This window comes from Amycolatopsis sp. WAC 01376 (genome assembly GCF_003947415.1).
GTDB lineage: Bacteria > Actinomycetota > Actinomycetes > Mycobacteriales > Pseudonocardiaceae > Amycolatopsis.
This window is the reverse complement of the sequence record NZ_QHKL01000006.1, coordinates 740,071-790,697: the sequence shown is the minus strand read 5'-3', so window position 1 is coordinate 790,697 and position 50,627 is coordinate 740,071. Positions and strand designations below refer to the sequence as shown.

The window sequence follows — 50,627 nt, the reverse complement described above, 5'->3', positions numbered from 1 at the left end:
ATTCAATCGAGGCAAATTTTCTTGCTCTCAAAGGAACCTCAAACGAGGTTCAAATACATAAGCTCTACTGGCTTAGTTCACTAGCACACTGTTGAGTTCTCAAGCAACACACCCCGAATCGCACCACACACGCGGCCTTATCCGAAGCAGTCATTCCTAGCAGTTTTTGGTGAGACACCCACTCAATCACCTTGAGGTGAGAGCTTGGTTCGTGTCCCGCGGCCACCCGGTTTCCCTGGCGACTTGGAGAACTTTACATGGCCCGCAGGGGCCCGAAACAGGGGGGTACCTTAACTGCGTTTCCGCAGGTCAAGGCCCCTGTTTCGGGCCGGGGCCGCGATCAGCCCTCGACGCGGACGCCGGCGACGTTGCGCTTGCCCTTGCGGACCACGAGCCAGCGGCCGTGCAGAGCGTCGGCCGCGGACGGCTTCCACTCCTCGTCGGCGATCTTCGTGTTGTTGACGTACGCGCCGCCTTCCTTGACGGTGCGGCGCGCGGCGCCCTTGCTGTCGACGAGCCCGGCGGCGATCAGCAGGTCGACGATCGTCGACTCCCCGTTCGGGTCGATCTTGCCGTTGGGCACCTCGGCCATGGCGGCGTCGAGCGTCGGCGAGTCGAGCTCACGCAGCTCTCCCCTGCCGAACAGCGCCTGGCTCGCGGCGATGACCTGCCGGGTCGCCGCTTCGCCGTGTACCAGGGTCGTGAAGTCCTCCGCCAGCTTCCGCTGCGCCGACCGCAGGTGGGGGCGCTGTTCGGTGTCCTCGGCCAGCACCGCGATCTCCTCCTGCCCGAGGAAGGAGAACATCTTCAGGTAGCGGATGACGTCGGCGTCGGCGACGTTCAGGAAGTACTGGAACCACGCGTACGGCGAGGTCATCTCCGGGTCGAGCCAGACGCTGCCGCCGCCGGTGGACTTCCCGAACTTGCGTCCCTCGGAGTCGGTGACCAGCGGCGCGGTCAGCGCGTGGGTGTGCCCGCCGTCGGTCCGGCGGATCAGGTCGACACCGCCGACGAGGTTGCCCCACTGGTCGGAGCCGCCGATCTGCAGCTTGCAGCCGTACTCGCGGTACAGGTGCAGGTAGTCCTGCGACTGCAGGAGCAGGTAGCTGAACTCGGTGTAGGAGATGCCGTCGGTTTCGAGGCGGCGCTTCACCGTCTCCCGGTTCAGCATCATGTTGACCGGGAAGTGCTTGCCGACGTCGCGCAGGAACTCGACCACGCTCTGCTTCGCGGTCCAGTTCAGGTTGTTCTCGATGACCGCGCCGGTCGGCGAGTCGTCGAAGTCGACGAAGCGCTCCAGCTGGCCGCGGATCCGGTCGGCCCACTCGGAGACGGTGTCCACCGTGTTCAGGGTGCGCTCACCGGTGTCGCGCGGGTCGCCGATCATCCCGGTGGCGACGCCCGCCAGCACGATCGGCCGGTGGCCGGCGCGCTGGAAGCGCGAGAGCATCAGCAGCGGGACCAGGTTGCCGGCGTGCAGGCTCGGCGCGGTCGGGTCGAATCCGCAATAGAGCGTGAGGGGTCCTTGGTCGAGGTCTCGCCGCAGTGCGTCGGTGTCGGTGGATTGCGCGATCAGGCCGCGCCAGGTCAGCTCGTCAAGGATGTGCTCGCTCACGCCTGTAGATCCTCCCGCACCAGGTCAACCGACTATCGGCCGGGGGCCGCCGCCCGTCGCTTGCCGCCCCGGCGATAGGTGGAGACCGCGGGAGAGCCGTCGATCCAGAACCGCCATGGCGTGTCCATCGCCATCGCGACGCCGACGCGCGGCCCGGTGCGGATGTTCGCTTCGGGGACGCGGTCGCCGGTGAACAGCCGGACGGGTGACGCGGGGTCGGTCAGATCGACGCCGTTCTCCGGCCGGGCGATGCCGAGCACCGAGGTGAGGATGGCCGGGCCTTTGGCGAGTTCGCCGTTGCCCCGAGCGGACGGCCTCCGCGCGCGGGCGATGTCCGCGCCGGACACCACTTCCCCGGCCCTCAGCAGTACGGCGCCCGGCTGCCCGTCTTCGGTGCCGACGACGTTGGCGCAGAAGTGCATCCCGTAGACGAAGTACACGTACAGATGCCCCGCCGGCCCCCACATGACCTCGTTGCGCGGGGTCTTGCCGCGATAGCAGTGCGACGCGGGATCGTCGAGGCCGCGATAGGCCTCGACCTCCACCAGGCGGACGGCGACCGTGCCGTCGGGACCGGTCGACTCGATCACCGCCCCGAGCAGGAGCGTGGACAGCTCCACCGGATCCAGCGCCAGCTCCCGCCGGGTGAACTGTCTCCCGGTCGCCACGTTCCGCACGTCTCGACCTTAACCGCAGGCTCCGACAGGTTCGGTATTGAGCGATCGCTCAATACCGGTCTACAGTGTCGTTGAGCGATCGCTCAAAACTGGGGAGGAAGCTCGATGAGCCGAAGAGCGCTGTACGTCGAAACGGTGATCCGCACGGACCTCGAAACGCTGTGGCGGTACACGCAGGAGCCGGATCTGCACGAACGGTGGGATCTTCGCTTCGCGCGGATCGAGCCGGTCGCGGGTTCACCGGGACGGTTCCACTACGCGACGAGGTTCCTGGGACTCACCATCAACGGGACCGGGATTCACGCCGGCGAGAGCGAACGGCCCGACGGCGGGAGGACGTCGGCGTTGCGGTTCGCCTCCGCGGATCCAATGTCCCTCATCCGGTCCGGTTCGGGGTACTGGCGCTACACCCCGACCGACGACGGCGTCCGCTTCGTCACCGGCTTCGACTACACCACCCGGTGGGGTGTCTTCGGCAGGTTCGCCGATCTGCTGTTCCGGCCGCTTTTCGGATGGATGACGGCCTGGTCGTTCGACCGGCTCAGGCTGTGGCTCGAAACCGGTGCCCCGCCGGAGGAACTCCCCTTGCTCTCGCCCACAGCCGGCCGCTGCCGCCGGAGCCCGCGGCCGGGCAAGGACGGCGTGGCACCTCGCGTTCTCGACACCCTGGAGCAGGCATGATCTTCCGAGAGGCACTAGGCGAGCAGTTCGCGTCGCTGCATCCGCGCATGCGCGAACGACTGTCGCTGAGCACGGAGAACGGCGTCGGGATGATCGGTGTCGGCGTGATGGACGAGATCTGGCGCGGCGCCGCTTTCACCACACCGTTCCTGCGGCTGGGCGCGTCGAGGCACATCCTGTTCCCCGAACGGGGCCGCAACGTCCCCTTCACCATCGAGAACTACCCGTACGTCGATTCCCTCGGCAGGGAGACGGTCTCGTTCGTCCGCACCTTCGAACTGCCAGGGAGGCGGCGGCGGTTCGACGCGCAGATGATCTACAGCGCCGAGCGCGGGACGATCGTCGACTACCTGGGAACACATCAGCACATCGCCGTCGATCTCGAGCTGACGGTGCGGCCGGACGGCGGCTTCCATTTCCGTTCGGAGGAGTTCCGGCTCTGCGAAGGCCCGCTTCGGTGCGTGGTGCCGCGATCCGTCGTCGGAGTGGCCGAGGTCGACGAGTGGTTCGACGAGGAAAGCGGCCTGTTCCGGATCGAGATCCAGGTGACGAACCTGCGGTTCGGCCCGCTGTTCGGTTACCGGGGCGCGTTCGAGGCGCGGTTCGTGGACCTGCGGGCGGGGGTGAGCGGGGCGGTGAAGCCGTTGCGTGAGAAAGTCCTGGACTGATGAACGGGCCCAGCACGAAACAGCGGTTGATCGACGGCGCGCTGGAGACGATCCGCACCAGCGGCATCACCGCGGTTTCGGCCAGGACCGTCGCCGCGGCGGCCGGCACCAATCAAGCCTTGATCTTCTACCACTTCGGCAGTGTCGAGGAGCTGCTCGCGCAGGCCTGCGTGACGGCGACCGAAAGCCGCGTCTCCCATTACCGTGATCGGTTCGCCGAAGTGAGCACGCTGGGCGAACTTCTGGAACTGGGCCGGACCATCCACGCGGAGGAACGGGCCGAGGGGAACATGGCGGTCCTCGCCCAGACGCTCGCCGGCGCCCAGGCAGGCGGACGGCTGGCCGAGGCGACCCGGCAGGCGCTCGACAAATGGGTTCGCGAAGTCCAAGGCGCGCTCGACCGCGTGCTGACCGGTTCACCGGTGCTCGAACTGGCGGAGACCGAGGGGCTCGCCCACGCGGTCTCCGCCGGTTTCCTCGGCCTGACCTTCTTCGAGACGGTCAATCCGGAAGGTGCCGAGCAGGCGCTGGCGGCGCTGGGGCAGCTGGCTGTCCTGGTCGACGTCCTCGAAGGACTCGGCCCGGTCGCGACCCGCGCGGTGCGCGCGAAGCTCCGGAAGACCGCGAAGAAGTAGCTAAGCGATCTTCGGCGCCACTCGCATGCTGGTGTAGCAGCAGGCGGTGCCGTCGGGCAGTTTCGTGAACAGCACCGGCATCCAGTCGTCGCCGAACATCGAGTTCATCCCGGCGAAGACGTTCTCCGCCACCGGCACCAGCTCCGCCTCGATCGACGGGGCGATGCCTTCGAGCCCATCGGCGAATTCGTAGACGAAGTGCAGCTCCCCTTCCTTCTCGGTGACGGTGATGATGACGCCTTCACGGCGATAGGTACCCGCGAAAGGCGCGACGTCCACCGAAGGCGGTGACGGCGGCGGAGCGAAATCGGCGGGAACCCGGACCCCGGCGAGTTCACCGAGCAGTTCCCGTGACAGCGCTGTGTAAAGCCGATCGGTCGTGCCGTGATTCGTGAGCAACGCGAAGGAGAACCCCGCCTCCGGCACCACCCGCAGGTACGAGCGCTGCCCGATCGACGACCCGTTGTGCCCGAAACCCGCGACGCCGTTCCAGTCGTAGGTCGACAGGCCGAGGCCCCAGCCGTCGGAACCGAGCGTCCATTTGTCGGGTACCTCGACCTCGCGCCGCCGCATCGCGGTCACCGTCTCCTCCGCGAGCACGCGAGCGCCGTCGGCGGCGGTGCCGTCCAGCAGCATCCGCGCGAAGCGGACCACGTCGCCGGCCGTGGCGAGAACGCGGCCGAACGGGCCGGCGGAGCGCGGCAGGAGATCCCAGGCGGCGGTCGGCTCCGGGTCCTTCCCGAGGTGTCCCATCGCGACGCGAAAGCGCAGGGCCTCTTCGGGCAGGGTCATGGTCTCGGTGAGCCCGAGCGGGGCGACGATCCGTGCCCGCAGGGCGTCGTCCCAGGTCAGACCGGTGAGTACCTCGACGATCCGGCCGAGCACGTTGTATCCGACGCTGCTGTAGGACGCGGCCGTCCCCGGCGGGCAGTCGAGCGCCACTCCCCTCGCCGCTTCGACGTACTTGGCGAGACAGTCGTCGCCGCGGCCGGTGTCTTCGATGAAGTCGCAGGTGAGCCCGCCGGTGTGACTGAGCAGCTGGCGGGCGGTGATCGTCTTCGTCGCGTCCGGATCGACCGTCGCGAACTCCGGGAGCACCTCGACGACCGGCGCGTCGAGATCGAGCCGCCCTTCCTCGGCCAGCCCCATCACCAGGGAAGCCGTGTAGACCTTCGCGATCGAGCCGAGCTGGAAGACCGAGTCGGTGGTCGCCTCCACTCCGGTCCCCCGATGCAGGATCCCGCTCGCGAACTCGTGGATCTCGCCGTCCTTCAGCACCGCGAGGGTCGCTCCCGGTACGCGGTGTTCGGCCCGCAGGTCGTCGAGGCGGGACTGCCAGTGGTCATGGTCGAGTGTTGTCCGTACACTGTTAGGCATACTGAACACTGTACGGAAAAATGAGGGGAATGCGGATGTCGGTGTGGATGCGGCCCCCGAAACGCAAGCGCGAGCAGCCGTCGCTGAGCCGGGAGCAGATCGTTTCCGCGGCGATCGAGCTTCTCGACGCCGAAGGCATCGACGCGCTGAGCATGCGGAAGCTCGGAGCCCGGCTCGACGTGGCCGCCGCGTCGATGTACACCCACGTCGCAGGCAAGGACGAGCTGTCCGAACTGGTCGTCGACGAGGTCTACGGCGAGGTCGCGCTCCCGGAGCCGGGTCCGTGGCGAACGGCCGCGACGACGTTCGCGCACGACCTGCGTTCGGTGTTCCTCCGCCATCCGTGGATCGGCTCGCTGCTCGGCGAGGCGGGAGTGGCGTATCTGGGGCCGAACGTCCTGAAGCTGTCGGAAGCGGCGCTGGCTCTGTTCGAAGACGCCCGGTTCTCGCTGGACGACGCCGATCTGGCGTGGAACACGGTCATGGCGTTCGTCGTCGGGAGAGCCACCAGCGAAGCCGCGTGGCTCACGACGCTCAAGCGCAGCGGGCAGAGCGAGCAGGAATGGAAAGATCGTCTGTGGCCCGCGGCCGAGCAAGCGGTGCGGGACCATCCGCGGCTGAAGAAGCTCTACGCCGCACAGCGAAACCAGAAACCGGGCGAGACCAACGACGACGACTTCGAGCGCGGCCTCGCCTGCGTCCTCGACGGGCTGGCGACGAGGCTTCCCTGAAGCGCGTGAAGGCCCCCTTCCCTCGGCTGAGCCGAGGGAAGGGGGCCTTCACGCGAGAACTCAGCTGAGCCAGGCGCGGTGTTCGGCGACCCGCGCGACCAGCCGATCCCGCTGCTCGGCGACGCGCTCCGGAGCGGTCCCGCCACGAGCGTTGCGCGAACTCACCGAGCCCTCGACGGTCAGCACTTCGCGCACGGCAGGCGTCAGGGCCGGGTTGATCTTCTCGAACTCTTCGTCGGTCAGTTCGTCCAGGCCGACACCGCGGGCTTCGGCGACGCGGACGCTCTCCCCCGCCGCTTCGTGCGCGACACGGAACGGAACGCCCTGGCGCACCAGCCATTCGGCGATGTCCGTGGCGAGGGTGAAGCCGGCTGGCGCCAGTTCGGCGAGCCGGTCGGTGTGGAAGGTCAGCGTCTCGAGCATGCCCGCGATCGCCGGGAACAGCAGTTCCAGCTGCTCGACGGAGTCGAAGACCGGTTCCTTGTCCTCCTGCAGGTCACGGTTGTACGCGAGCGGCTGCGCCTTGAGCGTCGCGAGCAGACCGGTCAGGTTGCCGATCAGCCGCCCGGCCTTGCCGCGGGTCAGCTCGGCGACGTCCGGGTTCTTCTTCTGCGGCATGATCGAACTGCCGGTCGCCCAGGCGTCGTCGAGGGTGACGTAGCCGAATTCGGCGGTGTTCCAGATGATCACCTCTTCGGCAATCCTGGACAGGTTGACCGCGAGCATCGCGACGTCGAAGGCGAACTCGGCGACGAAGTCCCGCGAGGCGGTGCCGTCGATGGAGTTCTCGACGCTGGTGTCGAAGCCCAGTTCCGCGGCGACGGCCTCGGGGTCGAGACCCAGCGAGGAACCCGCGAGCGCGCCGGAGCCATAGGGCGACTCGGCGGTGCGAGCGTCCCAGTCACGCAGCCGGGTAACGTCGCGCAGCAGCGACTGGCCGTGCGCGAGCAGGTGGTGCGCCAGCAGGACCGGCTGAGCGTGCTGCAGGTGCGTGCGGCCGGGGAGGATCGCGTCCGGGTGCCGTTTCGCCTGCGAAACGAGCGCGTCCACCACCCCGAGGGTGCCCGCGACCACCCGGCGGGCGGCGTCACGCAGCCACATCCGGAACAGCGTCGCGACCTGGTCGTTGCGCGAACGCCCTGCCCGCAGCTTGCCGCCGAGTTCGGTGCCCGCCCGCTCCAGCAGACCGCGTTCGAGCGCGGTGTGGACGTCCTCGTCGGCGACGGTCGGGGTGAACGCGCCCGACTCGACGTCCTGCGCCAGGGTGTCCAGCGCGGCGAGCATGCCGGTCAGCTCGTCATCGGTGAGCAGCCCCGCCTTCCGCAGCACTCGCGCGTGGGCCCGCGACCCGGCGATGTCGTACGGCGCCAGCCGCCAGTCGAAATGGGTCGACGCGCTCAGCGCCGCCATCGCCTCCGCCGGCCCGCTGGCGAACCGGCCGCCCCAAAGCTGCACCGGCTGCTCATTCCCGCTCACAACACTCCTCGAATTCCTTGATTACTTCAGGCGACTGATCGGTCGAAGGTAGCGCCTGTGCCGAAGTCGTACAGTGTGCGCTCGTCGCGCGCGGAGTTCACGACCGCGTTCCCTCGGTGCAGGACCAGGCGCACTTCGCCGGACACCCGCCCGAGACTGACCTTCTCCAGCTCGTCGTGCGCGCTGACCAGCGCGAGCGCGCCGGGACTCTCGTAGATCTCGCGTCCTTTGAGCCCGAAGGCGCCGACACGACGGTTCACCTGCTGGAAGGCCTCCAGCAGGGTCACGGTCTCCCCGTCGATGGCCACCGGCACACCTTCGTCGAAGGTGATGACCAGCTTCTCCGGGTCATCCGGGAAGGCGAACCCGTCAGGCGTCACCTTCGGTCTCCTCACCGCCGTCCACTGTGGACGACCGTCGGGCGAGCGCCATGAAGCGCTCGGCCAGGTCTTTGCCGGACAGCGGTTCCCTCGCGATCACCGCGACCGTGTCGTCGCCGGCGATGGAACCGACGACCTCCTCCAGCGCCGCCCTGTCGATGGCACTGGCCAGGAACTGCGCCGCGCCCGGCGGGGTGCGCAGCACCGTCAGGTTCCCGGACGAGTCCGCCGAAACGAGCAGTTCCGCGAGCAGCCGCGAAAGCCGGGACGTACCGCCCTGCACCCCGCGTACCGGGCTGCCGTCCTCCGGAATGACATACACCGGCGCGCCGGAATCCGCACCCCGGAGCTTCACCGCGCCCAGTTCGTCGAGGTCCCGCGACAGCGTCGCCTGGGTGACGTCGATCCCTTCCGCCGCCAGGAGCTTCGCGAGCTCCGTCTGGCTGCGGATGGCCATCGTGGACACGAGCTCGGTGATCCGGGCCTGCCGGGTGACCCTGCTGCCGGTCATCGTCGCCGCTTCTCGTCCATGAGCCACACCAGCAAGGCCTTCTGCGCGTGCAGCCGGTTCTCGGCCTCGTCCCAGACCGCGCTCGCCGGTCCGTCGATGACCTCGTCGGTGATCTCCCAGCCGCGGTGCGCGGGCAGGCAGTGCAGCACGATCGCCTCGTCCGCGGCGCGGCGCATCAGCGCGGCGTTGACCTGCAGCTCACGGAACGGGCCGACGCGGTCGAGGCCGTCGTTCTCCTGGCCCATCGAGGTCCAGGTGTCGGTGACGACGACGTCCGCGCCTTCGACGGCGGCATACGGATCGGTGAAGACCGTGGTGCTGCCGCCGGTTTCACTCGATCGATGCTTGGCGTCGAGCATGACCTGCTGATCGGGCTGGAAGCCTTCCGGCGAGACGACGCGGACGTGCATCCCGGCCGTGGTCCCGCCCAGCAGCAACGAATGCGCCATGTTGTTGGCGCCGTCACCGAGGTAGACCAGGGTGAGCCCGGCGAGCTTGCCCTTGCGCTCGCGGATGGTCATCAGGTCGGTGAGCACCTGGCAAGGGTGGAACTCGTCGGTGAGCGCGTTGATCACCGGGATGCTCGCCGCCGACGCCATCGCATCGATGCGCTTCTGGGCGAAGGTCCGCCAGACGATCGCGTCCAGGTACCGCGAAAGCACCCGCGAGGTGTCCTCGATGGTCTCTTCGCGGCCGAGCTGCATGGAGCGTCCGTCGACGATGACCGGGTTCCCGCCGAGCTGGGCGATGCCCACCTCGAAGGAGAACCGGGTGCGGGTGGAGTTCTTCTCGAAGATCGCCGCGACGGACTTGCCCTCCAGCGCGCGCGAGCTCAGCGGCTCTGCTTTCAACTGGTCGGCGAGGTCCAGGATCTCGGCCTGTTCGGCGGGGCTGAGATCGTCGTCACGGAGGAAGTTGCGGAGCATGCGTTTGGTCTCTGTCCTAGGTGGTGGTGGAATCGAGCGCCCCGGGAAGGGCTTCGAGGAATCCCGCGGCCTCGTCGGCGCTCAGGATCAGCGGCGGTGCCAGCCGGATGGTGTCCGGGGCGATCGGGTTGACCAGGTACCCCGCGTCCTGCGCCGCCTTGGCGACCGCGGCGGAGACCGGTTCGCGCAACGCGATGCCGAGCAGCAGCCCGGCACCGCGGACCCCGGCCACCAGCGGATGGCCGAGCTCCTCGACGCGAGAGGCGATGTCCTTGCCCAGAGCGGAAACGTGGTCGTTCAGGTTTTCCTTGGCGATGGTCTTGAGCACGGCGAGCCCGGCGGCGCAGCAGATCGGGTTGCCGCCGAAGGTGGTGCCGTGCTGGCCCGGCTTCATCAGCTCCCCCGCTTCGCCGACGCCGATGACCGCGCCGATCGGCAGACCGCCGCCGAGCCCCTTCGCCAGTGTGATGACGTCCGGGACGATGCCGGTGTGCTGGAAGGCGAACCACGCGCCGGTGCGGCCGATACCGGTCTGCACCTCGTCGAGGACCAGCAGGGTTCCGGTCGCCTTGGTGATCTCCCGCGCGGCCTGGAGGTAGCCGTCCGGCGCCGGGACGACACCCGCCTCCCCGAGGATCGGCTCGAGGAACACCGCCGCGGTCTCGGTGTCCACCGCGGCGCGAAGCGCGTCGACGTCACCATAGGGAACGTGGGTGACTCCCGGGACCAGCGGCGCGAACGCGTCCCGCTTCGACGGCTGACCGGTCAGCGACAAGGCACCCATGGTGCGGCCGTGGAACGCCCCCTCACAGGCGACGATCTTGGTCCGCCCGGTGAGCCTGCTGATCTTCAGCGCGGCTTCGTTGGCTTCCGCGCCGGAGTTGACGAACAGGACCTTCGCGTTGCCAGACAGGCCTGCGACGTCCAGGAGGGTCTCGGCCAATTCGACGGCGACCGGGTTCACGTAGAGGTTCGAGGTGTGCCCGAGTTTCGCGACCTGTTCGGTGACCGCGGCGACCACGGCGGGATGGGCGTGCCCCAGCGCGTTGACCGCGATCCCGCCGAGCAGGTCGACATACGGCTTGCCGTCGGCGTCCCAGACCTGCGCACCCTCACCGCGGACCAGGGTCAGCGCCGGGGTGCCGTAGTTGTCCATGAGGGACGACGTCCAGTGCTCCTGGCCGTCTACATTGGACTGGAGGGTGGTCACGGAAGCTCCGTTTCGGGGAAGACCATGGTACCGATGCCGCGGGAGGTGAAGACCTCCAGCAGTACCGAATGGGCGATGCGGCCGTCGATCACGTGCGCGCGGCGGACGCCGCCGCGGATGGCGCGCACGCAGGCCTCCATCTTCGGGATCATGCCGCTGGCGAGGCCGGGAAGCAGGGTTTCGAGGCGGTCCACGCGGATCCGGTCGACCAGCGAACCGCGGTCCGGCCAGTTGGCGTAGAGGCCTTCGACATCGGTGAGCACGACGAGCTTTTCCGCGCCGAGCGCGGCCGCCAGCGCGCCGGCGGCGGTGTCGGCGTTGATGTTGTGCACGACGCCGTCGACGTCCGGGGCCACGGTGGACACCACCGGGATCCGGCCCGCGTTGACGATGTCGAGCACCGCGTCCGGGTTGACCTCGGAAACCTCGCCGACGAGCCCGATGTCGACCGGCACACCGTCCACAGTGGCCTGTTTGCGCTCGGCGGTGAACAGCCGCGCGTCCTCGCCGGAGATCCCGACCGCGTACGGACCGTGCGCGTTGATCAGGCCGACCAGTTCGCGGCTGACCTGGCCGGTCAGCACCATGCGGACGATGTCCATCGTCTCGGGCGTGGTGACCCGGAGGCCGCCCTTGAACTCGCCTTCGACGCCGAGCCGGTTGAGCATCGCGGTGATCTGCGGACCGCCGCCGTGCACCACCACGGGGCGCAGCCCGGCCATGCGCAGGAAGACCATGTCCTCGGCGAAGGCCTGTTTGAGGCTCTCGTCGATCATGGCGTTGCCGCCGTACTTGATCACGACGGTCGCGCCGTGGAAGCGCTGCAGCCATGGCAGGGCTTCGATCAGGATCGCGGCCTTCTCGGCGGCCGTCGCTAGCCGCTCGTCCGCGGGGACGGTGGATTCGGAAGGGCTCATGACGAGTACGCGCTGTTCTCTTCGACGTACGCGTGCGAGAGGTCGGTCGTGTAGATCGTCGCCCCGCCTTCGCCGAGGCCGGGGTCGACGACGATCTGGATGTCACGCCCCGAGAGATCCGCCTCGGAGCGGTCCGCCGCGGGAGTGCCGTCGGCGAACAGGGTGACGCCGTTGATCGCGATGGCGACCTTCTCCGGGTCGATCTTCGCGGGCACCCTGCCCAGCGCCATGGCGATGCGGCCCCAGTTCGGGTCCGAACCGAACAGCGCGGTCTTGACCAGGTTGTCCTCGGCGATCGTCCGGCCGACGGCGATGGCGTCGGCCTCGCTCGCCGCGCCGGTGACCGTGACGTCGACGTACTTCGTCGCGCCTTCGGAGTCCGCGCGCAGTTGCAGCACGAGGTCGAGGCTGACCGTGGTGAGCAGTTCGGTCAGTTCGGCCTCCGTCGGTTCGACGCCGCTGGCGCCGGACGCGAGGACGAGCACCGTGTCGTTGGTGGACGTTCCGCCGTCGACGTCGAGCCTGTCGAAGGTCACGCCGGTGGCGGCGCGCAAAGCCTTGTCCAGGACCGCGGGCGTGACGACCGCGTCGGTGGTGAGGACGGAGAGCATCGTCGCGAGATTCGGGGCGAGCATGCCCGCGCCCTTCGCGAACCCGCCGACACTCCAACCGCTTTCGTGTTCCGCGGCCGCCTGCTTCGGCTTGCTGTCGGTGGTCATGACCGCGGTGGCGGCATCGAGAGAGGCTTCGGCGCCGGTGGCGAGTCGCCCGAAGGCGGTGTCCACACCGGAAAGCAGCGCGTCCATCGGCAGCCGCTCACCGATCAGGCCGGTCGAGCAGACCGCGACCTCGATCGCCCCGGCTTCGAACAGCCCGGCGACCTTCTCAGCGGTCTGGTGGGTGTCCTGGAAACCGCCGGGGCCGGTGGCGGCGTTCGCGCCGCCCGAGTTGAGGACGACGGCCTTGAGTCGTTGCTGTTTGAGCACCTCTTGCGACCACAGGACGGGCGCGGCCTTGATCACGTTGCGCGTGAACACGCCGGCCGCGACCTGCAGCGGCCCGTCGTTGACGACGAGCGCGAGGTCGAGCTTGCCCTCGGCCTTGATTCCGGCGGCGACGCCCGCGGCACGGAATCCCTTCGGCTGGGTGACGGTCACGGAGCGACTCCTACGGTCGGTAGTCCGGTGGTTTCCGGGAGGCCCAGTGCGATGTTCATCGACTGGACGGCACCTCCAGCGGTGCCCTTGGTCAGGTTGTCGATGGCCGCGACCACGATCAGGCGCCGGGTATCGGCGTCGACGGTGACCTGCAGCTGGACGTTGTTCGAGCCGACGACCGAAGCCGAGGACGGCCACTGGCCCGCGGGCAGCAGCTGGACGAACGGCTCGGTGGCGTACGCCTTTTCGTAGACCTCGCGGGCGCCGTCGGCGTCCAGATCGGTCTTCAGCGGGGCGCTGGCGGTGGTGAGGATCCCGCGTGGCATCGGGGCCAGCACGGGGGTGAACGAGACCTTGACCCGCTCGCCCGAGACCGCCGAGAGGTTCTGCGCGAATTCGGGGGTGTGCCGGTGGGCGCCGCCGACGCCGTACGCGGAGGCCGAACCCATCACCTCCGAACCGAGGAGGTTCGGCTTCAGGCTCTTGCCCGCGCCGGAGGTCCCGGTGACGGCGACGACGTTGACCTCCGGCTCGACCAGACCCGCGGCGAGAGCCGGGGCGAGGGCGATCGAGCCACCGGTCGGGAAGCAGCCTGGGACCGCGATGCGCTTGGCCCCGGCGAGGCGCTCTCGCGCGCCGGGGAGCTCGGGGAGCCCGTACGGCCACTGCCCGGCGTGGTCCCCGCCGTACCAGCGCTGCCAGTCGGCCGCGTCGGACAGGCGGTGGTCCGCACCGAGGTCGACCACCAGGACGTCCGGGCCGAGCTGCGCGGCAATGGCGCCGGAGTGGCCGTGCGGCAGGGCGAGGAAGACGACGTCGTGCCCGGCCAGGGTTTCGGGGGTCGTCTCCAGCAGGACACGGTCCGCCAGCGGCGCGAGGTGCGGCTGGTGCTGGATCAGCGGCGTGCCCGCGGAGCTGGCCGCGGTCAGCGCGCCGATCTGGATTTCGGGATGGGTCAGCAGCAGGCGCAGGAGTTCGCCACCCGCGTACCCGCTGGCTCCGGCCACCGCGATCTTCACCGTCATACGCATGATTATGCACTCCCATGCAAGTTCAATCAAACAAAGTCGTGTGGCTCACCCGATACGGGCTCGTATACAGGCATCCTTGAGCGCATGACCGATACGCCCGCCCGGCTGCTCAACCTGCTGTCACTCCTGCAAACCCCGCGCGAGTGGCCTGGCAGCGAGCTCGCGGACCGACTGGAGGTCAGCCCGCGGACCATCCGGCGCGACATCGACCGGCTGCGTGAGCTCGGTTACCCCGTCGAGGCGACTCGAGGCTCCGAGGGCGGCTACCGGCTGGGCGCCGGCACGGCGATGCCGCCACTGCTGCTCGACGACGAGGAGGCCGTCGCGATCGTGGTCGGTCTCCGCGGCGCCGCCGGACAGGCGATCTCGGGTATCGAGGAGTCTTCGGTGCGGGCGCTCGCGAAACTCGAACAGGTGCTGCCCTCGCGGCTCCGTTATCGCGTCGGCGCGCTGGGCGCCGCGCTCGTGCCGCTGCCCGGCACCGGCCCAGCGGTGGATCCGGAGCACCTCACCGTCTTCGCCGGCGCGATCGCCAACACCGAGCGGACCCGGTTCACCTACCGCACCGGCGACGGGACCGAATCCCGGCGGCACGTCGAACCGCACCGGCTCGTCACGGCCGGACGCCGCTGGTACCTGCTCGGTTACGACCTCGACCGGGACGACTGGCGGATCTTCCGCGCGGATCGCGTCTCGGAACCGCGGGCCACCGGCGGCCGGGCGACCCCGAGGCAGCCACCCGCGGAAGACGTGGCGGCCTACGTCACCGACAGGATGTACAGCCTCCTTCCCACCTACCGCGCACGCGTGACGTTGCACGCGCCGGTCAGCCAGGTCGCCTCCGCGATCGGCGAGGGTTTCGGCGACCTGGAACCGATCGACGACGAGACCTGTGTTTTCCACGCGGGCACGGACACCCTGTACTGGCTCGCGTTCCGGATCCTCGGACTCGGCTGCGAATTCACCGTGCACGAACCGCCGGAACTGATCGGCCACCTCCGGGAAATGGCGGCGCGGGCGAATCGCGGTGCGGCGTCCACAGTGGACTGACGGCGGCCGCGAGGGCCTGCTGACCCTCGCGGCCACCGGGATTCAGACGAGTTCACCCACCTCTCGCTGACTCGGCGGGATCGGGAGGTACGCGCCGCGGCGCTCCGGGTCGCAACCGACCCTCGGCAACCTGGCCCGGATCCCGCCCGGTGTCCGTTCGAACCGCCGCGCGATCTCCTCGACGCTTTCCCCGGCCAGCCAACGGCTTTCCAGTTCCGCGTCGAGCTCGTCGGACCACGGCGAGCCCTGATGCGCGGGGCGATCCACCGATCTTCGGCGGCCGTTCCGGCCGTTGCTCCGCCCGGCGAACGCCAGCAGCGTGTCGGAAAGGACGGTCGCCAAGGCCGGTATGGCTTCGGCGTCCATGTCGAGCCTGCCTTCGGCGACAGGCTCCTCCTGCGGTCCGGCGCCGCCGACCATTACGGTCACCCAGCGGTCTTCCCCGGCCGCGCCGCCACCCTCACGGGCGGCGACCTCGATGCGATAAACGGTGTCCTGCACTCGGATCTCGGTCCGGTGCTCTTCGACGATGGTCATGCCGGGGACGCTAACGGGCGGCCCCGACAATTCCGCGGCGCGGCGAGGGGAATTCGGCCGGGGGCGGTGGATGACCGGTACTTTCGTCGCTTTTGGGGACGAGAGGGTGCCGGTCATGACACGTTTCGGGCGCAAGTAGGTGGCGAATTGCGGGGCGCGCCATCGGTGGGGGGCACGAGCGACCGTGCCGATCTGGGCCAAAGGAAAAGCCCCGGTCCGGAAAACCGGACCGGGGCGGAACTTTCCGAAAAAGGCTCAGAAAGGCAGCGCCTGAGCCAGCGTCTCCTTCTTCACTTCCGCCACCGAAGACGGCACTTCGGACTTGGGTGCCGCGGAAGCACCGGCGGGCACCGGCTGCGGGACCGGCGCGCACTGCACGTCCGAACCGTTGCCCGGCTTGCGCACGGGCAGCTTCCCGGTGAGCAGGTAGTCCGCGATCTTGTCGTCCACACAGGACACACCGGACAGCGAACCCGAGTGCGTCGTGCCGCCCGGAGCGCTGATCAGGCTGGAGTTCGGGTAGCGCTTACGGACCTCGATGCTGCCGGGGTACGGCGTCGCGGCGTCGTTCTCCTCATTGACCAGGAGGATGCCCGGCACCTTGCTTCCGTCGATTTCCACCGGCTTGCCGGGCTTCGCCGGCCAGTCGAGGCACGGCGCGTTGAACCAGGCGTTGCCCCAGGTTTCGAACGGCGCCCGGAAGTGCGTGACCCAGTTGTCGAACTTCCAGCGGTTCCAGCTTTGCGGCCACGCCACGTCGGTGCACTGCACGGCCGCGTACACCGCGTAGCCGTTGTCCTGGCCAGGCGGGTTGGAGTCGTCGTACAGGCCCTTCAAGGTCTGCCAGTCACCCTTGTGCACCCAGCCCGAGAAGGCGTTCGCGATGTCCTCCCAGCCGAAGACGTAGTAGCCGGCCTGCAGGAAGATGTCCGTCCACTCGGAACCGCCGATGACGCCGCCCGCGGGCTTGTCGTACAGCTTCTTCTGCTCGGCGTACCACAGCTTCTCGACCGCCGACGCGGTCTTGCCGAGGTGGTAGACGTCGTCGTACTTCGCGAGCCAGCCGAAGTAGATCTTGATGTTCTTGTCGAAGGCGATGTCCTGGTTCAGGTTCGCCTTGTACCAGACGTCGCGGGGGTCGACGGTGCCGTCGAACACCATCCGCCGCACGTTCTCCGGGAACAGCGTGCTGTAGACCTGCCCGAGGTAGGTGCCGTAAGAGAAGCCGTAGTAGTTGATCTGCTTCTCGCCCAGCGCCTTACGCAGGCTGTCGACGTCCTTCGCGACGTCGATGGTCTTGATGTGGTCGAGGATCGCGCCGTTCTTGGCGCACGCCTTCGCGTAGCCCTTCGCCTTCTCGCGCCACGCCGTCTCGATGGCGCGCGTGGTCGGCACGTACTGCGGGCGGTTGTAGGACGCGTAGTTCCCGTCGCAGGTCAGCGACGGCTTGCTCTCCCCGACGCCGCGCGGGTCGAAGCCGATCCAGTCGTACTCCTCACCCGCCTTCTTGGGGACCGCCCGGCCGAGGGTCGACAGGCCGAGGCCCGATCCTCCCGGTCCGCCCGGGTTGACCACCATGACGCCCTGAGACTGGGCGGACTTGTGCTTCACGCGCGAGACGGCGATCGAGATCTTCTCCCCGCCGGGCTTCGCGTAATCCAGCGGGACCTCGAGGAAGCCGCATTCCGCGCCGGCCTTGACCAGGCTCGGGCGCGTACACGCTCCCCAGGAGATGGGCTTCGGATCGAAGTCCGACGCCGAGGCGGCCGTGGCGGAGGGAGCGAGCGCCATGGTGCCGACGCCGATCCCCGCGACCGCCAGGGCGGCAACGAATTTCTTCACTGTGTTCCTTTTCGTCCGCGTTCGACCCGGTCGGGCCGAAGCTACCGAGAACCGGCTTCAATCTCGCTGACCGACACGTGGACCGCCATCCCTCTTTAGTCGGTATCCGCACCTCGATCCGGGCATATCCGTCTTGTCGGTCCCCTGTCGTACGCTCGCGGCGCAGACTGGGGAAAGGAGAACGCGTGGACGAGGTGAAAAGCCTGGTTTCGGCGGTTCGCAACGGTTTGGCCGGACTGGCCGATCCGGCGAAGGCCCCGTCGATGCGGGCGTACATGAAGTCGGAGATGCCGTTCCTCGGTGTGGCGTCCCCGCCTCGGACAGCCTTGCTGAAACGGGTTTACGCCGAACATCCACTACCCGATCGAGTGAGTTTCTCGACGGCCGCGCTGACCCTGTGGCGCGAAGCGGAATTCCGTGAAGAGCGTTATGCGGCGATCGCCCTTTCCGGCCATCGCGCCTACACCCGCTGGCAGGACAGCGATCTGCTCGGCCTGTACGAAGAGATGATCGTGACGGGCGCTTGGTGGGACTACGTGGACGAGGTCGCCATCCGCCGGGTCGGGCCGATCCTGCGGGCGGAGCCGGAGACGATGACCACGCTGATGCTGACCTGGGCCTACGACGAGGACAGGTGGCGCCGCCGCACCTCGGTCATCTGCCAGGTCGGCGCCAAGGGCGGAACGGACACCGATCTGCTCACCCGTGCGGTGGAGGCCAACCTCGACGACAAGGACTTCTTCCTGCGCAAGGGAATCGGCTGGGCCCTGCGCGAGTACGCGAAGACCGAGCCGGACTGGGTGCGCGCCTTCGTCGCCGCGCATCCGGCACTGTCCACTCTGTCCAGGAAGGAGGCGCTCAAGCACCTGGGCGGTTGAGCACCGGCCTCGGGATGAGGGTGAGGAGCTCCTCGATCCCGGCGCCGAGTTCGGGCACCAGCTCTCGAAGGTCTTTCAAGTCACGGAGCAGGATGAGTCGCGTCTCCTGGGGCGGAGCCTTTTCGAGCAGCGCCGTGAGCTCACGTGTCGCTTCGGCGTGACGTCCGAGGGCGAGGAGATAGAAGAGCGGCTGCACCTCGTTCTCCCAAGCGAAGTCGCCGTCCGCGTTTCGCGCGATCGCTTCGGCGAGGCCGGCGGCGAGGGCCTGGTGGGCTTCGTCCGTTCGTCCGGTCTTCAGCCAGGCGAGGGACAGGAGGTCACGAGCCCACACGGAGTCCGTCGCGAGCGGACGCAGGATCTCCATCGCCTCGTCCGTCTCCCCCGCGAACAGCAGAGCCTCCCCGAGGTTCTCGCGGTGGTCGGCGTCCTCGGGATCCCCGGCGACCAGTTCACGCAGGTCCCGGATCGCTTCGCCGTACTCGCCCGCCTGGCGGCGGATCTCCGCGCGCAGGGTGCGGGCGCTCTCGTCCTGACCGGCGGCCAGCGCGCTGTCCACATCGGACAAAGCGCCCTCGAAATCCTCGAAGACGAGCCGGTGGCGGGCACGCCGATAGAACGCGTATCCCCCGTCCTGTCCCACCCGGATCCCCTCGTCCAACGCGGTGCCGGCCTCCTCGTGCCGGTCGAGATCTCTGAGGATGTCGCCCCGGGTGCTGTGGAAGAAGGCCATCTCCGGATTCGCCACGACCGCGGCGTCGATGTCGGCGAGGGCGGCCTGAGGATCGCCGGACCGCTGGTGGGCCATCGCGCGCCAGGTGTACGCCCACTCGTTGCCGGGATCGAGTTCGATCGCGCGGTCCAAGGATTTCACCGCTTCGCCGTACCTCTGCAGCCGGCTGAGCGTGATCCCCCGCTGCAGATGATTCTCGGCGTCTTCGGGGGCCAGCTCGACCGCCTTTTCGAAGTCGGCGAGCGCCGTCACGCGATCTTCCAGGTCGTCGTACGCCAAGCCGCGCATGTAGTAGGCCCACTCGTAATCCGGGTCGATCCGGAGCGCGGCCGTGAAACCGTCGATCGCGAGCCTGCTTCGCTCGTTGCGGCGGTGGAACGCCGCCCGGATCGCGTGGGCGCTGGCGCTTTCGGGGTCCGCCGCGACGATCGCGTCGAAGGTCGCCGACGCGGCGTCCACGTCTCCGGTCTGCTCAAGGAACGACGCGAGCTCCGTCAGGTAGTACACCTCCTTGGGGCGGAGGGCGACGGCCGCGCGGTGACCGGCGAGTGCCTCTTCCTTGTCCCCCAGCTCCGCGAACAGCGTCGCCCGGTAGTGGACGGCCCAGGCATAGTCGGGATCGAGCCGGATCGCGATGTCGATCTCGTCGATCGCCTTCCGGACGTCGCCGCGTTTGAAGTGCACCTCGCTCCGGATGCTGTAGGCCCACCGGTGGTCCGGCTGGAGACGGACGGCCTCGTCGAGGTCGGCCATCGCACCTTCGAGGTCGCCCAGCCGGGCCCTGGCCGACCCGCGTCCGCGCCACGAGTAGGCGTAGGTGGGGTCGAGTTCGATGGCCCGGTTCAGATCCGACAACGCCTGCTCCCACTCGCCTTCGTCGCGGAACAGGTTGCCCCGGTCACTCCAGACGTAGGGGTCGGCGGGGTTCAGGTCGAGAGCCCGGTCGAAGTCCCGTTTCGCCGCCTCGACGTCGTCCTGGCCTTCGTAGGCCCACGCGCGCCGCCGGAGCACCGTGGAAAGGCGGGCCGCGTCGAGCTCGGCCGCACCGGCGAGCAGGTCGAGCACTGGGATCTCACCGTCGCCGACCGCGGCGGCCAGGCGCTGGCCCCAGCCCAGTACCGCGGGCGCGTCCGCGTCGACCCCCGCCTGCTCCATCATGCGCGCCCAAGCGCGGGCGGCAGCGGTGCCGGTGGTGATCATCTCGGCCGCGGCGAGCAGCGCGTCCGGCAGCGCTTCGGCCGGGCTCGCGCACAACCGGTGGTAGGTGTGCTCGAGTTTCCTTCGCTGCCAGCGCTCGTCGTTCCAGGCATCACGGTGGCTGCTGAGCCCGAGTTCGGCGCACCGGCCTTCGTAGTACTCGCTGAGCTTGCGGTGCTGCTCGGCGAACGCGGCGGGCGAACTGCCGCGTTCCAGGCGCACCATCGGGCCGCGGACCACCGGGTGATAGCGCACCGGGAGTTCACGCCGCCCGACGAACGGCAGCTCCCGCAACCAGCGGAAGGTCTCCCCCGCGGTCTCCTTCCCGGTCAGCACGCCGATCACGTCCTCGTCCAGGACGCGGGGTAACGACGCCGTGGCGGCGATCTTCTGCTTGGCCTTGTCGGGAACCCAGTGGAGGAACCGCTTGACCGCGTCATCGCTGGGATCGCCGACGGCGTCCGCTTCGGTGGGGTTTCCCTGTGCCAGCATGGCGACCAGGACGGGCAGCCCGTCGGTCAGCCGCAGCACGGTCTCGACCACCTGCTCGTCGGTGATCCCGTGCTCCGCGAGCAGATGACGCGCCTCCGGCCCGGTGAAGGGCCGGAGTTCGATCTCGCGCACCAGTGGCGCGTGCCGGTTCCATTTCGCCTCGTCCAGTGGGAACTGGCCCGCCACGGTGAGCACGAGATTCTGTGGGAGATCGCCGTACAGTCCGCCGAACAGGTCGAGCAGCCAGGTCTCCAGTACCGGCGCGGTCCGTTCGAAGGTGTCGAAGAACAGCGCGATCTGCCGGGTCTCCGGGATACGCCAGAGGTCCTCGACGAACGGTTTGGTCAGCTCCTCCGCCGGTTCCAGGAGCAGCTGGACATCGGCCTTCCGCTTGAACTTCGCCGCGAGGTAGACCTGCAACTGCTCCAGCTGTTTCGCCGTCGCGTCCGCGTCGATCGCGTCGGCGGCGATGCTTCCGCCGGGCAGGGTCTTCGCCACGCCGAGGCCGGCCTTGACCACGGCCTTCGTCACGAGCTCGCGACCCGCCGCCGGAGCCTGCGGATCGTTGTGGAGCCGTTCCCTCGCCTTGAGGTACGACTCGTAGCGCTTCTCGAACCGGCGCATCTCGTGCCCGCCGCGAGCGAGGTCCTTCGCCAGTTTGACCAGTGTCGCGGGCAGATCCTGTTGCCGGTCGTCAGCGAACCCGACGGCGGCGCGGGTTTCCTCGGCGATACCGCGAAGCTGTTCGAGGAGGAACGACTTGCCGACCCCGGCGAGACCGTGCACCGAGTACAGGTACCGGCGGCGCCGGTCGCTCCCGGGCAGCCCCAGATTCCCCCGGAAGTCCTCGCGTTCCCCGACCCTGCCGACGAAACCGTCGCTCAGCCGGGCACGGGCGATGTCTTGGATACTGGACCGACCGTCTGGACGTGACACAAGTCCTCACTTTGCCACACCTGAAGCGCGTGAAGGCCCCCTTCCCTCGGCTCAGCCGAGGGAAGGGGGCCTTCACGGGACTTCGGATCAGGTCCGCAGACTGGCGCCGAAGCGTTCACCGGCGACCGCGACGGCGGCGTCGCGGGCCTTGGTGGCCTCATCGACGGTCAGCGTGCGGTCCGTGGCGCGGAACCGCAGCTTGTACGCCACCGAACGCTTGCCCTCGCCCAGTTGCTCGCCCTGGTACGAGTCGAACAGCGTGATGTCCTCGAGCAGTTCGCCCGCGCCTTCGCGCAGCGCCTCGGCAAGGTCGGCCGACGGCACACCCGCCTCCGCGACGAGGGCGACGTCGAGCAGCACCGGCGGGTACGCCGAGATCCGCGGCGCCGGACGGCCGTCCGGGATCGGGATCGCGTCCAGGTCGAGTTCCATCGCGACGGTGCGCGGCGGCAACCCGAGCGCCTCGACGACCTTCGGGTGCAGCTCACCGGCGTAACCGACGGGCCACTGCCCCACCCGCAGCTGCGCGCAACGGCCAGGGTGCCACGGCGGCTGGTCCGCCGCGGCCGTGGTCAGCTCGACCCCGGCGGCCTGCGCCACCAGCCGCGCGGCCTGCACCGCGTCGGCCCAGTTCGCCTGCTCGCCCTCGCCCCACCAGCCCGCGCGACCACGCTGGCCCGCGAGCACGACGGCGACGTGCAGCGGCTGCGGCGGGACCGCCGCCTCCAGCACCGCGAGCTCCTCGTCGGTGGGCCGCCGGTCCACCCCGAGCGAAGGCATCGGGATCGGGTTCGGCCCGGGCAGCACGACCTGTCCGATGTGGAACAGCGAGACATCCTTGAAGCCACGGGAAATGTTGCGCTGGAGGATCTCCAGCAACCCCGGCAGCAGGCTGCTCGCCATCCGGTCCTTGTCCGCCTCCAGCGGGTTGCGGACCTTCACGGTGCTGCGGCGGACGTCGTCTTCGGGCAGCCCGAACGCGTCCCAGACCGAGTCCGAGATGAACGGGAAAGGCAGCACCTCGACGTAGCCGCTCTCCGCCAGCGCGCGAGCGACCGAGCGACGACGGCGCTGCGTGTCCGTCAGGCCCCGGCCTGCCGGGGCTTCGGGCAGCACCGACGGGATGCTGTCGTAGCCCTCCAGCCGGAGGACCTCTTCGACCAGGTCGGCAGGCTGCACCAGGTCACCGCGCCAGCTCGGCGGGACCGCGGTCACCAGCGCGGTGCCGTCCTCGGACGTGCCCACGTTGACCTTGCACCCGATCTGCGACAGCCGTTTGACCGTGACACCGCGCTGGTAGCGCACCCCGGCCACCTGGTCGGGCAGGCTGATCGGCATGGTCACCGGCGGGTTCGGCTCGACGCCGCCCTCGTCGGTGCGGCCGGGCAGGATCGAGCCTTCGCCGTACTGACGGAGCAGGCGCGCCGCGAGTTCGACGGCCACCGCGCACAGCTGCGGGTCGGTGTAGCGCTCGAACCGCTTGGCCGCCTCGGAGAACAGCTTGTGACGGCGGGCCGTCCGGCTGATCGACGACGGATCCCAGTGCGCCGCTTCGAGCAGCACGTCGGTGCTCTCCGGCGTGATCTCCGTCGACGCGCCACCCATCGTGCCCGCCAGCGAGATGACCCCGCTGTCGTCGGCGATCACCACGTCGTCCGGGTCGAGCGTGCGCTCGACATCGTCCAAAGTGGTCAGTTTCTCGCCCGGCTTCGCCTTGCGCACCACCAGATCGCCCTTGACCGAACCGGTCGCGAAGGCGTGCAGCGGATGCCCGAGTTCGAGCATCACGTAGTTGGTCACGTCGACCGCGAGGGAGATCGAGCGGATACCCGACAGCATCAGGCGACGGCGCATCCACCACGGCGTCGGCGCGGTCGCGTCGAGGTTCTTGACGCGGCGCAGCACGAACCGCTTGCAGCCCTCGGTGTCTTCGAGGTGCACCGGCCAGACGTCGCTCTCGGCCTCGGGGACCTCGAGGGACGCCGGGTCGCCGAACGGGACGTCGAGCGCGTTGGACAGCTCGCGGGCCAGGCCGCGGACCGACAGGGTGTACCCGCGGTCCGGGGTCGGCGTCACCTCGAGGACGGTGTCTTCGAGGCCGAGCAGCTTGTTCGCGTCCTCGCCGGGGCTGGCCGTGCTCGGCGGCAGCACCAGGATGCCCGAGTGGTCGTCACCGATGCCGAGTTCGCTCGCGGAGCAGATCATGCCGTCGCTGAGCCTGCCATAGGTCTTGCGCGAACCGATCTCGAAACCACCGGGCAGCACCGTGCCGGGCAGCGCGACGACGACCAGGTCGCCCTCGGCGAAGTTCGTGGCGCCGCAGATGATCCCGCGGGTCCTGATCCCCGTGGGACCGTCGTCCTCGAAGGGGCCTTCGTCGTCATCGTCATCGTCGGCACCGTCGGCGTCGACGTTCTCGTCAGGCTTGGCGTCGTTCTCCGGCTCACCGACGTCGACGCGGCAGAAGCGGACCGGCTTCTTGAACTCGGTGAGCTCCTCGATCTCGGCGACACGGCCGACCACGAGCGGACCGGTGACCGGTTCGAGTTTCCGGACGTCGTCGACCTCGATGCCGATGCGCACGAAGGCGTCGGCCAGATCCTGGGCGGTGACCTCCTCGTCGACGTCGAGGTGTTCGGTCAGCCAGCTGGCTGGGACCTTCACTCAGGCCTCCGTTCCGAAGGGCAGGGTGAACCTGATGTCGCCCTCCACCATGTCGCGCATGTCCGGGATTCCGTTGCGGAACTGCAGGGTGCGCTCGATACCCATGCCGAAGGCGAAGCCCGAGTAGACCTCGGGGTCGACGCCGCAGGCACGCAGGACATTGGGGTTGACCATGCCGCAGCCGCCCCATTCGACCCAGCCGGCGCCGCCCTTCTTCTCCTCGAACCAGACGTCGACCTCGGCCGACGGCTCGGTGAACGGGAAGAAGTGCGGGCGCAGGCGGGTCTTCGAGCTTTCGCCGAACATCGCGCGGGCGAAGGCGTCGAGGGTGCCCTTGAGATGTGCCATCGTCAGGCCCTTGTCCACGGCGAGGCCTTCGACCTGCGAGAACACCGGGGTGTGCGTGGCGTCGAGCTCGTCGGTCCGATACGTGCGGCCGGGGCAGACGACGTACACGGGCAGGTCACGGTGCAGCAGCGTGCGGGCCTGCACCGGCGAGGTGTGGGTCCGCAGCACCAGGCCGGAGTCCTCCTCGCCGAGGTAGAACGTGTCCTGCAGCTGGCGCGCGGGGTGGTCCTTGCCGAAGTTCAGCGCGTCGAAGTTGAACCACTCGGCCTCGAGTTCCGGACCGTCGGCGACCTCGTAACCCATCGCGATGAACGCGTCGGCGATCCGATCCGACAAGGTCGCGATCGGGTGCCGGGCGCCACGGGGCACGCGGTCCCACGGGAGCGTGACGTCGACGGTCTCCTCGCGGAGCACCTTTTCGTCACGCTCGACCTGGAGCACGGCGCGGCGGGCGTCGAAGGCGGCTTGGATGGCTTGGCGCGCTTCGTTGACCCGCTTTCCCGCCTCGGCCTTCTCCTGCTTCGGCAGGGCGCCGATCTCGCGGCGGGCGAGCAGCAGCGGAGACTGGTCCCCGAGGTGGGCGGGTTTGACCGCGGCCAGCGCGTCGAGATCCGCCGCGGCCGCGAAATCGGTCTCGGCCTGTTTGACGGCGGCCGTCAACGTTTCCGGCGCGAGCGTTCCCGCCTGGGGGTCCTGCTTGTCGTTGGCTTCGGACATAACTCCTCGGCGTCCGCTGGGACTGGTCCGGTGCACGCGAGCGCACACATGGGTTTAGCAGCTGCTGAATTCTATGGGACAGCGAACGGCGGCCCCCGATCACCCTCGGGCTGGGCACACCGTCACTCGGAAGTGCGAAAAACGCGCTCTACGCCGTAAACAAGGTGCTGGAACGAACAGTGCGTTCCATGAGAGCTCCCTTGGCGTCGTGGTACGAGCGGCGTGATGCCCGCGACTCTACGTGGTGGCGGTCCGGGAGGCCATCGCATTCGTGTACACGCAGATCGCGGCGGCCGTCGCGAGATTCAGGCTCTCCGCCCGGCCGTACATCGGGATCTTGACCGCGAGATCGACCGTCTCCAGGACGCCCTGCGGCAGTCCATGCGCCTCGTTGCCGAAGACCCACGCGGTGGGCTCGTCGAAGGTGACCTGATCGAGCTCGGTGTCGGCGTAGCCGTGCGCGCCGAAGGTGCGGAGTCCGGCGGCGGAGCAGGCCTTCAAGGCCGCGTCGACGTCCCGGATCCGGGTGATGGCGGGGTGGAACAGGCTGCCGGCGGCCGCGCGGACGCATTTGCCGTTGTGCGGGTCGACGCTGTCACCCGCGAGAACGACCGCGTCGGCACCGGCGGCGTCCGCGACCCGGATCACGGTGCCCGCGTTACCGGGGTCCGCGACGTCGACGAGGACGACGACGAGCTTCGCGCCCGGCTTCAGGACGGTCTCTTGTGGACGGTCGACGAGCGCGCAGACCGCGACGATGCCTTGCGGCGTCACGGTCTCGGACAACCCGTCGGCCGCGCGATCGGTGATCGGCGAGACGGCGACGCCCGCCTCGCGCGCGACGGCGACCAGGCGCTCGTGCTGCGCGGCGGCGCGTTCGGTCACGAACAGCTCGTACACCGTGCCGTCTTCGAGCGCGGCTTCGACCGCGTTCGCGCCCTCGGCGAGGAACCGGCCGGTCTTCTCACGTTCGGCCCGGCGGGTGAGCTTGCGCGCAGCAACGACCCGGGGCGTCCGTTCGGTGAACGGAGCCGCCCCGGGTCGTTGAAGAGCGCTGTCGCCGGTCAGGCCGACTTCTTCTCTTCGGTGTTCACGTTCGCCTTGGCCAGCTCGGCCAGCGCGGTGAAGGCGGCGGCGTCGTTGACCGCGAGTTCCGCGAGGATCTTGCGGTCCACCTCGACACCCGCGGCCTTGAGACCCTGGATGAGGCGGTTGTAGGTGACACCGTTGGCGCGGGCGGCCGCGTTGATGCGGGTGATCCACAGCCGACGGAAGTCACCCTTACGGGCACGGCGGTCCCGGTAGGCGTAGTTCAGCGAGTGAAGCGTCTGCTCCTTCGCCTTGCGGTACAGCCGCGAACGCTGGCCGCGGTAGCCGCTGGCGAGCTCGAGAGTCGCGCGACGCTTCTTCTGGGCGTTGACAGCCCTCTTGACGCGTGCCACTGGGGTCCATCCTGTCGATCTGGGGGCGCGCTGGCGCGCCCGGCGTTTACAAAGTGCGGGGTGTCAGCGGCCGAGAAGGCGCTTGACGCGGCCGACGTCGTTCTTGGCGATCTCGGTCGTGCCTTCGAGGCGACGGGTGAGCCTGTTGGACTTCTTCTCCATCAGGTGGCGGCGGCCGGCCTTCTGGCGGCGCAGCTTGCCCGAACCCGTGACGCGGACTCGCTTCGACGTCCCGCTGTGCGTCTTCATCTTCGGCATTACGTTGTCCTCTTTCGTGCGGCGGCACACCGGTGTTTTCCGGTGTGCCGCTGACATGGGCTTGTCGGCGCTACGCGTCGGCGGGCGGCTCGGGCGCCTCGTCCTTGGCGGCCTTCGGGCCCTTGGTCGGCTTCACGTTCTTGTGCGGGGCCAGCACCATGATCATGTTGCGACCGTCCTGCTTCGGCGACGACTCGACGAAACCGAGTTCCGTCACCTCGTCGGCGAGCTTCTGCAGCAGACGGAAACCGAGTTCCGGCCGGGACTGCTCGCGACCGCGGAACATGATCGTGACCTTGACCTTGTTGCCGGCGGCCAGGAAGCGCGACACGTGACCCTTTTTGGTCTCGTAGTCGTGCTGGTCGATCTTCGGCCGCAGCTTCTGCTCTTTGATGACGGTGAGCTGCTGGTTGCGGCGGGACTCGCGGGCCTTCTGCGCACTCTCGTACTTGAACTTGCCGAAGTCCATGAGCTTGCATACGGGCGGGCGTGCCTGCGGAGCGACCTCGACGAGATCGAGATCGTTCTCCTGTGCCAGCCGCAGCGCATCTTCGATCCGGACGATGCCGACCTGTTCACCGGCCGGTCCGACGAGGCGAACCTCCGGTACCCGGATTCGGTCGTTGATGCGTGTCTCGGAGCTGATGGGGCCTCCCTGGTTCGAGGTAAATTCTTCTACCGTTTCGACCTGGTGCCCACATACCGAAGGCCCCGGTACCGTGAGGTACACGAGGCCCACTCTTCCGATCGTGTTCGATCTCCAGAATCGAACACACCGCCTTGACGCCCGAAATCGTCTTGACGAGACCGGACCCGGACACCTGGTCTTACGGCGGTGACACGGGTGGGAGCGGGGCTCCACTTGCCGCCCCCGATCGCTCGGGGGCTGGTCGCTCGTGGAAGGCTACCAGATGTGTCAGAAGAACCCGTTCAGCAGCCCCCGTATTCCCCGGACGTCCGCGACCTGGAGGACATCCCGAGCGTCGAGGTGATCAGCAGGGCGGCCGTCATGCTGCTCTCCGCGGGCGCCGAACGCCTCGGCCTCGCGGACGAGGACCCCGCCAGCTCCCCCCACCGCGACCTCGACGAAGCCCGTCGCCTGATCACCGCCCTCGCCGGGCTGGTCACCGCTTCGGCAGAGTACCTCGGCCTGCACGCGGGCCCGTTGCGCGACGGCCTCCAGTCGCTACAGAAGGCGTTTCGCGAGGCTTCGGCCGTGCCCGACGCGCCCGGCCAGGGGCCGGGCGAGAAGTACACGGGACCGGTCTACTAGGAGGCCTTCCCTTCCTCAAAGTGTCAGGAAAGGGTCGTTCAGGACGTTTTTCGTCAGGAACGACCCTTTCCTGACATCCGGGCTACCGAACCGACGCCAAGGCAACTAACATTTCAGATGTGAGTGGGTTAGCGAAGGTGCCGAGATCCCTCCTCAGGGACGAGGCCTACGAGAACATCCGCCGGGCGATCATCGACGGGACGCTGCCGCCGGGGACGAACCTGCGCGACGGCGACCGCGCCGAGCAGCTGGGGCTTTCCCGGGCGCCGGTGCGCCAGGCGCTGCTGCGGCTGATCGAGGACGGCCTCGTCGAGTCGAAGCCGCAGAGCTACACGCGCGTGGCCGGGTTCGTTCCCGACGACGTCCGTGACGCATTGCAGCTGGTCCGCGCGTTGCACGAGTTCGCCGTCCGAGCCGGCGCCCCGCGGATGGGACCCGCGGAGGTCGCCGCGATGCGCGCGGCCAACTCCCGGTTCGCCGACGCGATCGCCGCCGGGGACATCGCGGCCGCGATCGCCGCCGACGACGAGCTCCACGACGTCCCGGTCGCCGCCGCGCGCAATCGGGCGATCGCCGCGACGCTGGCCCGCTACACGCCGCTGCTGCGCCGTCTCGAATACGCCCGCTTCGGTTCCCTGCCCGCGCACCGGTCGGTCCAGCGTCACGCGGAGCTGGCCGACGCCATCGAAGCGGGCGACGTCGACGCGGCCTGCGCGATCACCGCCACGATCTGGACCGAGCTCGAAGACCTCCTGGAGACGCCATGACCCTCGCCGATTTCCCGCGCTACCCGCTGCTGTTCGGTCCCTCCCCCGTGCACCCGCTCGAACGGCTCACCGCCCATCTCGGCGGCGCGAAGGTCTGGGCGAAACGCGAGGACGTCAACTCCGGGATCGCGTTCGGCGGCAACAAGACCCGGAAGCTGGAGTACCTGGTCGCCGACGCGCTCGCCTCGGGCGCGGACACGCTGATCTCGATCGGCGGCGTGCAGTCGAACCACACCCGCCAGGTCGCCGCGGCCGCCGCGCGGGCCGGCCTCAAGGCCGTGCTGGTGCAGGAGAGCTGGGTCGACTGGAACGACCCGATGTACGACAAGGTCGGCAACATCCAGCTTTCGCGCATCCTCGGCGCGGACATCCGGATGGTCGAGGCCGGATTCGGCGTCGGCTTCAAGGAAAGCTGGGAGAACGCGGTCAAGGAGATCGAGGACGGCGGCGGAAAGCCGTATGCGATCCCGGCCGGCGGCTCGGACCACCGGCTCGGCGGGCTCGGTTTCGCGAACTGGATGGTCGAACTCGAAGCGCAGGAGGCGGAGCTCGGCGTCTTCTTCGACACGGTGGTCGTCTGCTCGGTCACCGGCAGCACGCAGGCCGGGATGGTCGCCGGGGCCGCGCTTTCCGGGAAGCCGCGACGGATCCTCGGCATCGACGGGTCGGCCAAACCGGCCGAGACGCGCGATCAGATCACCCGCATCGCCCGCGCGACCGCGGAGCTGATCGGCGCCGGCGAGGTCGGTGAGGTCGAACTGGACGAGCGCTACCACGCCGGGATCTACGGCATCCCGGACGAGTCCACCCTCGACGCGATCCGCACGCTGGCGCGGCTGGAGGGTGTGCTCACCGATCCGGTGTACGAGGGCAAGTCCATGGCGGGGCTGATCGACCTCGTTTCCCGCGGTGAGATCTCGCGGGACTCGAACGTGCTCTTCGCGCATCTGGGCGGGCAACCCGCGCTGAACGGGTACACGAGCGTGCTCTAGCGGCTGGACGCAATGAAAGGTCCTTTCCTTGCAAATTTTGCAAGGAAAGGGCCTTTCATTGCACGCGGGATCAGTCCGTCACGGCCAGGACGTCGATCTCCACCAGCAGGCCGGCGGGAAGGCCGACGTACACGGTGGTGCGGGCGGGGTGCGGCGCCTCGCCGATCAGCTTGTTGTAGACCTCGTTGAACGCGCCGAAGTGGTCGACGTCGGTCAGGTACACGCGCACCATCATCGCGTCGGCCAGGCTCGAACCGGCGGCCTCGAGCACCGCCTCGATGTTCTTGAAGGTCTGCTCGGTCTGCTCGCCGACGGTCTCGCCGACGATGGCGCCGGTGGCCGGGTCGAAGGCGACCTGGCCGGCCACCTGCAGGATGTTGCCCTTGCGGACCGCCTGCGAGAACGCGGCCACCGGCTTCGGCGCGTTCTCCGTGCTGATCGCGGTCTTGCTCATTCCAACTTCCCCTTTCGGTTCCCCGTCCATCCACTGTGGACGGAAGCTTCTTCGGCGGCGGCGATCAGTTCCGGGACGAGCGCCATCAGGCCGTCGTAGTCGAGCAGCACCTTCGGCACCGACACCGACGCGGCGGCGAGTACCACGCCGCCCGGGCCGCGGACGGGCGCGGCGACGCAGTGGATGAAGTCCTCGTGCTCGGCGTTGTCCACCGCGTAGCCGCGGTCGGCGACGAGCGCGAGTTCCTTCCCGTAGGCCTCGGGCGTGGTGATCGTGTTCGGGGTGCGGACGAAGAAGTCGATCCGCGAGACCACGTCCGCCTGCTTCTCCGGCGTCATCGCCGCCACCAGCACCTTGCCGACGGCGGTGCAGTGCAGCGGGGCGCGTTTCCCGATGCGGGAGTACATCCGCACCGAGTGCCTGCCCTCGAACTTGTCGATGTAGACGACCTCTCCGTCCTCATAGGACGCGAGGTGCACGGTGTGCCCGGTGCGGGCGTTGAGCCCGGCGAGCGCGGATTGCGCGGTACGGCGGACGTCGCGGTCTTCCAGCGCCTGCTGCGCGAGGTCGAAGAGCGCGCTGCCGAGCCGGTAGTACCGCTGTCCTTCCCGGCGCACGAAGTGATGCGTCTCCAGGGTGCGCAGCAACCGCAGCACGGTCGACTTGTGCACACCGATCTCCTCGGCGAGCTGGTCCAGCGTCTTCGCCTCGCGGGCGAGCCCGCTCAGCAACGTGAGCGCCCTGTCCAGGCTCTGGCTCATCCGCCCACCAATCCCTCGTCCGTCAGCTTCGCCGCCGCCCATGCTGCCTCATCCGCCCCGAGGAGCGCTTCGACGACGGATCCTGGCAGCGGCGTTCCCACGTCGTCGTGGGTCAGCAAGGTGGCCGCGGCCTGCAGGTGACCGCGCCGCAGCCGGGTCGCGGGGTCGTCGCCGCGCAGCGTGGCGGCGAGGAAACCGGCGGCGAAGGCGTCACCGGCGCCGACCGGCTCCACGACGTCGACCTTGAGCGCGGGCGAGAACAGCGGTGCCTCGTCGCCGTCGATCAGCGTCACCCCGCGTGCCCCGTGCTTGACGACCAGCGTCTTCGGCCCCGGCAGCGCGACGCGCAGGCGTTCCGGTTCGCCGGTCCCCCACACTCGCTCGGCCTCATCCTCGCCTGCCAGCACGATGTCGGCGCGGGCGGCCAGTCCGGCCAGCACCGACGGGTCGCGCCCGGTCCACAGCGCGGGCCGGAAGTTCACGTCGAACGACACCAGCGTGTCGCCACGCGGCCGTTCCATCAGCGCCCGCACCAGGTCGAGACAACCGTCCGACAGGGCGGGCGTGATCCCGGACAGGTGGATCACGCGCACCCGGTCGAGATCGAGTTTGCCCAGCAGGCCGGCGTCCATTCCGGACGCGGCCGAGCCTTTGCGGTAGTAGCGCACGGGGCTGCCGTCCGCTCCGCTTTCCTTGATGTAGAGCCCGGTCGGGCGGGTCGGGTCGACCACGACCGCGCTGACGTCCACCCCCGCCGCGCCGATCTCGCGCACGAGCGCGCGGCCGAACGGATCGTCGCCGACGGCACTCACCCATGCACTGGCGAAACCCAGCGCGGGGAGATGGCAGGCGACGTTCGATTCGGCTCCGCCGATGGTCCGCATCCACTTCCGTACCTCGTCGGGCGGCCCGGATTCGGCCGGTACGAACAAGGCCATCGACTCCCCGATGCACAACACGTCAGTGCTCTTCATCGCGCCGGCCGCCGTTCCGGTGCCAGGGCGCGACCCCAAAAGATCAAAAGATTCCCGGGCGGCCAAGGCTCACCTGTCACTTCCGCGTCTCCTCGTCGTCACCCCGTTGACCTCTAGCGGACCGGATGCTACACCTATCCCACGCAATATGCGCAACGTCCGTTGCAACATACGCAACCGAGGTGAACCTCATGTTCGAAGCCGGCACCATCGATTCCGCCGCGGTCGCGGCCGTTCGGGAGGAGCGCGTCGACTGGCGCTTCCGCTCGGTCGCGCCTTCGCTGTCCGGGCTCACGATCGGCGAGGCCGCCGCCCGCGGCGCGAAGCTGTTCGAAGACGGCTTTCTCGGCCCGTTCGTGGTGCTCGACGAGGAAGCCGTCGAGCACAACCTCCGCACGATGGCGGACTGGTGCGCCGAACGCGGGGTCGCGCTGGCTCCGCACGGCAAGACGACGATGGCGCCGCAGCTGTTCGAGCGACAACTCCAGCACGGCTCGTGGGGCATCACCTGCGCGAACGCCGGCCACCTGCGGATATACCGGGCGTTCGGCGTTTCCCGGATCCTGCTCGCGAACCAGCTGCTCGACCCTTCCGGCCTGAAGTGGCTCGCCGCCGAATTGGACGCCGACGACGACTTCGAGTTCGTCTGCTGGGTCGACTCGGTCCGCGGCGTCGAGCTGATGACCGAAGCCCTGCGCGGAGCTCGCCGCAAGGTGGACGTCCTGGTCGAACTCGGTGCCGAAGGCGGCCGCACCGGTGTCCGTGACACCGAGACCGCGCTCGCCGTCGCCGAAGCCGCGCACGCGAGCCCCGCTCTGCGGCTGCGCGGATCCGGCGGCTACGAAGGCGCGCTTTCCCACCACACGGACGAAAAGTCGCTCCAGCTGATCAGCTCCTATGTGGACGGTCTGCGTGAACTCGTCTTCGCCTTCGCCGCGAAGGGCCTGCTCGACGACGCCGGCCAGATCATCGTCACCGGCGGTGGCAGCGCGTACTTCGACCGCGTCGCCGACGAGCTCACCAAGGACTGGGGGGACCTGGACGTCCTGCCGATCCTGCGCAGCGGCGCCTACGTGACCCACGACGACGGCTTCTACCGCGTGATCTCGCCGCTGGGCGAACACCCGCGCATCGGCGGCGTCGCCTCGTTCCGCTCCGCGCTGCGTGCCTGGGCGCAGGTCACGTCGAAGCCGACTGACGAACTCGCGCTGCTCACCATCGGCAAACGGGACGCGTCCTTCGACGAAGGCATGCCCGAGCCGCGCCTGATCCGCAAGGGCGACGGGCAGGCGTCCGCACTCGAAGGTCATTCCATCCAGAAGATGAACGACCAGCACGCCTTTCTGACGCTGCCCGCGTCGTCGCCGGTCGAGGTCGGAGACTGGATCGCCCTCGGTCTGTCGCATCCGTGCACCGTCTTCGACAAATGGCCCCTCATCCCGGTCGTCGGCCCCGACGGCGAGACCGTGCTCGATTTCGTCCGCACCCATTTCTGATCCGTCCTCCACCGCCGCAGAGGAAGAATCGCCATGGACATCGTTGTCCGCTCCGCACTGGTCGCCGACGGCACCGGGGATCCGCTCACCAGGCACGACGTGGGCATCACCGACGGCCGGATCGCCAGTGTCGCCGAACCCGGCTCGCTCGCGGGCCGCCGCACCATCGACGCCGAAGGACTCGTGCTCGCGCCCGGGTTCATCGATATGCATTCGCATTCGGACCTCCAGCTGCTCGCCAACCCGGATCACCTCGCGAAGCTCTCCCAGGGCGTCACGACCGAGGTGCTCGGACAGGACGGGCTCTCCTACGCGCCCGTGAACGACGACGTCCTCACGGCGCTGCGCCAGCAGCTCGCCGGATGGAACGACGATCCGGCCGGATTCGACTGGAACTGGCGCTCGGTCGGCGAATATCTCGACCGGCTCGACGCCGGGGTCGCGGTCAACGCGGCCTATCTGGTGCCGCAGGGCACCGTCCGCATGCTCACCGTCGGCTGGGATGACCGGCCCGCGACCGAAGCCGAGATGAACGCGATGAAGGAACTCATCGCGACCGGGCTGGCCGAGGGCGCGATGGGCATGTCGTCCGGGCTCACCTACACGCCGGGCATGTACGCGACCACCGAGGAACTCGTCGAGCTGTGCCGGGTCGTCGGGGAGAACGGCGGCTTCTACAGTCCGCACCACCGCAGCTACGGCAAGGGCGCGCTCGAAGCGTTCGGCGAGATGGTCGACGTCTCCCGCCGTTCGGGCTGCCCGTTGCACCTCGCCCACGCCACGATGAACTTCTCGGTCAACAAGGGCAAGGCGCCGGATCTGCTGGAGTTGCTCGACCGTGCGCTCGACGACGGCTGCGACATCACGCTGGACACCTATCCCTATCTTCCCGGCGCCACCTACCTTTCCGCGTTGCTGCCGAGCTGGTCGACCGAAGGCGGGCTCGACGCCACGCTGGCCCGGTTGTCCGATGTGGACACTCGTGAGCGGATCCGCGCCGAGATCGAGGAGACCGGCTCCGACGGTGCGCACGGGGTGCCGATCGACTGGGAGGCCATCGAGATCAACGGTGTCCGCCGGGACGAGAACTCCCACCTCGTCGGACATTCCGTCGCCGCTTCGGCGCAGCGTGCCGGGAAACCCGCCGCGGAGCTGTACTTCGACGTCCTGATCTCGGAAAAGCTCGGCACGTCCTGCCTGATGCATGTCGGGCACGAGGAGAACGTCCAGGCGATCATGCGCCACCGCACGCACACCGGCGGCAGCGACGGGCTGCTCGTCGGCGCACGGCCGCATCCGCGTGCCTGGGGCACTTTCCCGCGTTACCTCGCCCGCTACGTCCGCGAACTCGGCGTCCTCGACCTCGCCGAATGCGTCGCCCACCTCACCGGCCGCGCGGCGGACCGCCTGCGGCTGACCGACCGGGGTCTCGTCCGCGCCGGATACGCGGCGGACCTCGTGCTGTTCGACCCGGAAACCGTCGCCGACACCGCCACGTTCGACGAACCGCGGCAGCAGGCCGCCGGTATCCCCTATGTCTTCGTCAACGGTGTCGCCGCCATCGACGATGGTCAACCGACCGGCGCCCTCGCCGGCCATTCACTGCGGAACCCCGGGAGTGCCCGATGATCGACTGGCTCCAACATTCGACGGGAGGTCTCCTGACCCTCGCCGCCGTCTCGATCGCGGTGTTGTTGTTCCTCATCATCAAGGTCAAGCTCGAGCCCTTCATCGCGCTGATCGTCGTCGGCCTGCTGACCGCACTGGCCGCTGGCCTGCCGGTCGGCCAGATCGTCGGCTCCGCGCAGAAGGCGTCCGATTCCCTTCTGGAGAAGGGTTTCGGCGGGATCCTCGGCCATATCGCCGCGATCATCGGACTGGGCACCATCCTCGGATCCATTTTGGAGCGTTCCGGCGGGGCGAGGGTCCTCACCGGCGCGCTGCTGCGGGCCATCGGTGAGAAGCGGGCCCCGCTGGCGATGGGTCTCGCGGGTTTCGTCTTCGGTATTCCGGTCTTCTTCGACATCGGCATCTTCGTGCTGGCACCGCTGGTCTACGTCGCCGCCAAACAGGGCGGCCGCTCGCTGGTGCTGTACGCGTTGCCGCTGCTCGCCGGACTTTCGATCACGCACGCGTTCCTCCCACCGCACCCCGGCCCGGTCGCCGCGGCGGGCCTGCTGCACGTGGAGCTCGGCTGGATCATCCTGATGGGCCTGATCTGCGGTATCCCGGCATTCCTCGTCGGCGGTGTCGCGTACTCGACGTGGATCGGCAAACGCGTCGATGTCCCGGTTCCCGCGGAATTCCTGGTCGCGGAGGAAGAAGGCGAAAAGGAGGAGAACCCGCCGTCGCTCGGGCTGGTGCTGGCGATCATCGCGGTGCCGCTGGTGCTGATCCTCGCCGGGACCTTCGGCAGCATCTGGCTTCCCAAGAACTCCGCGCCCGCCGGCGTCGCGGCGTTCATCGGCACCCCGGCGGTCGCGCTGACGATCTCGGTGCTGCTCGCGTCCTGGCTGCTCGGCCTGCGCCGCGGCTTGACAGGCAAGGATTTGAGCGAGCTTTCGGCGAAGTCGCTCCGCCCGGTCGCGATGATCCTGCTGGTGGTCGGCGCGGGCGCGTTCTTCGGCGCCGTGCTGTCCGCCACGGGGATCGGCAAGGCCGTCGCGGGGTCGCTGGACAACGCCGGTCTCCCGGTCATCCTGGCCGCGTACGTGATCAGTTGCGGAATGCGGATCGCGCAGGGTTCGGCGACCGTCGCGATCGTGACCACGAGCGGCATCGTCGCCCCGACGGTGGCGACGCTGGGCTACTCGCAGATGCAGCTCGCACTGCTGGTCGTCGCGATTTCGGCGGGCTCGATCATCGCCTCGCACGTGAACGACGGCGGTTTCTGGATCATCTCGCGGTACTTCAACATGACCGTGCCGCAGACCCTGAAAACCTGGACCGTCCTGGAAACCGTCCTTTCCGTTTCCGGTTTCGGCGTGGCAGCATTGCTGATGGCAGTGGTTTAAACCACCTGAAGACTGGGAGAGATCACGATGACCGGACTCGATCGACGCACCTTCCTCGGCGCCGTCGGAGCGGCTGGACTCACGACCGTTCTCGGTTCCCACCTCGCACACGCCTCCGAACAATCCTGCGGACCGAAGGGAACCGGGGCCATCTACCTCAGCAGCTACACCAGTTCCGGGCACGGGCTCGATGTCGCTCACCGGGACGCGGCGACCAACGCGCTCGTCGTCGACCGGACGATTCCGGGAGTCAGCAACGCTTCCTGGTTCGACATCAGCGCCGACCGCAAAACGCTCTATGTGACCAACGAGGACGAGAACGGCCAGATCTCCGCGTTCAGTCTTGCCGATCCGGTGAAACCCAAGCTGCTCAACAAGAAATCGGCCAAGGGGCAGCACCCGACACATCTGAGCGTCCACTCGAGCCAGAAGTACGTGCTGGCCGCGAACTACAGCAGTGGCAGCGTCGTCGTCCTCCCGATCCTCGCGGGCGGGAAACTCGGCGACGTCGTCGATGTGGCCCAGCACAAGGGCGCCGAACGCCAGGCGCACGCGCACCAGGTCGTCAACGATCCGACCGGGAAGTGGGTGCTCGCGGTCGATCTCGGCGCGGATTCGGTCTATGTCTACAAACTCGACACCACGACCGGGAAACTCAAGCTGAACCAGCAGCTGAAGCTCCCGTCGGGCGCCGGGCCCCGGCATCTGGCGTTCCACGGAGGCGGGAAGTACGCGTACATCCTCGGCGAGCTGCGTGCCGAGGTGACCGTCGCGGCATGGGACCCGGTCACCGGGAAACTCACCGCCGGACAGGTCGTACCGGCCGTGCCCGCGGGCACTCCCGGCGAGCAGTACCCCGGCGAGATCGCGACGTCCAAGGACGGGAAGTTCGTCTACGCCTCGGTGCGTGGTTCCGACACGATCGCGTCGTTCGGCGTCAGCGAGGACGGGAAGTCCTTGAAGCTGCTGAACAACGCGCCCGTCGGCGGGGTGTACCCGCGTCACTTCACGCTCGACCCGACCGAGCGCTGGTTCTACGTCTCGAGCGACAAGTCCGGCACGCTCAGCTGGCTGCCGCGCGATCCCGGCACCGGTCTCCCCGGGCCCGTCGCCGGGAAACTCGCGCTCCCCCAGGTCAATTCCGTCTTTTTCGCTTAAGGAGAAAATCCCATGAGAACTCGCGTACTCATCGCGGGCCTCGCGGCCGTCGGCCTCGTCGCGGGCTGTGCACCGGCGCAGAACACCCCGGCCGCGGCCGGTGGTGACGAGAAGACCGGCACCGTCCGGGTCTGGCTGTTCGACGAAGCCAACCGCGCGCCCAAGGAGGCGGCGGTCAAGGAGGCGATCGCCGAGTTCAAGGCGGCGCATTCGGGCGTCGAGGTCGACGTCCAGTGGATTCCGGTGGAAGGCCGCGCGGACAAGTTCTCCGGCGCCTTCAACGATCCGGCGAGTGCGCCGGACGTCGCCGAGTTCGGCAACACCGACGTGTCCAGTTATGCCGCCACCGGCGCGCTGGCCGACCTGACCGGCGATCTCTCGTCGTGGAAGGAAGGGGCAGACGTCCTGCCCGCGGTGCTGGAGACGGCGAAGTCCGGCGGCAAGACCTACGGGCTTCCGTGGTTCACCGGCATCCGCGCGTTGTACTACCGCACGGACCTCTTCGCCGAACTCGGCCTCAAGCCGCCGGCGACGCTGGCGGAGCTGACCGAGACCGCGAAGACGATCCGCGCCAAGAAGCCGGAGCTGTACGGCATCTCCGTCGGCGGCAAGTACACCTACGCGATGCTGCCCTTCCTGTGGGCACACGGCGGCGAGATCGCCAAGCAGGACGGCGGCAAGTGGAAGTCCACTGTGGACTCCGAGCAGGCCAAGGCCGGTGTCACGGCGTACGCGAACCTGCTGAAGGCGGACATCTGCCCGCCAGAACAGTGCGCCAACCTGACCGGGACGCAGAGCATCACGGCGTTCGCCGGTGGCAAGGCGGGGATGTCGATCGGCGGTGACTTCAACCGCAAGGCCGTCGAAGCCGGCCAGGTGAAGGGCAAGTACGCGATCATCCCGCTCCCGGGCACCGAGGCCGGCAAGATCGCCCCGGCGTTCGCGGGCGGCAACCTGCTCGGCGTGTTCAACGCGACCAAGCGCAAGAGCCTCGCGGTCGAGTTCACCCAGCTGCTCGGTGGCGCCAAGTACCAGGAGAAGATGTACGTCGCCATGGGCAACCTGCCCACGCTCGGCAGCGTCCAGCAGAAGCTCGCCGCGAGCGACCCGTCGGTCAAGCCGTTCGTCGACACGCTCACCGCGGGCACGAAGTTCGTCCCCGCCACCGCGGCGTGGTCGAAGATCGACGCACAGAACGTGCTGCCGACCGCGATCCAGCAGATCGCGACCGGCGGCAAGGATCCCGCCGCCGCGCTGGCCACCGCGTCCGCCGAGATGAACAAGGCGTTCGGCTAAGTGGTCACCAAGGACATCCCCCGCACCACGGCTCCGGCCGTCCCGGCACGGCGGTCGCCCCGCCGTCGCCGGGACGGGCGGGCGGCCCTGCTCTATCTGGCGCCCGGCGGCATCCTGCTGCTGGCGATGCTGGTGTACCCGATCTACCAGCTCGTCCTGATCTCGTTCTACGACTACGGCCAGCCGCAAGCGGTCGGCAACGCGCCGCTGGTGTTCCTCGGTTTCCAGAACTACATCGACCTGCTGGAGAACGTCCAGTTCTGGGAGGTGCTGGCCAAAACCCTCGGCTTCACCGCGGTCTGCGTCGTCGGCAGCCTCGCGCTCGGGACGGGGCTCGCCGTGCTGGCGACCCGGGTCCGCGCCTGGGCGCGGGTCCCGCTGTTCCTGGCGGCGCTGGCCGCGTGGGCGACGCCGGCGATGGCGGGCTCGTACGTCTGGCTGTTCCTGTTCGACGCCGACTTCGGCCTGGTCAACGAGGTGCTCTCGGGCCTCGGGTTCACCGGGATGGCGAACCACTCCTGGACCTTCGACACCTACAGCACGTTCGGGCTGGTGGCCGCCGAGGTCATCTGGTGTTCGTTCCCGTTCGTCATGGTGACGATGTACGCGGGGCTCAAGGGAGTGCCGGAGGAGGTCATCGAGGCCGCGTACCTCGACGGCGCGTCGACCTGGCGCACCACGTGGTCGATCACGCTGCCGATGGTGCGGCCGCTGCTGACCATCGCCACGATCCAGTCGATCATCTGGGACTTCAAGATCTTCACGCAGATCTACGTGATGACCAACGGCGGCGGCGTGGCCGGGCGCAACCTCGTGCTCAACGTCTTCGCCTATCAACAAGCCTTCGCCGGACAGGAATACGGTCTCGGCGCGGCGCTCGGAGTCGTGATGACCTTGCTGCTGCTGTCCATCACCGGGCTGTACGTCCGGTCGCAACGCCGGAGCGCGGGATGGGTGTGACGACAGCGCCCCGCCCGAAAGCTCGTCGAGTTCAACGGCCCGGCAGGCTGATCGCCGAGATCATCTGCGTGGTGATCGCGGGGATGGTCGCCTTCCCGGTGTACTGGATGGTGCTTTCGGCGTTCAAACCCACCGGGCAGATCCAGGCGGAGAACCCCCGCCCCTGGACGCTCACGCCGACCCTGGAGCATTTCGAACGGGTGCTGAGCGGTGAAGGGTTCGCGTTGTTCTTCCTGAACAGCGTGATCGTGGCCGTCGTGGTGGTGGCGTTGTCGCTGCTGCTTTCGTTCCTCTCGGCCGTCGCGCTGACTCGGTTCAACTTCAAGGGCAAGACCGTCCTGCTGGTGATGGTGCTGGTGGCGCAGATGGTGCCGGTCGAGGCGCTGACCATTCCGCTGTTCTTCCTGATGCGGTCGGTCGGCGACGTCGCGCCGGCGTTCGGCACCAACCACCTCGGCTCGCTGATCCTGGTGCACCTGGCGTTCAGCCTGCCGTTCGCGATCTGGATGCTGCGGGGCTTCGTCGCCGCGGTGCCGCAGGAACTGGAAGAGGCCTCGAAGATCGACGGGGCGAGCCGCATGCGGTTCACCTGGCAGATCCTCTTCCCGCTGGTGGCGCCCGGGCTGGTGGCGATCAGCGTGCTGGCCTTCATCCACGCCTGGAACGACTTCCTGTTCGCCAAGACGTTCATCATCTCCAACACCGAGAACCAGACGCTCCCGCTCGCGATCCTGGTGTTCTTCAAACCGGAGGACACCGACTGGGGCGCGGTGATGGCGGGTTCGACCTTGATGACCATCCCGGTGCTGGTGTTCTTCATTCTCGTGCAACGACGACTCGTGTCCGTCATGGGCGGCGCGGTGAAGGGCTGACATGCCTGGCTTCGAAACCTTGCTCCCCCGTCCCGTCTCGGTGGAACCCTTGCCGGGACAATGCCCAGTACCGTCCGAAGTGGACGTCCGTACCGACGCCACGCTGCCTGCCGAGGGCTACCGGCTGGAGATCGACCCGTCGGGCGTCACCCTGCACGCCGCCGACGCGGCAGGCGAGTTCTACGGCCGTCAGACGCTCCGGCAGCTCATCGGACCGGACGCGTTCCGGGCCGCGCCGATCCACAGTGGACAGCCGACGATCCCGTGCGGGGTGGTGACCGATCACCCCCGGTTCGCGTGGCGCGGCTGTCTGCTCGACGTGGCGAGGCATTTCCGGACGAAGGCCGAGGTGCTGCGGTTCGTCGACCTGATCGCGGCGCACAAGCTCAACATGCTCAACCTGCATCTGACCGACGACCAGGGCTGGCGGATCGAGGTCCCCGAGTTCCCCAAGCTGACCGAGGTCGGCGGCTGGCGGAAGTCGTCCATGGTCGGACGGCACGACGGGCCGGAACGGGACGGGCGGCCGCACGGCGGGTTCTACACGACCGGCGACCTCCGCGAGATCGTCGCGTACGCCGCCGCGCGTTCGGTGACGGTGGTCCCGGAGGTCGACATCCCCGGGCACGCACGGGCCGCGATCGCCGCCTATCCCGAACTCGGGCCGGAGACCGCCGAACCGTGGGAGGTCTGGACGAGCTGGGGCATCAGCACTTCTCTGCTGAACACGAAGAAGTCCACAGTGGACTTCTTCAAGAGCATCTTCGACCACGTGCTGGACATCTTCCCGTCCGAGGTCATCGCGCTCGGCGGCGATGAGGTGCCCGGCGCGACCGACGAGCACGGCTGGTTCGTCCGCGAGATCGCACGGCACCTGGTCGAACGAGGACGCCGCCCGCTCGGCTGGGACGAGGTCCTCGAAGCGGGAGATCTGCCGCCGATGGTCATCGGCTCGTGGCAGAGCGAGGCGGCCGGAGCTCGCGCGGCGGCCGCGGGGCACGACGTCGTCATGTGTCCCGAGGACCACGTGTACCTGGACCACCGGCAGTCCGACCATCCCGACGAACCGATCCCCGTCGGCTACCTGAGCACGCTGGAGAGCTTCTACGGCTACGAGCCGGTGCCCGCCGATTTCCCCGAGGGCAAGACGATTCTCGGCGCGCAGGCGCAGGTGTGGGCGGAGCATCTCGACACCGTGCGGCGGGTGGACTACGTCGCCTTCCCGCGGCTGTGCGCTTTCGCCGAGGTGGCGTGGAGCAGCCCCGAAGGCCGGGACTACGCGGAGTTCCTGCCGCGTTTGCGGGACCACCACCTGCCCCGGCTGGACGCGCTCGGCGTCGAGTACCGGCCGCTGGACGGGCCGCTTCCCTGGCAGACGCGGCCTGGAGTTCCGGGGCGGCCGCGGCAGAGGTGAGTGCCTGATGGCCCCCTTCCTGGCAACAGGTGCAGGGAAGCGGGCCATCATGGGGTGATGAGTGATCAGTCCGCGCGGTGGGTCGACGCCTCCCAGCTTCCTGAAGAACTCGCAGCGCTCATCGATACCCTCCGCCCCGGGGAGGACGTGCTCATCACGCGGAACGGCGAGACGATCGGGACGATTTCCGCCGCTGTCCGCGAAGAACCGGTCCCTTCGCCGGACTCCGACGACATCACGGTCGTGGCCACCGCCATGAAGCTGTCGGCGTCGGCGCGGGACTCGCTGTCCGACCGGCTCGGCCCTGGTTACCTCGTGCTGGACCTGCGCTCGGCTCCCCCGAGCGTCGACGTCCTGCTGGTCCCGCCGAGCAGCCCGCAGTTGATCGGCAACTTCCGCGCGCTGTATCCGAAGGCCCGGATCGTGATCACGGAGATCGAGGACGCCGAACTCGGGGTCAAGTACGAGGGCCCGGTGCGCCGTCTCCTCGACGCCGGCGCCGAGGCATATCTTCCGTCGAGCACGATCCCGCGGCTGGCGGAGCAGCTGGACCGGACCATGACCCGGCTGAACCAGCTCGCCGGTGACACGTCGGTTCCCCTGACCATCGAAGCGCCGGGAGGCCGCGTACTCGAGTGAGCGCCGGTGGTCGAGCCAGGCCAACGTGTCGCGGTGGACCCGACAGGAGCGGGCTCCCGCAACGAGCCCCACCCGGCTCTTGACTGTCCACAAGGGACACTTTACGAGACAAAGGTGCCTGATTTGGGCAACTTGCACGGTTTCGCGAGAGGGTCGTGAGTGATTTTTGTTGCTCTAACCCTCATTGCCACTCACGACCCCCCGCAGAAACGTGCATAGCTGCATCAATCGGACGCGCAATCGCCCGGCGGTGTCCCTTGTGGACACTGAAGCCCCGCCAGCGTCCAGAATCAAGCTCCACCACCGGCGCATGCGGCCCCGCGACAGTGCAGGAATAGTCGCCTGACCTGCAGATCTCGACTTTGCCGGGACCCCGTACCTAGGCGCAAGGAAGGGGTCCTTCATGTACTCGTGCGGGTAAGGACGTCGATACCGAGCCGGTCAAGCCGGTCGTGAGTGGTAGGGACGGTTGGAACGACCCAAAACACTCACGAGCGGCGGCCAGGCGACCTCCACGAACCGCGGCCGGTAGATCCGCGCGTCGGCGATGTTGTCGGCGTGGTCCAGGCTGTTCACGTTGTACGACACCACGAGCTTCCCCGGACGGCTCAGCTGCGGATGTGCTGTCGCGTCGTAGACGATGCGCCGGTCACTCGCTTCGGACGCCCGGTGGAGAACGACAGGATTCCGGAACGGGCCGCTCGGCGAACTCGCGGTGTAGGCGAGCATCACCGGACTGAAGCCAGGGCTGGTGTCCATGGTGATCAGCACGTATTCGCCCCCGACGCGGGTCACCGAGAACGCCGTCCCGACCCCGGCGAGCATCCGGGCGGAGTCCTCCTCGCGTGATGACCACCCGGCGCCGGTCCAGAACTGCCAAGGTCCGCGAAGGCCCCCGGCGGGCACCCTGGCGAGCCGGAGGTGCCCCTGTTCGGCACCGTAGATGTAGGTGTACCCGCCGTCTTCGAGCAGCTCCGATCCCCACGCGACCTTGTCGCTCACCGGGATCACCAGCAGCTCGGACGGTGTCAGCTCGGGCAACCGGAAGGTGGCCAGCGACGTCCCGGTACTCCGGAAGTCGAGGCCGCCGGACCCTGTTGTCCGGTACCGGTTGTAGAGCACCCGCAGGACGTCGCCTTGGACGACTCCGTCGCCGACCCAGTAATGCTCGTCCGAGCCCGCGAGCCCGATCAAGGCCTCCGGGTCGTCGGCGGTGCCGCCGTGCAGCGTCTCCCCCAGTGTGCCGTCCGGCCGCTGGACGACCAGGGTGTTGCGGGCGATCGGACTGTCCGGCGGGCGGCTGTGATCCGGGTTCACCGTGCCGAGGAAGGTGTCCGAGAACAGCCACGCGGTGCGGCCGTCCGGCAGCGGGACCGACACCGTGCGATCCCCGCCGGTCCAGTGCCCGCCCTGATCGCCGTAGCCGTTCCAGAGCTCGTTCAGCCCCGCGAGGGGAACCACGGGCCGCGGCGCAGGCATGATCCCGCTGCTCGCCACCACGGCGCTGAACAGCAGCGTGGCCGCTACGAGAATCCGCGACGCCCGACGCATCGGATCATGCTAAAGCCACCGCGGTCTTTGTACGAGCCTTGTGCGGCGGATGGTTACGGTCCGCGGCATGTCCTGGAAACTGCTTTCCGTGAGCGTGCTCGCCGCTCTCGCGTGCACCGGATTCACGACGGCCGAAGCCGCCCCGAAGACCTACTATGTCGACCAGGTCTCCGGCAGCGACACCGCGAGCGGCACCTCGCAGCAGACCCCGTGGAAGTCCCTGGCGAAAGTCTCCACCGCCACGTTCGCCGCGGGCGACACCGTCCTGTTGCGTCGCGGCGGTGCCTGGTCCGGCGGCCTCACCGTCAAAAGCTCGGGCGTCACGATCGGCGCGTACGGCACCGGCGCGCGGCCGATCGTCAAGGGCAACACCGAAGCGTGCGTCGACCTCGCCGGCAACGACATCGTGGTGAAGGACCTCCAGGTCGGCGTCGCGGCCGACGCGGGACGCTGTTCGTGGGCCGGGGTGAAGGTGTCCGGCGACCGCGACAAGGTGCTGTCGAACCTGATCACCGGCGCCGGCGCGGGCGTGTACATCGCGCCGTCGGCCGACGGCACCGAGGTCACGCAGAACGACCTGGTCGACAACAACCACATGACCGTCGTGACCCCTGGCGGCAACGACGACTCCGGCGCGTTCGCCGTCCTGGTCCAGGGCAACGACTCCGACATCGGCTGGAACCGGATCAGCGGCTCGATCGCGAAAGCCGACGACTTCGGCGGCCTCGACGGCGCCGCGGTCGAGATCTTCTACGGCTCCCGCAACGTCATCCACCACAACATCTCCGAGGACAACGAGACCTTCACCGAACTCGGTACGGACGCGAAGGACCCCGACGGCGTCTCGACCGGCAACGTCTTCGAGTACAACGCGGTCTTCGGCGCCAAGACGCGCGGCGGGATCATCACGCGCGGCGCCGAGGACGGCAACGGGCCGGTGCTCGGCACGGTGTTCCGCAACAACTCGCTCCGGCTCCCGAACGCCGAGGCGGAAGGCTTCGTCTGCTACGGCGGCTGCACGAACCAGATGCTGACGATGACGCAGAACATCGTCCAGGCGGCGTACAAGGTCGGCTACGCGGACGCGACCTTCACCGCGACCGACCACAACGTGTACTTCGGCGGGCTCCGGCAGTTCACCGCCGGCGCGACGGACAAGGTCGCGGATCCGAAGTTCATCTCGGCCACGAACCTGATCCTTCAGGCGGGAAGCCCGGCGATCGACCTCGGCACGACGAAGTACGACGACCGCGACGTCGACGGCAACCCGGTCTTCGCCGGCGCGCGGGTCGACGCGGGCGCTTACGAGTTCCAGGGCTAGAACGCCGTGAGGGCCTCCTTCCCTACCTTGAGCGTAGGGAAGGAGGCCCTCACGGAATCCCGAGGCGTCAGTTGTAGATGCGCTGCATGGCGCCCGCCGCGACGAGCCCGTTGGCCCACAGCGAGTTCACCCGCGAGACCTCCTGGGCGTTCGGCGACGCGTTGGTGCAGGACGGGCCGGGGCCGCCGCCGGACATCAGTTCGGAGCACGGGCCCTGGTAGTTGTCCGGCAGGCCCAGCGCGTGGCCGGTCTCGTGCGCGGCGATCCGCGTCTGGTCGTACTCCCGCGCCTGCGTGTAGTCGATGAAGATGGTGCCGCGGCCGTGGCCGTCGGTCTCGGCGTACGAACCCGAGGGGTCGTTGCCTTCGGTGTAGCGCAGGGTGGCGCCCGACGAGCTCTCCTGCAGCTTCACGTTGGACACCGAGTTGTTCCAGTTCGCCACGCCCGCCTGGATGGCGGCGCGGAAGCTGGGCGCCCCCGAAGCGTCGTAGTAGACCGTGGTGGCCGCAACGGTCTGCTGAGCAGGCTGGACCGCCGCCGTGGCCTGGCCCGCGGTGACCGGGACGGCCAGCAGCGCCAAGCTCACGGACGCGGAGACGAAGAACTTCCTTGCCATGGACCCACTCCTTGTGAGGACAACGGAATGGTTCGTGAATTTAGGAGCCCCGGCCGAGACCCGGCACCGACTTTCGTCGCTTCTGACAGCTGGTGATTTACCAACACTTTCGCCCTATTGACATGCACGTGTTCGCATACGACTATGCCCGGTCAGCCTCGTTCATGGCCGCAGCGCGAGCTTGCCCGAAGTCGCCCGCGCTTCGAGATCCGCGAGCGCCTTCGGCCCGTCCGCGAGGTCGTACACCGCCGGATTTCCCGGCACGCAGACACCGGCGGTGATGAGGGCGCGCAGTTCGTCCATCAACTCCGCGAAGATCGCGGGCGCATGTTCGATCAGAACGCCGAGGTGCAGTCCGATCACGTGGATCTGATGCCGGAAGTTCAAGTCCCGGTTCGTGATCGCGACCTCGCCTCCGGCGACGCCGTAGACCACGACGCGTCCGGTGACCCGCTTGGCGGCGGCGAGGCCGGCCTCGAACGTGGCCCCGCCGACCGATTCGAGCACGAGGTCCACCTCCCCCGCCTCCTCGCCGTAACCGACCACACGGTCGGCGCCCAGCGCCCGCACCGAATCGTGCTTGTCGGGCGACGCGGCGCCGATGACGGTCGCCCCGTAGTGCTTGGCCAGCCGGACCGCGGCCTGGCCGACCCCGCCTGCCGCCGCCTGCACCAGCACGGTCTCACCGGCGGCCAGCCTGCCCAGCGGCTTGAGCGCGGCGAGCGCCGTGACCCAGTTCAGGATCAGCCCGATCGCCTGGTCGTCCGACCAGCCCTCGGGCACCGGGACCGCGCCGGCCGCGGACATGACCATGTATTCGGCGAAGGCCCCGCCACCGGTCCCGACGACGTGATCGCCGATGGCGGGCGCGGTCACCCCCTCCCCCACGGCGACGACCACCCCGGCAGCCTCGAACCCGGCGACGTACGGGGCTTCCGGACCGTTTTCGTACGTGCCCCGCGTCTGCATGACGTCAGCGAAGTTGACCCCCGCGGCGGTGACCTTCAGCAGGAGCTCACCTGGCCCCGGCACCGGAACCGGTGCGTCGGTGATCAAGTGAAGATCTTCGGGACCATTCAGGGAGTTCTGCCGCAGCGCGCGCATCGAAGTCATGTCCGCACGCTAAAACCCTCACATTTGCGTGAGGGTCAAGTCGTGGAGGTACGCGTCGAGGGCGTCGCGGTTGCGGGTCATGAGCGCGATCCGGCGATCGAGCACTTCCCGCTGCCGCGCGACCTCGCCGATCATGTACTCGCAGGGCTCCTTCGGCCGGACTTCCCCTGGCCCGTCGAGGTACGGGAGGACTTCGCGGATCAGCCTGACCGGCAGGCCCGCGTCGAGCATCCCGCGGATCTGCAGGACCGCCTCGACCGAGCCTTCGCAGAAATCGCGGTAGCCGTTGCCTTCCCGGCCCGGGCTGAGCAAGCCCTCTTCCTCGTAATAGCGCAGCGACCGGACGCTGACCCCGGTCTTCCGTGCGAGCTCGCCGATCTTCACGGTGCCAAGGTAGCCGTCGAGCCGACGTATAGGCCGTTATACGGTTTTCGGTTTGTACCAGACCTCGGGGCGGCCGACCTGGCCGTAGCGGGGCTCGCGCTGAGCGAGGCCGTTGTCGGCGAGGTACTCGAGGTAGCGGCGCGCGGTGACGCGGGAGGCGCCGATCGCGGTCGCGGCCGCCCCGGCGGAGAGGCCGTCCGCGGCCGAGGCGAGGACCTCGGTGATCGCCTCCAGGGTCTGCGAGCTCATCCCCTTCGGCAGCGCCTGCCGCTCGGTGGTGCGCAGGGTGCCGAGCGCGCGGTCGATCTCGGCCTGGCCGGTGACCTCGCCCGAAGCGCCGTGGAACTCGGCGTAGCGCTCCAGTTTTTCCCGCAGCGAGGCGAAAGTGAACGGCTTCAGCAAGTACTGCACCACGCCGACCGACACGGCGGCCTTGACCAGCGCCAAGTCCCGCGCCGAGGTCACGGCGATGACGTCGATCGGGAGACCGGCCGCGCGCAGCGACCGGCAGACCGCGAGCCCGTGCGTATCCGGCAGGTAGAAGTCCAGCAGTACCAGGTCGACCGGTTCGCGTTCGCAGAACCGCAACGCGTCGCCGCCGGAATGGACGACACCGGACACGGTGAAACCGGGCATCCGCTCGACGTACACCCGATGCGCGTCCGCGGCCACCGGTTCGTCCTCGACGACCAGCACCTTGATCATCGTGTCGGCTCCTTCGGCGGTGCTTTCAGTGGCAAGCGCACAGTGAACACCGCGCCCTCTTCGCGGCCGACGTCGATCGTCCCACTGTGCCGCCGCACCGCCTGACCCACCAGTGCCAAGCCGAGCCCGTGCCCGTCCTCCGGTTTGGTCGACCAGCCGCGCCGGAAGACGTCCTCGACGTCGTCCACACCCGGGCCGGTGTCGGCGACCCGCAGCAGCAGTTCGCCGGGGTCGGAGCGCACGGTGACCTCGACCCCGGGCCGTCCGCCGTCGCCGGCGTTCCCCACCGCGGCGTCGATCCCGTTGTCGATCAGGTTCCCGAGGATGGTCACCAGATCTCGCGGCGGGACGCCGGTGTCCGAGTCCTCCATGACCGTGTCGGGCGTGATCGTGAACTCGACGCCACGCTCGCTCGCCTCCGCCGCCTTGCCGAGCAGCAACGCCGCGAGCACCGGTTCGGCGACCGCGCCGACCACGCGGTCGGTGAGTTCCTGCGCCAGCGCGAGCTCCTCGGTGGCGAATTCGACGGCCTGTTCGGGGCGGCCGATCTCGACCAGCGAAACGACGGTGTGGAGCCGGTTCGCCGCCTCGTGCGCCTGCGACCGCAGCGCCTCGGCCAGCCCGCGCACCGTGGTCAGTTCCCCGGTCAGCGCCTGGAGTTCCGTGTGATCGCGCAGGATCACGACGGTGCCCATCGCCTTCCCCCGCGCCCGCACCGGCGCCGTGCTGACGACCAGCACCCTGGCCTCGGTCAGGTGGAGTTCGTCGGTGCGCTCCTCCCCCGAGGTGAACGCTTCGACGAGGTCCTCAGGAACGTCCAATGAGGACAGTTCCCGGCCGACCGGGTCGTCGTCGACCCCCAGCAGCGCGCGGGCGCCGTCGTTGCACAGCACCACTCGCCCGTCGCCGCCGACGAGCAGCAGGCCCTCGCGCACGGAATGCAGGACGGCTTCGTGGTACTCGAACAGGTTGCTCAGTTCCTCGGGCGCGATCCCCCTGGTCTGCCGCCGGAGCCGGGCGCTGACCAGATAACTGCCGATCCCGCCGACCACCAGCACCGCCACCGCGACCCCGATCAGCGGCCACAGCCGTTCCCGCAGTTCAGCGTCGATCGCTTCGACGGTGATGCCGACCGACACCAGCGCGACGACCTGCCCGGCGGCGCCATGCACCGGCACCACGACGCGTTCGGACGGGCCCAGTGAACCGGCGTAGGTCTCCAGGACCCGCGCGCCGCGTTGCGCCTCGCCGATGTTCCCGATGAACGGCTTGCCGATCAGCTCCGGATTCGGGTGCGTGTAGCGGATTCCGTTCTTGTCCATGATGGTCACGAAATCCACGTCCGTATCCGCGCGGACACTCTGCGCGAACGGCTGCAACGTCGAAGTGGGATCCGATGTGGACAATGCGGCCAGTACCCCTGGCGCGTCCGCGACCGCTTCGGCGACCGCGATCACCTTGTCTTCCGCCCGGTGTTCGGTGGCACGGACGGAATCGAGATAGGCGAAGGTCAGCCCCGCCGCGACGAGGACGAAGAGCACGACGAGCTGGAGAATCAGCAGCTGGCGGGCGAGACTGCCGCGTCTGGTCCGGTTCCGCGTCGTCGAGGGCACCCGCTCATACCAGCACACCGCCACCGGCGTCGCCCAGCGCGCCCGGCCGGAATTCCCCGGAAACCATCCGCGCGAACTCAATGAACACAACCGTGACCCAGCTCACCTGCCCGGGTGATAGTGACCGGCAATCCCACGAACACCCCCTGAGCTGGAGGCAAAGGTGCCTAC

The 50,627-nt window shown here is 68.6% G+C and carries 48 protein-coding genes; 19 read left to right on the top strand and 29 right to left on the bottom strand.

From position 1 onward, the window contains the following. Positions 1-340 precede the first annotated feature (340 nt). Both tyrS and DMH03_RS30645 read right to left on the bottom strand, forming a co-directional pair. Positions 341-1,615 carry a tyrosine--tRNA ligase gene (gene tyrS / locus DMH03_RS30650; RefSeq protein ID WP_125795415.1) on the bottom strand — a complete coding sequence of 425 codons (1,275 nt, stop codon included), beginning with the start codon at positions 1,613-1,615 and terminating at the stop codon, positions 341-343. A gap of 32 nt (positions 1,616-1,647) precedes the next feature. Then, positions 1,648-2,283: a DNA-3-methyladenine glycosylase gene (locus DMH03_RS30645; protein WP_125795497.1), complete on the bottom strand. Its 636-nt coding sequence runs from the start codon at positions 2,281-2,283 to the stop codon at positions 1,648-1,650. Between the two features lie 114 nt (positions 2,284-2,397). Here DMH03_RS30645 and DMH03_RS30640 point away from each other — a divergent pair, with 114 nt between their 5' ends. From DMH03_RS30640 to DMH03_RS30630, 3 genes are read left to right on the top strand one after another with little or no spacing between them, the layout of a single operon-like run. Further along, positions 2,398-2,973, top strand: a complete 576-nt coding sequence (locus DMH03_RS30640) for an SRPBCC family protein (protein WP_125795414.1) — start codon at positions 2,398-2,400, stop codon at positions 2,971-2,973. Then, positions 2,970-3,641 (top strand): DUF4166 domain-containing protein, encoded by a 672-nt coding sequence (locus tag DMH03_RS30635; protein ID WP_125795413.1) that lies wholly within the window; start codon positions 2,970-2,972, stop codon positions 3,639-3,641. Before DMH03_RS30640 ends, DMH03_RS30635 begins: the two co-directional genes overlap by 4 nt. Next, positions 3,641-4,276 (top strand): TetR/AcrR family transcriptional regulator, encoded by a 636-nt coding sequence (locus DMH03_RS30630; protein WP_125795412.1) that lies wholly within the window; start codon positions 3,641-3,643, stop codon positions 4,274-4,276. Before DMH03_RS30635 ends, DMH03_RS30630 begins: the two co-directional genes overlap by 1 nt. On the opposite strand, the gene DMH03_RS30625 is transcribed toward DMH03_RS30630, so the two are convergent. Continuing rightward, positions 4,277-5,653: a serine hydrolase gene (locus tag DMH03_RS30625; protein WP_125795411.1), complete on the bottom strand. Its 1,377-nt coding sequence runs from the start codon at positions 5,651-5,653 to the stop codon at positions 4,277-4,279. A gap of 35 nt (positions 5,654-5,688) precedes the next feature. On the opposite strand from DMH03_RS30625, the gene DMH03_RS30620 reads away from it, so the two are divergent. Further along, on the top strand, positions 5,689-6,384 hold the full coding sequence (locus tag DMH03_RS30620) for a TetR/AcrR family transcriptional regulator (RefSeq protein WP_125795496.1): 696 nt from the start codon (positions 5,689-5,691) through the stop codon (positions 6,382-6,384). Positions 6,385-6,444: 60 nt separating this feature from the next. Here the strand turns inward: DMH03_RS30620 and argH are convergent, their stop codons facing one another. Genes argH through argC form a run of 8 tightly spaced genes read right to left on the bottom strand, consistent with a single transcriptional unit; the run spans position 6,445 to position 13,986 of the window. Continuing rightward, on the bottom strand, positions 6,445-7,860 hold the full coding sequence (gene argH / locus DMH03_RS30615; RefSeq protein ID WP_125795410.1) for an argininosuccinate lyase: 1,416 nt from the start codon (positions 7,858-7,860) through the stop codon (positions 6,445-6,447). Positions 7,861-7,886: 26 nt separating this feature from the next. Further along, complete coding sequence (locus tag DMH03_RS30610; protein ID WP_125795409.1) at positions 7,887-8,240, bottom strand: argininosuccinate synthase domain-containing protein; 354 nt, start codon at positions 8,238-8,240, stop codon at positions 7,887-7,889. After that, positions 8,230-8,751, bottom strand: a complete 522-nt coding sequence (locus tag DMH03_RS30605; protein WP_034321647.1) for an arginine repressor — start codon at positions 8,749-8,751, stop codon at positions 8,230-8,232. Before DMH03_RS30605 ends, DMH03_RS30610 begins: the two co-directional genes overlap by 11 nt. After that, positions 8,748-9,677, bottom strand: a complete 930-nt coding sequence (argF, locus tag DMH03_RS30600; protein WP_125789858.1) for an ornithine carbamoyltransferase — start codon at positions 9,675-9,677, stop codon at positions 8,748-8,750. Before argF ends, DMH03_RS30605 begins: the two co-directional genes overlap by 4 nt. A gap of 16 nt (positions 9,678-9,693) precedes the next feature. Continuing rightward, positions 9,694-10,887 (bottom strand): acetylornithine transaminase, encoded by a 1,194-nt coding sequence (locus DMH03_RS30595; protein ID WP_125795408.1) that lies wholly within the window; start codon positions 10,885-10,887, stop codon positions 9,694-9,696. Further along, a complete protein-coding gene (gene argB, locus DMH03_RS30590) occupies positions 10,884-11,804 on the bottom strand; it encodes an acetylglutamate kinase (RefSeq protein ID WP_125789860.1) in 921 nt (306 codons plus the stop codon). Before argB ends, DMH03_RS30595 begins: the two co-directional genes overlap by 4 nt. Beyond that, positions 11,801-12,961: a bifunctional glutamate N-acetyltransferase/amino-acid acetyltransferase ArgJ gene (argJ, locus tag DMH03_RS30585; protein WP_125795407.1), complete on the bottom strand. Its 1,161-nt coding sequence runs from the start codon at positions 12,959-12,961 to the stop codon at positions 11,801-11,803. The genes argB and argJ overlap by 4 nt, the downstream gene beginning before the upstream one ends. Continuing rightward, positions 12,958-13,986 carry an N-acetyl-gamma-glutamyl-phosphate reductase gene (argC, locus tag DMH03_RS30580; protein ID WP_125795406.1) on the bottom strand — a complete coding sequence of 343 codons (1,029 nt, stop codon included), beginning with the start codon at positions 13,984-13,986 and terminating at the stop codon, positions 12,958-12,960. The genes argJ and argC overlap by 4 nt, the downstream gene beginning before the upstream one ends. Positions 13,987-14,076: 90 nt before the next feature. Here argC and DMH03_RS30575 point away from each other — a divergent pair, with 90 nt between their 5' ends. Continuing rightward, a complete protein-coding gene (locus DMH03_RS30575) occupies positions 14,077-15,042 on the top strand; it encodes a YafY family protein (RefSeq protein WP_125795405.1) in 966 nt (321 codons plus the stop codon). Positions 15,043-15,084: 42 nt separating this feature from the next. Here DMH03_RS30575 and DMH03_RS30570 read toward each other — a convergent pair whose 3' ends face one another. Continuing rightward, complete coding sequence (locus DMH03_RS30570; RefSeq protein ID WP_125795404.1) at positions 15,085-15,579, bottom strand: helix-turn-helix domain containing protein; 495 nt, start codon at positions 15,577-15,579, stop codon at positions 15,085-15,087. A gap of 255 nt (positions 15,580-15,834) precedes the next feature. Continuing rightward, entirely contained in the window at positions 15,835-17,421 is a 1,587-nt protein-coding gene (locus tag DMH03_RS30565; protein WP_125795403.1) for an alpha/beta hydrolase, read from the bottom strand. A 185-nt stretch (positions 17,422-17,606) separates the two neighbouring features. On the opposite strand from DMH03_RS30565, the gene DMH03_RS30560 reads away from it, so the two are divergent. Beyond that, positions 17,607-18,299 (top strand): DNA alkylation repair protein, encoded by a 693-nt coding sequence (locus DMH03_RS30560; RefSeq protein WP_125795402.1) that lies wholly within the window; start codon positions 17,607-17,609, stop codon positions 18,297-18,299. Here the strand turns inward: DMH03_RS30560 and DMH03_RS30555 are convergent. From DMH03_RS30555 to infC, 7 genes are all read right to left on the bottom strand, one after another. After that, positions 18,280-21,654 carry a tetratricopeptide repeat protein gene (locus DMH03_RS30555; RefSeq protein ID WP_125795401.1) on the bottom strand — a complete coding sequence of 1,125 codons (3,375 nt, stop codon included), beginning with the start codon at positions 21,652-21,654 and terminating at the stop codon, positions 18,280-18,282. The genes DMH03_RS30560 and DMH03_RS30555 overlap by 20 nt on opposite strands. 87 nt (positions 21,655-21,741) lie before the next feature. Beyond that, the gene (gene pheT / locus DMH03_RS30550; protein ID WP_125795400.1) at positions 21,742-24,318 is read right to left on the bottom strand and encodes a phenylalanine--tRNA ligase subunit beta; all 2,577 of its coding nucleotides are present in this window, start codon (positions 24,316-24,318) and stop codon (positions 21,742-21,744) included. Beyond that, on the bottom strand, positions 24,319-25,383 hold the full coding sequence (gene pheS / locus DMH03_RS30545) for a phenylalanine--tRNA ligase subunit alpha (protein ID WP_125789869.1): 1,065 nt from the start codon (positions 25,381-25,383) through the stop codon (positions 24,319-24,321). A gap of 237 nt (positions 25,384-25,620) precedes the next feature. Beyond that, positions 25,621-26,451 carry an RNA methyltransferase gene (locus DMH03_RS30540; RefSeq protein ID WP_125795495.1) on the bottom strand — a complete coding sequence of 277 codons (831 nt, stop codon included), beginning with the start codon at positions 26,449-26,451 and terminating at the stop codon, positions 25,621-25,623. Next, complete coding sequence (gene rplT / locus DMH03_RS30535) at positions 26,448-26,825, bottom strand: 50S ribosomal protein L20 (protein ID WP_125795399.1); 378 nt, start codon at positions 26,823-26,825, stop codon at positions 26,448-26,450. Before rplT ends, DMH03_RS30540 begins: the two co-directional genes overlap by 4 nt. Positions 26,826-26,888: 63 nt before the next feature. Further along, positions 26,889-27,083 (bottom strand): 50S ribosomal protein L35, encoded by a 195-nt coding sequence (rpmI, locus tag DMH03_RS30530; RefSeq protein WP_007028043.1) that lies wholly within the window; start codon positions 27,081-27,083, stop codon positions 26,889-26,891. A 70-nt stretch (positions 27,084-27,153) separates the two neighbouring features. Continuing rightward, on the bottom strand, positions 27,154-27,729 hold the full coding sequence (gene infC, locus DMH03_RS30525) for a translation initiation factor IF-3 (RefSeq protein WP_125795494.1): 576 nt from the start codon (positions 27,727-27,729) through the stop codon (positions 27,154-27,156). A gap of 267 nt (positions 27,730-27,996) precedes the next feature. Between infC and DMH03_RS30520 the strand changes: the two genes are divergently transcribed. The 3 genes from DMH03_RS30520 (at position 27,997) to DMH03_RS30510 (ending at position 30,115) form a co-directional block, all read left to right on the top strand. Continuing rightward, complete coding sequence (locus tag DMH03_RS30520; RefSeq protein WP_061987073.1) at positions 27,997-28,356, top strand: DUF1844 domain-containing protein; 360 nt, start codon at positions 27,997-27,999, stop codon at positions 28,354-28,356. A 119-nt stretch (positions 28,357-28,475) separates the two neighbouring features. Continuing rightward, complete coding sequence (locus tag DMH03_RS30515) at positions 28,476-29,123, top strand: GntR family transcriptional regulator (protein WP_125795398.1); 648 nt, start codon at positions 28,476-28,478, stop codon at positions 29,121-29,123. After that, positions 29,120-30,115: a 1-aminocyclopropane-1-carboxylate deaminase gene (locus DMH03_RS30510; RefSeq protein ID WP_125795397.1), complete on the top strand. Its 996-nt coding sequence runs from the start codon at positions 29,120-29,122 to the stop codon at positions 30,113-30,115. The genes DMH03_RS30515 and DMH03_RS30510 overlap by 4 nt, the downstream gene beginning before the upstream one ends. 70 nt (positions 30,116-30,185) lie before the next feature. On the opposite strand, the gene DMH03_RS30505 is transcribed toward DMH03_RS30510, so the two are convergent. Genes DMH03_RS30505 through DMH03_RS30495 form a run of 3 tightly spaced genes read right to left on the bottom strand, consistent with a single transcriptional unit; the run spans position 30,186 to position 32,304 of the window. Continuing rightward, positions 30,186-30,569 carry a RidA family protein gene (locus DMH03_RS30505; protein ID WP_034321592.1) on the bottom strand — a complete coding sequence of 128 codons (384 nt, stop codon included), beginning with the start codon at positions 30,567-30,569 and terminating at the stop codon, positions 30,186-30,188. After that, complete coding sequence (locus DMH03_RS30500) at positions 30,566-31,330, bottom strand: IclR family transcriptional regulator (RefSeq protein ID WP_125795396.1); 765 nt, start codon at positions 31,328-31,330, stop codon at positions 30,566-30,568. The genes DMH03_RS30505 and DMH03_RS30500 overlap by 4 nt, the downstream gene beginning before the upstream one ends. Further along, positions 31,327-32,304 (bottom strand): sugar kinase, encoded by a 978-nt coding sequence (locus tag DMH03_RS30495; RefSeq protein ID WP_125795395.1) that lies wholly within the window; start codon positions 32,302-32,304, stop codon positions 31,327-31,329. The genes DMH03_RS30500 and DMH03_RS30495 overlap by 4 nt, the downstream gene beginning before the upstream one ends. A gap of 191 nt (positions 32,305-32,495) precedes the next feature. Here DMH03_RS30495 and DMH03_RS30490 point away from each other — a divergent pair, with 191 nt between their 5' ends. From DMH03_RS30490 to DMH03_RS30450, 9 genes are read left to right on the top strand one after another with little or no spacing between them, the layout of a single operon-like run. Continuing rightward, positions 32,496-33,800 (top strand): amino acid deaminase, encoded by a 1,305-nt coding sequence (locus tag DMH03_RS30490; protein WP_125795394.1) that lies wholly within the window; start codon positions 32,496-32,498, stop codon positions 33,798-33,800. A gap of 33 nt (positions 33,801-33,833) precedes the next feature. Then, the gene (locus DMH03_RS30485) at positions 33,834-35,429 is read left to right on the top strand and encodes an amidohydrolase family protein (RefSeq protein ID WP_125795393.1); all 1,596 of its coding nucleotides are present in this window, start codon (positions 33,834-33,836) and stop codon (positions 35,427-35,429) included. Further along, positions 35,426-36,814 (top strand): GntP family permease, encoded by a 1,389-nt coding sequence (locus tag DMH03_RS30480; RefSeq protein WP_125795392.1) that lies wholly within the window; start codon positions 35,426-35,428, stop codon positions 36,812-36,814. Before DMH03_RS30485 ends, DMH03_RS30480 begins: the two co-directional genes overlap by 4 nt. Positions 36,815-36,841: 27 nt before the next feature. Continuing rightward, positions 36,842-37,972, top strand: a complete 1,131-nt coding sequence (locus DMH03_RS30475) for a lactonase family protein (protein ID WP_125795391.1) — start codon at positions 36,842-36,844, stop codon at positions 37,970-37,972. Positions 37,973-37,984: 12 nt separating this feature from the next. Beyond that, a complete protein-coding gene (locus DMH03_RS30470) occupies positions 37,985-39,268 on the top strand; it encodes an extracellular solute-binding protein (protein ID WP_125795390.1) in 1,284 nt (427 codons plus the stop codon). After that, on the top strand, positions 39,269-40,228 hold the full coding sequence (locus tag DMH03_RS30465) for a carbohydrate ABC transporter permease (RefSeq protein ID WP_125795389.1): 960 nt from the start codon (positions 39,269-39,271) through the stop codon (positions 40,226-40,228). After that, entirely contained in the window at positions 40,219-41,100 is an 882-nt protein-coding gene (locus tag DMH03_RS30460; protein WP_125795388.1) for a carbohydrate ABC transporter permease, read from the top strand. Before DMH03_RS30465 ends, DMH03_RS30460 begins: the two co-directional genes overlap by 10 nt. A 1-nt stretch (position 41,101) precedes the next feature. Continuing rightward, the gene (locus DMH03_RS30455; protein WP_125795387.1) at positions 41,102-42,514 is read left to right on the top strand and encodes a beta-N-acetylhexosaminidase; all 1,413 of its coding nucleotides are present in this window, start codon (positions 41,102-41,104) and stop codon (positions 42,512-42,514) included. A 57-nt stretch (positions 42,515-42,571) separates the two neighbouring features. Next, positions 42,572-43,153, top strand: a complete 582-nt coding sequence (locus DMH03_RS30450) for a hypothetical protein (protein ID WP_125795386.1) — start codon at positions 42,572-42,574, stop codon at positions 43,151-43,153. A gap of 441 nt (positions 43,154-43,594) precedes the next feature. On the opposite strand, the gene DMH03_RS30445 is transcribed toward DMH03_RS30450, so the two are convergent. Then, the gene (locus DMH03_RS30445; protein WP_125795385.1) at positions 43,595-44,704 is read right to left on the bottom strand and encodes a DUF5005 domain-containing protein; all 1,110 of its coding nucleotides are present in this window, start codon (positions 44,702-44,704) and stop codon (positions 43,595-43,597) included. A gap of 67 nt (positions 44,705-44,771) precedes the next feature. Here DMH03_RS30445 and DMH03_RS30440 point away from each other — a divergent pair, with 67 nt between their 5' ends. Continuing rightward, entirely contained in the window at positions 44,772-46,025 is a 1,254-nt protein-coding gene (locus DMH03_RS30440) for a choice-of-anchor Q domain-containing protein (protein WP_125795384.1), read from the top strand. Between the two features lie 67 nt (positions 46,026-46,092). Here the strand turns inward: DMH03_RS30440 and DMH03_RS30435 are convergent, their stop codons facing one another. The 5 genes from DMH03_RS30435 to DMH03_RS30415 form a co-directional block, all read right to left on the bottom strand. Next, positions 46,093-46,641, bottom strand: coding sequence for a snapalysin family zinc-dependent metalloprotease (locus DMH03_RS30435; protein WP_125795383.1), 549 nt, complete (start codon positions 46,639-46,641; stop codon positions 46,093-46,095). A 162-nt stretch (positions 46,642-46,803) separates the two neighbouring features. Then, a complete protein-coding gene (locus tag DMH03_RS30430) occupies positions 46,804-47,754 on the bottom strand; it encodes a zinc-binding dehydrogenase (protein ID WP_125795382.1) in 951 nt (316 codons plus the stop codon). Between the two features lie 18 nt (positions 47,755-47,772). Further along, positions 47,773-48,138 carry a MerR family transcriptional regulator gene (locus DMH03_RS30425; RefSeq protein ID WP_125795381.1) on the bottom strand — a complete coding sequence of 122 codons (366 nt, stop codon included), beginning with the start codon at positions 48,136-48,138 and terminating at the stop codon, positions 47,773-47,775. A 36-nt stretch (positions 48,139-48,174) separates the two neighbouring features. After that, the gene (locus DMH03_RS30420) at positions 48,175-48,843 is read right to left on the bottom strand and encodes a response regulator (protein ID WP_125795380.1); all 669 of its coding nucleotides are present in this window, start codon (positions 48,841-48,843) and stop codon (positions 48,175-48,177) included. Next, positions 48,840-50,456, bottom strand: coding sequence for a sensor histidine kinase (locus tag DMH03_RS30415; RefSeq protein ID WP_125795379.1), 1,617 nt, complete (start codon positions 50,454-50,456; stop codon positions 48,840-48,842). Before DMH03_RS30415 ends, DMH03_RS30420 begins: the two co-directional genes overlap by 4 nt. Positions 50,457-50,627: the final 171 nt, after the last annotated feature.

Coding starts and splice junctions, on each gene's coding strand:
- DMH03_RS30640 (WP_125795414.1), top strand. CDS start 2,398: ATGAGCCGAAGAGCGCTGTACGTCGAAACGGTGATCCGCACGGACCTC.
- DMH03_RS30635 (WP_125795413.1), top strand. CDS start 2,970: ATGATCTTCCGAGAGGCACTAGGCGAGCAGTTCGCGTCGCTGCATCCG.
- DMH03_RS30630 (WP_125795412.1), top strand. CDS start 3,641: ATGAACGGGCCCAGCACGAAACAGCGGTTGATCGACGGCGCGCTGGAG.
- DMH03_RS30625 (WP_125795411.1), bottom strand. CDS start 5,653: ATGCCTAACAGTGTACGGACAACACTCGACCATGACCACTGGCAGTCC.
- DMH03_RS30620 (WP_125795496.1), top strand. CDS start 5,689: ATGTCGGTGTGGATGCGGCCCCCGAAACGCAAGCGCGAGCAGCCGTCG.
- DMH03_RS30605 (WP_034321647.1), bottom strand. CDS start 8,751: ATGACCGGCAGCAGGGTCACCCGGCAGGCCCGGATCACCGAGCTCGTG.
- argF (WP_125789858.1), bottom strand. CDS start 9,677: ATGCTCCGCAACTTCCTCCGTGACGACGATCTCAGCCCCGCCGAACAG.
- argB (WP_125789860.1), bottom strand. CDS start 11,804: ATGAGCCCTTCCGAATCCACCGTCCCCGCGGACGAGCGGCTAGCGACG.
- argC (WP_125795406.1), bottom strand. CDS start 13,986: ATGACGGTGAAGATCGCGGTGGCCGGAGCCAGCGGGTACGCGGGTGGC.
- DMH03_RS30575 (WP_125795405.1), top strand. CDS start 14,077: ATGACCGATACGCCCGCCCGGCTGCTCAACCTGCTGTCACTCCTGCAA.
- DMH03_RS30570 (WP_125795404.1), bottom strand. CDS start 15,579: ATGACCATCGTCGAAGAGCACCGGACCGAGATCCGAGTGCAGGACACC.
- pheS (WP_125789869.1), bottom strand. CDS start 25,383: ATGTCCGAAGCCAACGACAAGCAGGACCCCCAGGCGGGAACGCTCGCG.
- rpmI (WP_007028043.1), bottom strand. CDS start 27,083: ATGCCGAAGATGAAGACGCACAGCGGGACGTCGAAGCGAGTCCGCGTC.
- DMH03_RS30510 (WP_125795397.1), top strand. CDS start 29,120: ATGACCCTCGCCGATTTCCCGCGCTACCCGCTGCTGTTCGGTCCCTCC.
- DMH03_RS30505 (WP_034321592.1), bottom strand. CDS start 30,569: ATGAGCAAGACCGCGATCAGCACGGAGAACGCGCCGAAGCCGGTGGCC.
- DMH03_RS30500 (WP_125795396.1), bottom strand. CDS start 31,330: ATGAGCCAGAGCCTGGACAGGGCGCTCACGTTGCTGAGCGGGCTCGCC.
- DMH03_RS30495 (WP_125795395.1), bottom strand. CDS start 32,304: ATGAAGAGCACTGACGTGTTGTGCATCGGGGAGTCGATGGCCTTGTTC.
- DMH03_RS30490 (WP_125795394.1), top strand. CDS start 32,496: ATGTTCGAAGCCGGCACCATCGATTCCGCCGCGGTCGCGGCCGTTCGG.
- DMH03_RS30485 (WP_125795393.1), top strand. CDS start 33,834: ATGGACATCGTTGTCCGCTCCGCACTGGTCGCCGACGGCACCGGGGAT.
- DMH03_RS30480 (WP_125795392.1), top strand. CDS start 35,426: ATGATCGACTGGCTCCAACATTCGACGGGAGGTCTCCTGACCCTCGCC.
- DMH03_RS30475 (WP_125795391.1), top strand. CDS start 36,842: ATGACCGGACTCGATCGACGCACCTTCCTCGGCGCCGTCGGAGCGGCT.
- DMH03_RS30470 (WP_125795390.1), top strand. CDS start 37,985: ATGAGAACTCGCGTACTCATCGCGGGCCTCGCGGCCGTCGGCCTCGTC.
- DMH03_RS30460 (WP_125795388.1), top strand. CDS start 40,219: ATGGGTGTGACGACAGCGCCCCGCCCGAAAGCTCGTCGAGTTCAACGG.
- DMH03_RS30455 (WP_125795387.1), top strand. CDS start 41,102: ATGCCTGGCTTCGAAACCTTGCTCCCCCGTCCCGTCTCGGTGGAACCC.
- DMH03_RS30450 (WP_125795386.1), top strand. CDS start 42,572: ATGAGTGATCAGTCCGCGCGGTGGGTCGACGCCTCCCAGCTTCCTGAA.
- DMH03_RS30445 (WP_125795385.1), bottom strand. CDS start 44,704: ATGCGTCGGGCGTCGCGGATTCTCGTAGCGGCCACGCTGCTGTTCAGC.
- DMH03_RS30440 (WP_125795384.1), top strand. CDS start 44,772: ATGTCCTGGAAACTGCTTTCCGTGAGCGTGCTCGCCGCTCTCGCGTGC.
- DMH03_RS30435 (WP_125795383.1), bottom strand. CDS start 46,641: ATGGCAAGGAAGTTCTTCGTCTCCGCGTCCGTGAGCTTGGCGCTGCTG.
- DMH03_RS30430 (WP_125795382.1), bottom strand. CDS start 47,754: ATGACTTCGATGCGCGCGCTGCGGCAGAACTCCCTGAATGGTCCCGAA.
- DMH03_RS30420 (WP_125795380.1), bottom strand. CDS start 48,843: ATGATCAAGGTGCTGGTCGTCGAGGACGAACCGGTGGCCGCGGACGCG.